The organism is Shewanella sp. ECSMB14101, assembly GCF_000773485.1.
GTDB classification, from domain to species: domain Bacteria; phylum Pseudomonadota; class Gammaproteobacteria; order Enterobacterales; family Shewanellaceae; genus Shewanella; species Shewanella marisflavi.
The window spans coordinates 57,349-113,773 of record NZ_JSFF01000013.1 but is presented as its reverse complement, the minus strand read 5'-3'; the positions used below and the strand labels follow the sequence as shown (position 1 = coordinate 113,773).

Sequence of the window (56,425 nt, the reverse complement as noted above, 5' to 3'; positions counted from 1 at the left end):
AGGTGCTATGGGGTAAGCTCTGGTTGATAGTTGTCTGCGACATAATACAAAGGGGTTGACGATGGCTTCTTTGAAGGTTCAGTTGTTTGTCAATCTATTGAGCCTGCAGTGCTTTGAGGTTAGGGTAGATAGCCGTTAAGTCATCATTAGCCGCCTTGGTTGGTAGTGGAAGTATTAACTATGGCTGAGATAGCAGCCAATCTATGTGAGTTAGATGACGGCATTAGTTGGGTTGCAGTTTAATCTGATTTGGGGCACCCGTTTAATGGATAAGGGGAACCGTGTGCGGTGGGAGAATGTGGCATTTGCCGAGTTGACACTTGAGCGTCTGTATGAGCTGTTGAGATTACGGGTCGATGTGTTTGTGGTTGAGCAGGCTTGTGCCTATCCCGAACTGGATGGCAAGGACACCTTGCCCGAGACGCGCCACCTATTAGGCTTGGATGCAGAGGGGCAGATTATCGCCTACGCAAGGGTGTTAGCGCCTGGGGTAAGTTATCCTCAGGCCAGCATCGGCCGGGTGATTGTTGCCGAGTCTGCCCGTGGTGGTGGCGTGGCCAAGCTTTTAATGCAGCAGGCGATCGCCATTGCCAAGCAAGCCTGGCAGGGACGAGGAATTCAAATCGGTGCCCAGGAGCATTTACGCCAGTTTTATCAAGACTTGGGCTTTAGGTCTGTCTCAGAGGTTTATCTTGAGGATGGGATTCCCCATCTGGATATGTTGCTAAAGGATTGACTTACGGTGTCGCGGGGACAAATAAAGGAGCACACTGAGTGCTCCTTTATGTTCGGGTAATTAAGCCGTAAGGCTTGTCAGCCACCTAGTTGGTGACTAATCCCTGAGTTGGATCTTAGGCTCATGCTCAACTTCGCCATATCTGTCTATGGTCGACAGTTGGTTTTGCTGGGCGATAATAGCCAGTGGACCCGAAGGCAAATGGCGAACAAACAACAGCCGATACCCATATCGATGCAGGCTATAAAGGGCCATCTTTTGTTCCGCGCTCATTGAGCTCCAATGCTCATCATGATGCAGGACGTTCCCTCGCCTGTCTTGCAGTTGTTGTGCTATTTGCATGTTATTATCTACACGTTTGTCGGCCGATGTAGCCAATAATTTTTCTATGCTGACAAGGTCAGACAGTTATAAACGATTAATCTGAATGAGATTAACGTCAGTCATTCTACTGACTCTGATTGAACATAAATTGAACGAGATCAATTTATAGGTCGAGATTGGCACACGACTACCAAAAATTATGAAAGTGCTCACATATTCACCATGAATTGAGACAGGTAAAAATGATTAATTATATTGAGCCCCTATTCAGACCACCTTCGGAGTGGAAGTCCCTCATTCTTCAAGTGACTAATGGTTGTAGCTGGAATCGCTGTCACTTCTGTGACATGTATACGGCGCCGCAGAAGCAATTTCGTGCACAAAAACTGGATAATATTGCAGTGGATATTGAACGGGTGGCGCAAAGCGGTGTGCCGGTTTCTCGGGTATTTCTGGCTGATGGCGATGCCATGAGTCTGCCTTTTAAGCGACTTGAGGCTATCTGTTTATTGATCCGTGAGCAACTGCCACAGGTGACCCGAATTAGTAGTTATTGCCTGCCGCGCAATCTTAACAATAAGACGGACGAGCAACTCGCTCGGCTCAGAGAGTTGGGGCTGAGCCTCTTGTACGTGGGTTGTGAGAGTGGCGATGATGAGGTGCTGGCTCGCATCGAGAAGGGCGAAACCTTTGACTCCTCTTTGCTGGCGCTACAGCGTATACGCGCTGCCGGCATGAAGTCCTCTGTGATGATACTCAATGGCTTGGGCGGGGTGGAGCTATCCCGGCAGCATGCGCTCAATTCGGCGCGCCTGATGAACCAGGCGCAGCCCGACTATCTATCGACGCTGGTGGTCACTCTGCCCTTGGGTAAGGCGCGTATGGACGCCGGATTCGATGGTGATTTCAGATTGCCTGATCAGCATGGACTATTGAGTGAGATGCAGCTGCTGCTGAGTGAACTTGAGCTGGAGAAGACTATCTTTCGCTCGGATCACGCTTCTAATTACTTGGTGCTTAAGGGGATCCTTGGTCGTGATAAACATAAGCTGTTAGCCCAGGTCGATCAGGCGATGCAGGGGCTGGTGCCCCTGCGTCAGGAGTGGCAGCGCGGCCTATGAGCCCGTTGCTAATGAAAGAAGTTATCGCTCGATATGGATCTCGCGTACCGGACAGGGGATCTCTATACCGGCTTGATGAAGCGCGTTGATTAGCTCCAAATTGACCTGATATTTATTTTGATAGTAGCTGTTGGTGGGTACCCAATAACGCAAGCCTATCTCTAAGCCTATGCTGTTAAAACCATTGATACCTATCTGGGGCGGACGCTCCTGGTTAACCTCTTTGTTGGCATCAAGCACCTGCTGGGCGATGGCGAGCACTTGGTTAGCATCGCTGCTGTAGCTGATGTTAAAGCGGATCTCGACCAGCTTGTCGCTAAAGGAGTTGTGCAAGATCTCGCCGACAATATGTTTATTGGGGATGCTAATCACCTCGCCTTCTTCATTGGTCAGCAAGGTAAGCCCCAAGTGAATACTCTTGACGACACCACTAACGCCTTGGATCTCTATGGTGTTGCCTACGACGAAGGGGCGGGTCACTATGATGGTCACGCCGGCGGCGTAGTTTGACAGCATGCCTTGCAGCGCCAAGCCTGCGCCCAATGATGCGGCACCAATGGCCGCCACCATAGGTGTGATACTGATCCCCAGTTTACCCAGCGCGATAATACCAACCATGATAATGATGATTATCCGCACTAGATTAGAGACGAAGTTACTCAGAGTAATGTCGATCTCATGTTTCTCAAACTGCCTGGCGACCAGGTTGGAGACCTTGTTGGCTACCCAGAGTCCCAGCATAAAAATAAGCAGGGCACCGACCAGTTGAAAACTGTATTTCACCAGAAATTCGGTCAACAGGGTGTAGACATTCTGCAGTTGCGCCAGCTCCTGCTCCAGACCATTTCCATTCATAGCACTCTTCCTAATACCTTGGTGTACGATGATTGCGTTAACTATGGCTATGTTACTTAAATTTCAAAGGCTTGATAACAAATATCTCAAGTTTGTGTCATGGCAAAAATTAGCGTGAGGCGCATCAAGCTATTGCGATGCATTCGGGGGCATAGGGTGCAGTATAAGATATAGTCTGTTTTCCTGTAAGTTAACTTAACTGTATAGAAAGAGGCATTATGAAAGCGCTAGTTTTGGCCATGGGCGTGTTGTTCTCGGCCGCCAGCTTTGCCAGCAGCCTGACCCAAGGTGACCATATCGAGGCGATAAGCCTGACTGATCAGAATGAAGCTGTGTTGGAAGTCAATTCGGATACCCAGGTTTTACTCTTTAGCCGTGGCATGAAAGGCGGTGAGATCATTCAGGAGGCGATTGAGTCTTTGGAGTCACCTATGCCGAGCAATTGGCGTTATGTAGCCGATATCAGCGGTATGCCTTCACTTATCGCCAAGTTTGTTGCCATTCCTAAGATGCGAGATCTTAGTTTCGCTATCGGTCTCGACCAGGAAGGCGAGGTGACTCAGTTGTTACCTGGTGACAAAGAGACGGCAACGGTTATCAGCCTGGATGGACTCAAGATCATCAAGGTCGTTCAAGTCGATTCGGCAAAAGCCCTGCTGGAGGCGGTGAAATAACCCAAGTAAGGCTTTCGACAACGCTTACTAATTTCTTTTAAATATTAATCGCTTAAGTTGGTTTTTATCGAGTCGAAAATCGAATCGATATTTTTGGAATAAAAACTTATTTATTAAGCATAAAAATTCGTTGATCTGTTCAGAAAAATAGCGTTTACTTCGCTGCGATTTTTAACCGAATCACGCGAATTTATTTTTATTCTGCTACGGAGATACTGGCGAGATGAGCCAATTTCAAGCGATTGATGTTAATGAGTATTATGACCAAGCTACCTTCGAACGTATCAAGTCATTTGCTCAGGACAAACCGACACCTTTCGTCGTAATTGACACTAAAATCATTGCGAAACAATACGATGACATGGTGCATAACTTCCCTTACGCCAGTATCTACTATGCCGTTAAGGCGAATCCTGCCAGAGAAGTATTGACGTTACTGCGTGATCGCGGTGCCAACTTCGATATCGCTTCTATCTATGAACTGGATATGGTGAGCGATATCGGCGTGACGCCTGACAGAGTCAGCTATGGCAATACCATCAAGAAACGCCAAGATGTGCGCGCCTTCTATGAGCGTGGTGTGCGCATGTATGCATCCGACTCTGAAGCAGATCTTCGTATGATCGCCGAGGAGGCACCTGGCTCTCGCGTCTATGTGCGTATCTTAACCGAGGGGACTCACACCGCCGATTGGCCCCTATCACGTAAATTCGGCTGTCAAAATGAGATGGCGCTTGAGCTGTTGGTGTTGGCTAAGGCCCTTGGGCTTGAACCCTATGGCATCTCGTTTCATGTTGGCTCGCAGCAGCGTGATATCGGCGCCTGGGATTCGGCTATCGCTAAGGTAAAGAGCATCTTCGAGCGCCTGCGCGAAGAGCATGGTATTGAACTCAAGATGATCAATCTGGGTGGCGGTTTTCCGGCTAACTATCTGGATAAAACCAACGAGCTGGGTACTTATGCTGAGAAGATCACTCACTTTCTTAAAGAGGATTTTGGCGATCAGCTGCCGCAGATCATTCTGGAGCCGGGTCGCTCCTTGCTTTCCAATGCCGGCGTCTTGGTGTCAGAGGTGGTGTTGATCAGCAAGAAGTCACACACGGCGCTGGAGCGTTGGGTCTTTACCGATGTGGGTAAGTTTTCTGGCCTGATTGAGACCATGGATGAGGCGATTAAATTCCCTATCTATACCGAGCGTCAGGGAGAATTGGATCGCTGCGTGATCGCAGGTCCCACCTGCGACAGTGCCGATATTATGTATGAGCACTATAGCTACGGGCTGCCGGTGGATCTGGCCATTGGCGATCGCATGTATTGGCTAACCGCAGGTGCCTATACCACCACTTATTCGGCCGTCTGCTTTAACGGCTTCCCGCCCTTGAAAGATTACTATCTGTAAGGGAAGACAAAAGGGCGCCTAGGCGCCCTTTTATTATTTCTGTTGTTCCCGCTATTTGGTGTGGGTCTTTAAGATCTGGTGTAACGCTTCCTTGATATGCAGTTTTTCCTGTTTGAGACCCTTCACTTCTGGGGTGAAATCGCTGGCCGCATGTTATTCTAAGGCTTTTATCTCGTCATCGAGTTCGTTGTGTTTATTAAACATCTTAAGAAAATGCGCGTCTTTTGCTTTGAGTTCGCTGATTAAGTCTCTGTATTCTGGAAACATATTGGCCGTCCTTCTTGGTCAATGTTTTGGGGAGAGTGAAAGCAAAAAGTGTTGTTATTCCCTTTGCTTTGAGTTCAGCCTAGCGCGATTTTAGTGGTGAGTTTGTGAGCTGAATCACCGACTGGACAAGCAGATCCCATCACTCTTTTATTACTATTTAACTATATGTAATTAAATGAAATTATTGGCAAAGTTTGTGCTGAATGTTGAGATTTTTCAAGCCTTTCGCCCTACTAGAATAAATTTGCCCTATCGGCTGGCGGCTTAGGTGGGAGTTGCTATATTTTCAGTGCTGATAGCGGAAAAAGTTTGGTAAATTCATTACAACAAAATATCTAACTGCTGGCGGGGAAAGTGTGATCAGGTTAACCTTAATGGCTTTCATACTAGGTTAAAGTCCATTTAATAAGAATTTTATAATCAAAATTGAAAGGGGTTTTCATAATGTCAGATGTATTTCATTTAGGCCTGACGAAAGAGATGTTAGATGGTGCAACTCTTGCTATCGTTCCCGGTGATCCTGAGCGTGTGAAACGTATTGCCGAGTTGATGGACAATCCAACATTCCTGGCCAGTCATCGCGAATACACCAGCTATCTTGCCTATATCGATGGTAAGCCTGTGGTGGTCTGCTCTACCGGTATCGGTGGTCCTTCTACCTCTATTGCCGTAGAAGAGTTGGCACAACTGGGTGTTAATACCTTCTTGCGTGTCGGTACCACGGGGGCGATTCAGCCTGAAGTCAATGTGGGTGATGTGATCGTGACTCAGGCATCAGTTCGTTTAGACGGCGCCAGCCTGCACTTTGCACCTATGGAGTTCCCAGCAGTGGCGAACTTCGAGTGTACCACAGCTATGGTTGCAGCGTGCCGTGACGCGGGACTAGAGCCTCACATTGGTATCACTGCCTCGTCAGATACCTTCTACCCAGGTCAAGAGCGTTACGATACGGTGTCTGGCCGTGTTACCCGCCGTTTTGCCGGTTCGATGAAAGAATGGCAAGAGATGGGAGTGCTTAACTACGAGATGGAGTCGTCGACGCTGTTTACCATGTGTGCGACTCAAGGCTGGCGAGCGGCTTGTGTGGCGGGCGTGATCGTTAACCGTACTCAGCAGGAGATCCCTGATGAGGTAACCATGAAGAAGACTGAGACCAGTGCTGTGTCTATCGTGGTCGCTGCGGCGAAGAAACTGCTGGCTTAAGCAATTGCGATAATTCGCAGTAACAATAAAAAGGCGCCTTAGGCGCCTTTTTTGTCTGCATATATTTTGTCATGCATCAGGGTAAGTATTAGAAGTGATACTTAGCGATCACCGAGTAGGTGTTCTGGTCTACGCCTTTAACGCCGTACTTGTTTTTCCAAAAATCATACTCGATACCCACAAACAGCTTATCTTTTTTGTGTGAACCAAAGATGGCCGCGCCCAGGTCGTATTTCACCTGAGGGTTAAAGTGGAGGTTTTCTTCATAGCCAGTGTTATCGGCAGCAAACACCCAGTCGATAAAGCCGTCGAGTACTATGTTGGAATTGCCTACGGGGAAGTCCATTCTAAACACAGGTGTTAACTGCCAACCATCGCTCATATTGCCGCTGCTGATGGCATCACGGCGATAGGTATTAAGTTGGAAGTAGCTAAAATAGGGGATCTTAAAATCCAGGCCAACACCATAGAGGAAGCTCTTGACCGGGCCTTCGCCCTCTTCGAACGTAAGTGCCAGTGAGACATCTGTGAGTGCGCCTGCGCCTACAGTCTTGCCTGAGATCTTGCTAGCGCTGAACCGCGGTGAGATCTCGCCGTAAGTGGTGCTATCTTTACCGCCATTGTTGCCGTTGAAGAAGATAAAGTCTTGAAAGGCGAACCAGTCGCCATATTTCCAACCGCCGGCGGTTTCAATGGTGATAGTGGTTTGTTGGTCAGAGGGGGCAAGATCATAGTCGTCGCCATAGAGGGCAGTGGCACTGACGTCCCACCAATGAATCATCTCATCTGCTACGGCAGGTTGTGCGGCAAGCAGTGCAAGTAGCAGCCAATTTCTGTTCTTCATCATATTACCTTTTATCATTGTTATTTGGGGCTAAATTGAAAACAATCTCTGCATTTCTCTGATGCATTTGTTGCTTATTTTTATGCCTTGTTATTGATGCGCCGCAAGTATAAGGGATTTAGTGATTGTGCCCAATTACAAAACAACCAATTTCGTATGGTTAAGTTAAATGTTTGTTGCCTATGTCACATTTTGTGTCGTGACATAATATGTCGCAATCGGAATTAAGAGCTGATATAGTCTTCGCAGGGATACTCTCATTTCAGGGGGGAAATATGGAGTTTTCTAATCCTATCTTTATCTGGATAGCCGTGGGTGTGGTACTGATGTTAGCCGAAATCATCTTGCCCGGCGGTATCGTGATTTTCTTGGGCGCCGCCTGTCTGGTGGTGGCTGGCGCACTGACGTTAGGTTTTGTCGACGGGATAGTGCAGGCCATGACGCTCTGGTTTATTAGCTCAATCGTTTTGCTATTGGCTTTTCGTCAGGTTACCCAGCGCCTGGTGGGAGGCGATTCCCATGTGGACAATACCGATGAAGAGTTTGATCTCTATAACCAAATTGCCATTGTTAAGGCGGTGATCGGCCCGGCACAACAGCTCGGACGAGTCGAATTTCAGGGAAGTGAATGGCCAGCACTGGGTGATGGCAGTGAGATCCCTGTGGGTGCTCAAGTCAGAGTGATCTGTCGCGAGAATATTGCCTTAGTCGTTGAACCTTTGACAGAGCAGGCATAGGCCTGGCTGACTTTTTAGAGGAAGGAATCTATGTTCGAATTTACGCTATTTATACTCTTTGTTTTCTTTATTCTTTATAACTTGTTGCTTATCGTTCCGATGCGCGAGGTCCATGTGATCGAGCGTCTGGGCAAGTTCAGGCAGGTACTCCAACCTGGTTTTCATTTCTTAATTCCATTTTTCGACCGTGTCGCCTACCGTCATGATACCCGCGAGCAGGTGCTGGACGTTCCGCCTCAAAGCTGTATCTCCAAAGATAATACTCAGTTGGAGGTCGACGGCTTGGTTTACCTCAAGGTGATGGATGGCAAGCTGGCCAGTTATGGTATCGAAGACTATCGCCGCGCCGCAGTTAACCTGGCGCAGACGACTATGCGATCTGAGATAGGTAAGCTCAGTCTGAGCCAGACCTTTTCTGAACGGGATAGCCTTAACGAGTCGATTGTGCGGGAGATCGATAAAGCCTCGGACCCTTGGGGGATCAAGGTGCTTAGATATGAGATCAAGAACATTACCCCGTCTCACAAGGTGATCCACACCCTGGAGAAGCAGATGGAAGCCGAGCGTAGCAAACGCGCGGAGATCACGCTGGCCAACGCCGAAAAGGCCGCGATGATCAACCTCTCCGAAGGGCAGCGTCAGGAGGCGATTAATCTGTCGGAAGGTGAGAAGCAGAAGCGGATCAACGAGGCAAAAGGGACCGCGCAAGAGATCGCCATTATCGCTCGAGCCAAGGCCGAGGCGATGACTTTAGTGTCAGAGGCGTTAGCGCTTGAAGGTGGCAACGAAGCGATGAATATGCAGCTCAAGGAGCAGTTTATCAATCAGCTGGGTAAGATTCTCAACGAAGCCGAAATTTCGGTGGTGCCGGCCGAAATGGCTAAGCTGGAAGGATTTTTTGAAGGAATGGAGCAGGTGACTCAGAGTGTGGGTCAGGTAAAAGGAGGTCGCGCATGATTGCCAATATCAACACAGATTTAATCCTACTGGGCATTTGGGGGCTGATCTTTGCCATCTTTATCATCAAGTTGTTCCAGTCGATCCGCTTAGTTCCGACCAAGTCGGCCTATATCGTCGAGCGTTTGGGTAAGTATCACACTACCTTGGATGCAGGTTTCCATGCCCTGGTGCCTTTTATCGATAAGGTAGCCTATGTGCATGACCTAAAAGAGGAAACGATAGATGTGCCGCCCCAAGAGTGTTTCTCAAGCGACGAAGTGAACGTCGAGGTAGACGGGGTGATCTATATCTCTGTGGTTGATCCTGTAAAGGCCAGCTATGGCGTTACCGACTATCGCTACGCCGCCATTCAGCTGGCGCAAACCACTACCCGCTCTGTGATAGGTACGCTGGATCTTGACCGCACCTTCGAGGAGCGAGACGTGATCAGCGCTAAAGTGGTGGAAGTGTTGGATCAGGCCGGGGCTACCTGGGGGATCCGGGTTCATCGCTATGAGATCAAGAATATCACCCCGCCAGAGACGGTGAAGAACGCCATGGAGATGCAGGTGAACGCCGAGCGTGAGCGCCGCGCCCTGCTAGCCAAGAGTGAGGGTGACAAGCAGAGCAAGATCAACCGCTCCGAAGGTGTTAAGGCCGAGATGATCAACCGCTCCGAGGGTGAGATGCAAAAGCGGATCAACGAAGCCGAGGGTAAGGCCGAAGAGATTCTTACCATAGCTAAAGCAACCGCAGAGTCTATTGAGCGTATGGCGCTGGTGGTATCGGCTCCCGGTGGCAAAAATGTGGTGCGTATGCAGCTCGGTGCCCAGTATCTTAAGCAGTTCGATGGCCTGACCCATAGTGCCAGCAAGATAGTGCTACCGGGGAATATGATGGACTTCGATCACTGGATGGACAGCATAGGGTTGGAAGAGAGCAAGGAGTAATCTTTGCGCTTCAGTTAATTGAGCCTAAGCCTTTGCTTAGGCTTTTTTATGGCCGGTGCTAAGGGGCGCCGGGAGTTGGTGGCGGTAGGATCACGCAACGCCTCCTGTTATACTTGCCGCCTGATTTTTTGGAGGCAAGAATGGACGTATCTTCTTTACTCGACGGCTTAAACGATAAACAGCGCGAGGCCGTCGGCGCACCACAATCTAGCATGCTGGTGCTGGCAGGCGCGGGCAGTGGTAAGACCCGGGTGCTGACACACCGTATCGCCTGGTTGATGCAGGTAGAGCAGCAGAGTCCCTATTCTATCTTGGCGGTGACCTTTACCAACAAGGCTGCGGCCGAGATGCGTGAGCGTGTGGAGAAGGTCAGCGGCAGCAGTATGGGCCGTATGTGGATAGGTACCTTCCACGGTTTGGCGCATCGTCTGCTGCGTACCCACTATCAAGATGCCAACTTGCCCCAGAGTTTCCAAATTCTCGACTCAGACGATCAGCTCAGGCTGATCAAGCGGATCCTCAAGAGCCTGAATCTGGATGAGAAGCAGTATCCGCCTCGTCAGGCACAGGGCTATATCAATGGCAAAAAAGATCAGGGGCTAAGACCCAAGCATATTGATGCCGGTGGCTTCCCCATAGAGCAGAACCTGCTGAAGATCTATCAGGTGTATCAGGAGTCTTGCGATCGTGCAGGACTGGTGGACTTTGCCGAGATCTTATTAAGAGCCCATGAGCTGTGGCTCAACAAGCCCCATATTCTGGAGCATTATCAAGAACGATTTAAAAACATCCTGGTGGACGAGTTTCAGGATACCAACGCTATTCAATATGCCTGGATCCGCGTGCTGGCGGGCAGCAGTGCTAATGTGATGATCGTTGGTGACGACGACCAGTCTATCTACGGCTGGCGTGGTGCCCAGGTGGAGAACCTGCACAAGTTTCTACAGGACTTCCCGGCGGCCCAGACCATACGTCTGGAGCAGAACTACCGTTCTTCGGCCAACATCCTTAATGCCTCCAACGAGCTGATCGCCAATAACCCAGATAGACTGGGCAAGAAGCTGTGGACCGAAGATCAGGCGGGGGAGAAGATTGGCCTCTATTGCGCCTTTAACGAGATGGATGAGGCGCGCTTTATCGTCGGCCGCATCATGGATTGGCAGGATATGGGCGGTAACCTGAGCGACTGCGCCATCCTCTATCGCTCTAACGCGCAGTCGCGGGTGTTGGAAGAAGCCCTGCTGCACAAGGGGATGGCTTATCGCATCTATGGCGGTCTGCGCTTCTTCGAGCGTCAGGAGATCAAGGATGCCATGGGCTACCTACGCCTGATCAGCAATAAAAATGATGATGCCGCCTTCGAACGTATTATCAATACGCCGGCCCGTGGCATAGGTGGACGAACCTTAGAGATCCTGCGCAGCACGGCGCGTCAGCAGGAGCTGACCCTGTGGCAGACCTGTCTGCGTCTGCTCGATGAGAAGGTGCTCTCGGGCCGGGCCGCCAACGCGGTGCGCGGCTTTATGGATCTGATTGTGACCCTACAGCAGGAAACAGACGAGCAGTCGCTGCATCGCATGACAGATCATGTGATTCAAACCTCAGGGCTCAAGGCCATGTATGAGGCGGAGAAGGGCGAGAAGGCCCGTGCCAGGGTGGAAAACTTAGAGGAACTGGTCACTGCGGCGCGCACCTTTGTGATGCCAGAAGATCTCGAAGATATGGGCGAGCTCAACGCCTTCCTATCCCATGCGGCGCTCGAAGCCGGTGAGGGGCAAGCAGATGCCTTTACCGATGCGGTGCAGCTGATGACCCTGCACTCGGCCAAGGGCTTGGAGTTCCCTATGGTCTTTATGGCGGGTGTCGAGGAGGGGATTTTCCCGAGTCAGATGGCGATGGATGAGGGCGATAGACTCGATGAAGAGCGCCGCCTTTGCTACGTGGGCATGACCCGCGCCATGAAACAGCTCTATATTACCTACGCCGAATCACGCCGTATTTACGGCCGGGAAAACTATGCCCGTCCGTCACGTTTCATCAAGGAGATCCCTGGTGATTACGTGCAGGAGATCCGCATGAAGACCAGTGTGTCGGCACCGGCCAGTAGTAATAGATTCAGTCAGGCACAGGCTTCGTTCAATGATTCAGGTTTTAATCTGGGTCAGCGAGTGAACCATCCTAAGTTTGGTGAAGGCACTGTGACTAACTTCGAAGGAAGCGGTGCCCAGGCCAGAGTTCAGGTGGATTTTCTCGATGTCGGCAGCAAGTGGCTGGTGGTCGCCTATGCAAGATTGGAAACCCTATAAGCCAAGGCAGATAAAGCGCTTGAAACTCTTAGGGCGTCAGTCATAATGCCAAAGGATATTGATGAGCTTGCCCACAAAAATCAAAGGCCAAAGCAGTCGTTAGGAGAGCCTAAAAAATGAGGTTAAGGGATAAATTAGACGCCTATTTGCGTCTGGCACGGATGGATCGCCCCATCGGTACCTTTTTGTTGTTATGGCCGTGTCTGATGGCACTGCTGTTAGCGGCCGGAGGCATGCCAGATCTTAAGGTGTTGATCATCTTCGTCATTGGCGTAGTGGTGATGCGCGCCTGTGGCTGTATTATCAACGATTATGCCGACCGTAAGCTAGACTCCCATGTAGAGCGCACCAAGAGCCGTCCTCTAGCCAGCGGTGAAGTGACGGTCAAAGAAGCGCTTATCCTGTTTGTGGTGTTGGGCCTGTTGGCCTTTGGCCTGGTATTGATGCTTAACCCCTTGGTGGTGCAGCTCTCCTTTATCGGCATCATACTGACCATCATCTATCCCTTTACCAAGCGTTTCACCAATATGCCGCAGATGTTCCTCGGCGTGGTGTGGAGCTGGTCGATTCCTATGGCCTATGCGGCGCAACTCGGCACAGTACCGGTAGAAGCCTGGTGGCTGTTTGCCGCTAACTGGTGCTGGACTGTGGCTTACGACACCATGTATGCCATGGTGGATCGCGACGACGATCTTAAGGTAGGCATCAAGTCGACGGCGATTCTATTTGGCCGCTTCGATCGTCAGATCATCGGCTTGTTCCAGTTGGCCGCCCTTGGTTGTTTTGTTATGGCGGGCCTCAGTGCCGATCGCGGCTTGGTATTTGCCTTAGGGATCCTCACTTTTATCGGCTTTAGCCTCTATCAGCAGAAGTTGATCTTCGATCGCCGGCGCGCTCCTTGTCTGCAGGCCTTCTTAAACAATAACTGGGCAGGTATGACCCTGTTTCTGGCTCTGGGTATCGATTATCTGCTTTAGTGCCCATATCGCCAATTAAGCCACCAATGACGGTGGCTTTTTTGTTTTCACCGCGCTGACAGTCGATCTCTTTCTTCTCCCCATTGGATCGTCTTTTTCTTCTTATTTTGCTTTTTAAGGCTTACGTCACTGGCTTAGAGGCGCTAGTGATACAGGCTGCAAGTGAAAGGTTACTCGAGCTCTATCCATTGAGTGTAATTTTGTTGACCTAAGATTGGGTTATTGCAGTGGAAATGTGATTGAATAATAGATAAGTTATTGTATAAAAATCACTTTAAGACAGAGCGGGATGATCAATTCATCTCATCAGGGCAGGGCTCAATCGTTGTCAGAGGAACTGAATATGGATGTGACCCAAGATCTGCAGTTTGTTCGCAGTGTGGTTGTAGATAATATTGCCGACACCCAAATTGATGTTAGTGAACTACATGGGTTCGGCTTATTTTGCCAAGAGTCCGGCTTTGAAGCGGGGCAGGAGCTATGTGTGCTCGATGGTCAGGTTCTCACCATTGAGCATTATGAGAAGATAGAGGCGTTGGTTGCGCCAAATATCCTAGCTTATAAAAATTATATCTTTATGGAATGTAATTACTTAGGGGCAGATAAGCTGTTGGTTAGGCCTTTTAGAACCAAGTATAGTTACATCAATCACAGTCGCACGCCTAATGTCGAGCTCAAGCGCGAACCGCTGCGTATAGTGACCTTGAGAAAGATTGTGGCGGGAGAGGAACTAACGATTGATTATCGCAACGAGCCGCTACCAGAAGCCTATGTAAATAACCCAGTAAAGGATTTTTTGTAAATGGTTAAAACTTCGGTGATGTGTGTTCAGCCGCTAGAACTCGGTGTTGACACCTTTGATGCGGCACTGACGAATAATCGTAATATCAAGAAATTCTTCAGCGCAAATATGGATGTTAAGCCAAGCATCGATTGGATTAACTCCTTCTTAAAAATCCATACCAGAAGCAAAAATTTTAAGTCGATTCTCTCTTCTACTAGGACGCCGGTATCGGGACAGTTACTGAAGGCTGATCTCGCACAGTCAATGTTCTGGGTTAACGATGAATTTGATATTTCTGACAACTTGCTTCCCAAGGAGTGTAAGTTCGATCTGATTTTCGATTATCGTCTCTACAGCTTTATTCTGGTTTACGAGCTGGTATTCGAGTTTGAAGAAGCTCGATTGATGCAATTATTAGGCACGGATTATAAGGATCAAGATAAGAATAATCTCTATAACACTGTGCGTAACCTATTGGTTAAAGAGCATAATGATAGTCAGATCAGCGTTTGGGCATCTCAGGTAATTGAACTAGCGAAGATGAAGACAATTGAATGTCTTAAGCTGATTGATAATAAGCGTAATCATGAGGTGAAGCTGCTTAATAATACGGGGAATATCACCTTCTTCTATCAAGCCGACGCGGCTAATCAAGGGCTGAAAGAAGCCATATTTAACTGTAATACCCAGGCCGAACGTGTTTCCTATAATCAGACCATCATTCTAGATAACGACAAGGTCAGTTACCGTTTTTACAGTCGCTTTCATTCGATTATTTCTAATGATAGAAGTTACTACCATAGGTTCTTCCCGATTCAATACCACATTCAATATATGTGGTTCTCCACGGCTTACTTCATCAATCTCATGGATGAGCTCAATCGTCGCATCCTAATCGATGATCGCAACAAGAGTATTGAAAAGAATCGTGTGGTGATCGACGAATATATCAATAAGTTCGAACTGCTTAGGATCCAGAATCAGGACATGAAGTCTCTGTTTGAGTCTGATAATGACAAGATTTATGTACCGATGGAGAGTAAATGGAATATATGTAATGCGCTCGATAATGCGCAATCTTATGTGGCGTCATTTAAAGATTACCTTGAGCGTTCCTATCAGCGTCGTATGGAAAGCACCAACACCAAGCAGAGTAAGATTTTGTTTGTGATCTCCTGTATTCAATTGATGGGACTGGTGAGTATCTGGAACGACTATCTATCTCTCTCAAAAGTAAGGCAGTTTATGTATACCACTGGGATACATAAAGATTCCCAAGTGGAGTTTGTGCTCAGTATTAATACCTGGTTCCCCATTGCGCTCTTTGTTGGTCTGTTGGGCTTTATGGTCTACAGTCATTACAAGAGCCGCTAGAATAGCGTCATAAAAAAGCCAGTTATTTGCAACTGGCTTTTTTATTATCACGGGCGATTGAGCTTACTTATTTTCAGCTTCTTTTAGCCACTGTGCGGCGCGTTTGGCGAAGTAGGTCAGAATGCCATCGGCACCGGCGCGCTTGAAGCACAGGAGTGACTCCATCACGATCGCCTTTTCTGCTAACCAGCCATTTTCGATGGCTGCCATATGCATGGCGTACTCACCGCTCACCTGATAGGCGAAAGTCGGTACGGCGAGCTCTGTCTTCACGCGGTGAACTATGTCCAGGTATGGCATGCCAGGCTTAACCATGACCATGTCGGCGCCTTCCTGAATATCCAGGGCCACTTCGTGTAGCGCTTCATCACTGTTGGCTGGATCCATCTGGTAGCTATGCTTGTTGCCGCCTTTGAGGTTGCCAGCAGAGCCAACTGCATCGCGGAAAGGACCATAGTAGTTAGAAGAGTACTTGGCCGAGTAGGCCATGATCTGGGTGTTCACATGACCAGCTGCTTCCAGGGCTTGACGGATAGCGCCAATGCGGCCGTCCATCATGTCAGATGGGGCGACGATATCTGCACCCGCTTCGGCGTGCGACAGTGCCTGCTTGACCAGGATCTCTGTGGTGATGTCGTTAAGGATATAACCGCTATCGTCGATGATGCCATCTTGACCATGGGTGGTGAAAGGGTCTAGCGCCACGTCAGTCATCACGCCTAGCTCAGGGAAGGCTTCTTTCAGGGCGCGTACTGCACGCTGGGCCAATGCATCGGCATTGTAGGCCTCTTCGGCCATGAGTGTTTTCTTCTCGGCTGGGGTCACAGGGAAGAGGGCCACCAGAGGGATCCCCAGTTTGACCAGTTCTTCTGCCTCTTTGAGCAATAGATCGATAGAGTAGCGCTCGATGCCAGGCATAGAGGCGACCTGCTCAGTACGGTTATTACCTTCGAGCACGAACATAGGGTAGATCAAGTCGTTTACCGAGAGCTGGTTTTCGGCCATCAGACGGCGACTAAAATCGTGTTTACGCATGCGGCGCATTCTGCGCTGAGGGAAAGCACTGGTAATGATGTTCACATTCGACTCCTAATTTAGGCTTGTTTGCTTTATTGGGCTACACACTGCAAAGCTCATCCAAGGATGAGGCGTAGCCGCTAAGTCAGTTAATTTAATTCTTCGATTTCGGGCGAATAGACGCAAACGCGATTTCGGCCCTCATTCTTGGCACGATAGAGTGCCTTGTCTGCTTGGTCGACCAGCAATTGAGTATGCTGATCATCGACAATAATTTCGGCGCAGATCCCGATACTAATGGTGAGCGGAATAGCCTGTTCTTCCCAGGTGAGTGGCAATTGGCATACAGTGTTGCGCATTAATTCAGCCACTTGCCTTGCTCCCTCCGAGGAGGTATTGGGCAGTATCATAGCAAACTCTTCCCCACCGAAACGTGACACCAGATCACTTGGCCGCCTTAATTTTGCTTTTAGCGCCTGGGCAATGGTCTTGAGCGCCTGATCGCCTGCCAGATGGCCATAGGTATCGTTGATGGCCTTAAACCGGTCGATATCTATCATCAAGATGGCCAGCGGTGTCTCTTGTCGACGACTCAAGCGTCCTTCGGCCTGCAGTCGTTTTTCGAAGGCGGCACGGTTTTTCACGCCTGTGAGACTATCGACAGTGTTTTGTTCGGTAAGTTTCTGGTTGGCCTCATTTAATTCACGAAGTGCGATCTCAAGCTCTAAAGTACGCTCCTGTACCATCTGCTCAAGGCGCTCATTGCTGTCGGCTTCGATTTTCAATGCTTCTTCACGAGCCTGACGAATGCGCTGGGCCTGAAGCAGGGCTTCTTGCTGGATCTTCTGTTTGGCTTTACGTTCATCGTTATAACGAATGGCCAGTACCGCGGCCATGAATACGATCTCAAAAGTCAGGCCAATCATGATAGGTGTCTGGTGCATGATGGGCAGATAGATCACCCCGAGATACATCAAGGCGGTGATAAAGGAGCCTGCCATCATACCCGACCAGGCGAGTGTGTAGAGTCTGGCCAGCTTATGACCTCGAAGGCTCAGCAAGATGGCGATCAGCATCAGCATGCTGGTGGTGAACAATACGGCGATGATATTGAGCTTAAGGGCCACCGAGTAGCTTAAGAAAGGGGTGACTAAGGTGAGAAACAGCGCTGTGGCGGCGCTGTAACGGCAGAGCCTCAGCATTTTGAGGTTATGGTATTTTAGCTGCAGGACCTTCTCGGAAAACATCAACACAAAGGTCAATGCGATCGGGATCAGTATGGGGATCATGATCGCCTGCAAGGTGGGCCAATTGGGCCACAGATAACGAAACGACAGGCCGTGCAGGGTCGCCACCAATAGGGTGACAGATAACACATAGCCAGAGTAGTAGCTGTAACTGTAGGAGCGCGAGGTGAGCGCAATAAACAGGCTGAACAGGCCGATAGCCATCAGGGCGCCTAGCTGAAATCCTTGATAGAGAGACTGGGTTTCGGTGGCATTAACGATATGATCAGCCGATAGCAATGAGATAGGCAGATTGGCGCTGCCTTGGGTAGCAACGCGAATATAGAAAGTGTGTATCGCCTCGGGGGGCATCTCGAATCGGTAGAGAAAGTCATTGTTGATGATAGGGCGCTGATGAAACGGATGGCTGTCGCCCATCTCCAGGTGAACCGTCGGCTTACCCTTTTGTTGGTGGTAAAGGTTTATCTCATCCAGGTGAGGGTTAGCCAGTTTAAGGTAACGCTGCATCGGGATTTCTGTGGCGTTGTATAGGCTGACCTTGACCCAGAAGGGCTTGACCCCAAGGTGTTGATTAAACTCAGGTGAAAGTCTTTGCCAGCGGCTGGAACTGAGCCGACTTACCTGATCTATGTGGGTGAGTTTGTCATCTTGTACATAGTAGAGCCAAGAAGAGAGCTCGATAGACTGATCTTTGTTGACCGCCAACAGTGACTCGCCTAGGCCAATGCCAGGAAAGCTTATAGTGAGCAACAGCAAGAGCAGCTTAAATTGGCTCATAGTCTGCTTCCAGGCCGAAAAACTCACAGCTGTTGAGATAGGCCTGACGGGCAAAGGCGTTGGCATTCTCGCCTCGCAGTGCTGCTATGGTTTGACTGATATAGGGCAGATACTGAGGTTTGTTCTTGCTCGACTTGGGTTTGGGGCGCATGCTTCGCGGCAGCAGATAGGGACTATCAGTTTCTATCATGATGCGCTGGGCTGGAATATCGGCTACCAACTCGGCCAGCTCCTGACCGCGCCGTTCGTCGCACACCCAGCCTGTGATGCCTAAGTGCAGATCCAGTTCGATATAGCGTTCTAAGCTGGCACGGTTGCCGGTAAAGCAGTGTAATAATGCGCCTTTGAGCTGAGGGCGATAGCTCTGCAATATCGACGCAAAATCGTCGTGGGCATCACGCTCATGCATAAGTACCGGCATTTCGAGCTCGACCGCCAGTGCAAGCTGCGCCTCGAAGGCCTCGCGCTGTTTTGGCCGGGGTGAGAAGTCCCGGTTATAGTCCAGGCCACATTCGCCAATGGCCACCACGCCTGTTTGTCTTGCCAATTGCCTGAGTTGCTTGGCGCTAGATACCTCCCACTCACTGGCGTGATGGGGATGCACTCCCGCCGTGGTATAGAGAGCTTTCGGGTAACGGGCAGCAAAGTCGATGGCTTGCTCGCTCTCTGGCAGGTTGGAACCAATAACAATAAGCGGCGAAACCCCTTGGGCCGCCGCATCATTTATGAGCGTATCACACTCTTTTTCTAATGGGCTGCCAACTAGGTTGACAGCTATGTCTATATAACTCGGCATTATTCGAGGCGTTTAACCCTAATGGTAGAGTTGGTGTCATCTTTACCCAAGAGGAAAGAGCTTAGTGCGCCTTTCTTGATATACACAGATTCGCCAGCCTTAACCTTGAAGCGGTTAGTGTCGTTCTGTTTCCACACCTGGCCGTTATCGAAGGTGATGGTTAAAATACCATGTGGGTTTTTCTTGACCGACTTGACGGTTAACTCAATCTTGTCGAGCTCGGCTTTCTCTTCCTTATAGACCTTACCAAAGCTCTCTTCTGCAGCTTGTGCAGTGGCTACTGTGGCGGCAGGTGTGCTAGCCACAACGGCGTTAGCCTTAGGAGCTGGTTTAGGCTGATGTGCGGGTGCCGCTACGGGCGTGACATTCATGCTGTGCTTAGGCGCCTTGCCTACTTTAGCCGCCAGGGTGTCGTAGCAGATTAATCTGTCTAGCTTGTCTTGTTTAGCCGCACATTGGCTGAGTTGTTGCTCAATACCAGCAGAGGCATTCAGTGAAAAAAGCAGAGTGGAGAGGGCTAGCCAACTGGTTGTTGCCGCAAAACGTAAGCGCATATAGAGTTCCTTTTTATTATGGAGAGCTCACGGCGAGACAGGGCAAAATGCGGGTAATAAATAGCGTTAAGCTATCCGTTGACGGCTAGCTTAACGCAAGGTTCTGTTTTATTACTACTCAGGGCTGTCTTGCTCGGTGAGCTCGTCTTCGTCAGAGTCCTTTTTACTGTAGAAACGCGCGGCAATCAATCCCCCTTCAAACAATATCAGCATAGGAATGGCTAACATGGTTTGCGAGATGATGTCTGGCGGCGTCAGCAGCATGCCTATGACGAAGGCGCCGACAACAATATAGGGACGCTTGGCCTTAAGATCTTCGACCGTCGTAACACCTGCCCAGCAGAGTAGAATCACCGCAATGGGAATTTCAAAGGCCAGGCCAAAGGCGAAGAAGAGTTTAAGGACGAAACTCAGATAGCTACTGATATCGGTCGCCACTTGCACACCTTCTGGCGCAACACTGGTGAAGAAGCCAAACACCACTGGAAAGACGATGTAGTAGGTGAAGGCAATACCCAGATAGAAGAGTATGGTGCTGCTGGTAAGCAGGGGTAGCATCAAACGCTTCTCATGTTTGTACAGGCCTGGGGCGATAAAAGACCAGATCTGGAACAAAACATAGGGAATAGCGATAAAAAATGACAAGACCAATGTCAGTTTAAAGGGAGCAAAGAAGGGAGCTGCCACATCGGTAGCGATCATGCTACTGGTTTCTGGCAATGCCTGCATTAGCGGCGTTGCCATGTAGTGATAGATATCGTTTGCCCAGTAGACCAGGCAGATAAAGACCAGAAGGACACTGCCAATGGCCTTGAGCAACTTGTTGCGTAACTCAAGCAAGTGGCTGATTAACGGCTGTTGTTGCGACATGAACTACCCGTCAGATTTTTCGGTTGAATTGCTGGCCTTGGCTGTAGTGGTCTCTGCAGGTTTCGCCTCGCTGGCGGCATTGTCGCTGCCATTGGCTTTCTCTTCTACCTTATAGGGACGATTAACAGATTGGGCTGCTTCTTTTAATTGATCGATTGAATCCTGTAACTCGGGAGAGAGGTTTTTTAAGCCCTGGCTTTCTGCCTTCTTGAGATCTGCATGCAGCTCTTCAATTTTAAGCTCTTGTTCCAGTTCATCTTTAACCGAGTTCGCCATGCGTTTCATGGCGCGAATCCAGCCTGAAATTGAGCGAACCGCGACCGGTAGTCTTTCGGGGCCAAGTACAACCAGCCCCAAAATACCAATCAACAGTAGCTCCATAAAGCCGATACCGTCGAACATAAGGAATTACGCCTGTTCTTTGTCCTTGGACTCAGTCTTCTTTTCGTCAGTCTGAGCAGTTTTTTCTGCGCTGGTGTCTTCGATAGCCTTCTTTTCTTCTTCTGAAGACATTGCATTTTTGAAGCCCTTAACAGCACCACCGAGGTCACCACCTAAAGAGCGCAATTTCTTAGTGCCGAAAAGCAAAACTACGATTAAAGCAATGATAAGAAGTTGCCAAATACTGATGCCACCCATGTAACTTTCCTCTTGATGTAATACTGGTCCTATTATGACCCTTTGGTTATTTAGTGCTAGCTAAAATTTGCGATTCTTTGGTCTAGATCGCCATCCGAGTAACCAAAGGGTTGCACCGATGCCGATACAAGCGTAAGAGGCCCATAGTGTAGCGTTTTGAGAAAACAAAATACTGCCACAGATCACTAAAACTGCCGATGTGATTAAAAGGTAGTTACTTTTATGGGCTTTTTGTTGCTGTTTTAGGTAGCGATCCAGCAACTGGTTCTGGCTATTAACAAAATTTTTGCCCATTTTCAGGTTGTCATACACGAGTTCGGGTAGCTCGGGTAGCTTATCTGTCCAGTAGGGGAATTGCTTCTTGATCTTCTTCGCCATTCCCATAGGGCCCATCTGTTCGTCCATCCAGCTTTCCAGGAAAGGCTTAGCGGTTTGCCAGAGATCCAGCTGAGGATAGAGTTGACGCCCCAGTCCTTCGATATAAAGCAGGGTCTTTTCCAGCAGGACTAATTGAGGCTGCACCACCATGTCGAAGCGACGCGCGGTGCGAAACAGCTCCAGCAGCACATGGCCGAAGGAGATCTCATCCAGCGGCTTGTTAAACATGGGTTCACACACCACTTTAATGGCTTGCTCGAAGGCGACCAGATCTGTGTCGGCGGCGACCCAACCCGACTCGATATAAAGCTGGGCGATACGGGTATAGTCGCGGTTAAAGAAAGCGAGGAAATTCTCTGCCAGGTAGCGCTTATCTTGCTCGGTGAGCGTACCCATGATGCCGCAATCCAGCCCTATGTAGAAGGGATCCTCGGGATGCTCAGTGCTGACAAAGATGTTGCCGGGATGCATGTCGGCATGGAAAAAGTTGTCGCGAAATACCTGGGTAAAGAAGAGCTCTACGCCGCGTTCGGCCAACAGCTTGAGGTTGGTTCCTTGGGCTTCCAGTGCCGCCCTGTCAGATACGGGGACGCCATAGATGCGCTCCATGACAATAAGGCGGGTAAAGCAAAACTCTTCGTACATCTTAGGGATGTAGAGGGCGCCCGAGTCAATGAAATTGTTTCTGAGCTTGATGGCGTTGAGTGCTTCTAGCTTGAGGTTGAGTTCACCTTCTATGGTGGTGCGGTAGTCTTCCACCACCTCGGCTGGACGCAGGCGGTTGCCCTGACCCAGCAGGGTTTCCAGCACCTGTGCGCTTTGGGTCATCAGCTGTAGATCGGCGTGGACCTTCTCTTCCACATTGGGCCTGAGTACCTTGAGCACCACCTCTTCCCCATTAGACTTAAGGGTGGCGGTATGTACCTGAGAGATAGATGCCGAGGCCAGCGGGGTGTCGCAAAAATTATCGAAATAGGTCTCTATGGGCGCGCCGAGTTCGGCCTCAATTTGGGCTCGGGCGATGCCAGAATCGAACGGTGGCACCCTGTCTTGCAACATGGCGAGCTCTTCGGCCCACTCATCGCTGAGTAGATCCCGGCGAGTCGAGAGCATCTGACCGAATTTGATGTAGACAGGGCCCAGCTCCTGCATTGCCAGCTTGAGGCGTTCGCCGCCCACCTTATCTTTATGTTGGTTGGTTAACCAGAAGAAGCTCCAGCGCAACAGCCTGAAATACCAGGGTTTGAGCTTAGCGGGGATAAGATCATCCAAACCATATTGAAGCCCCGTCTTTACGACTTGGTATGCACGCCGCATGCTTTTGATTGTCATCTGTTGCTGTTTGCCTTGTTTATGAGTCGCTCAATCCGTTGGCTTAAGGCGTCGGTATCGGCCTCAAGTTGTTCGATTCTATCACTAAAATGCACAAGTTCTAGCTTGTGTGGGCTCAGGCGATACTCTTCAGAGGTCAGTTGTCCCATATGGTCCCAACTCTTTGAGAGCACTTGACTCACCTGTTGCTTTAATTGCCTGGCACCCTGTGTCACCAGGTGGGTTGGCGCATCGCCGATATAGCGAGATAAAGGCTCGGCAAAGTCAAACTCCACCTGTTGCATAAAGTGGCTAAAGCTCTGTAATAGGTTGAGATCGCCTTCCAGAGTCAGCTTATCTTGCTTGATCAATTCAGTGAGATTCGCGCCTTCGGTGAGGCGGTACAGGGTAGTCAGATCGGCATTGACCTTAGTGGTCACCTCGCCATCATACTGGCTGAAGACCTGGATCTCCTTGGCAAACAGCAGATAGATGGGCCAGCTCAGTTGGCTGAGTTCGAGACAGAGTACTCGCCCCTGCAAATTGTGGAGTTTGGCGTAGGCGCCGGGAGACTGCTGAGTCACTTGTTTGAGTGCGGTTTCTAGGCCCGCACAGATCAGCAATGCAATTTCACGTTTCATGCGTTACCTAAGACCTATGAATCGTTGGCTGCTGGGCTAGTCATCAAATGATGACAGCGCAAAGGTGTCGCTATTCTACACTAAACTGGCGGCAAAAGGGCTAGGTAAAAATGTCATTTATTCAGTGAGATTGCGGCGAGGTGGTTAGGGTCTGTTGAACTTTCAAGTTTAATTTTTGTTCAATCTAAACGCGTTTTGCGCGAGGCGAGAGCCATGAAGCATAGTTACTCTATGTGAATGGCGAACAACAAAGAAATCGTCTGGAACGATTTCTAACAGTGTCGCTGACCGCCTGCGGTGAAAGGCAGGAAGCCTTTCATCAAGTGCAGTGCGGGTTTAGATGAACCCGTTGGGCAGCTTTTGTAGGCCACTTTTACAGCGTTATCGCCCGTTTGTGTAGCATACTACACGGCACAGGCTCTGCCTTGTATAAATCACCTACAAACTGCTGCAAAAACAAACAGCAAAGATCAACAGGCCCTAAACAGGCGACAACAAAAAAGCCCCGAATGTTCGGGGCCTCTTTCGATATAAGCATGGGTATTCAAAACGCTATTAGAACTTATAACCCTTGTGCAGGGCGACGATACCGTCTGTCATATTGGTGTATTCCACCTGCTCAAAACCGGCGTCGACCATCATACCTTTAAGGGTTTCCTGGTCCGGGTGCATACGGATAGATTCGGCCAGGTATTCATAGCTACCGGCGTCCTGGGTGATAATATCGCCCATCTTAGGCAGCACCTTGAAGCTGTAGATATCGTAAATTTTACGCATCAGATCATGCTGTGGCTTGGAAAACTCCAGGATCAGCAGTTTACCGCCCGGCTTAAGCACTCGCAGCATTGAGCGTATCGCCGAATCTTTATCTGTCACGTTACGCAGACCGAATGCGATGGTGATGATATCGAAATGGTTGTCTGGGAAGGGCAGTGCCTCGGCATTTGCCTGCACATAGTTAACATTGCCCACAACGCCACGGTTACGCAGCTTCTCGCGACCCACTTTCAGCATGGAATCATTGATGTCGGCAAGAGTCACCTGACCTGTGTTGCCCACAATATGGGAAAACTTAGCGGTCAGATCGCCTGTGCCACCGGCGAGATCCAGTACCTTCATGCCCGGGCGTGCACCGGCACTCTCAATGGTAAAACGTTTCCAAAGGCGATGAATACCAAAGGACATCACATCGTTCATGATGTCGTACTTGGCGGCGACTGAGTGAAAGACGTCGGCAACGAGATCTGCCTTTTTCTCTGCATCGACCGTTTTATATCCAAAGTGGGTACTGTTTGAGCTGCCCTCTGACATTACTGTTTCCTGTTTATTGCTGCGATTAACCGCGAGTGTATGTGATTGACTCGAATTGCTGAATCATTGGTCTATCACTCTGTGATCGATGTAAATAAACCGTGCACAATTTATCAAAAAATGCGTGATAGCGCAGAGTTTCAAAATTGAGGAGCGCATTACAGCATAATATTAGCAATATGCCAAATGCGCTGAGCGGCTTATCCCAAGGGGTGTTGCATCATACGACCCTGAATATAGGCGTAAATTAGCTCGCTGATGCTCTGGCCGGTTTCTCGGCGACCGGCTTCGACGCCAGCAACGTGACAGCTTGGCGCCGCCTCGGCGAGATGCAGGTAAGCGGTAGGGGTTTTGCGCGCTATCTGATGCACATAGTAGAGGGCATCGAGCAGAGGAATCCCCGCCGCCGTCGAGGCGCTGCTGGGCATATTGATGATGGCATCGAGATCTAACTCCAGCGCTACCGGCAGATCGCTGGAGCTTAAATCATTGACTATCTCTTTGACTGCTTGCTCCAGGCTGATCTCACGTCTCACCCAGATAGACTGCAGCGTATGCCACTTGCCGCCGAAGGCACTTAGCTGCTCCAGCGTCTGCTGACTGTTTTTTAGCTCGTGCAGCCCGAGCACATGGTAGTGACCTAAGGCGCCGCTGGCGGCGGCATAGCTAAAACCATTGCCGCTGTGGCGGCCTTCTCGCGGGCGAAAGTCTGAGTGAGGATCTAAGTTAACGGCAGCAACCGGGCGGCCGGTTACCTTCTTGGTGGCCATCAAGAGGCCGTAGGCATTGTTGTGACCGCCACCTATTACAATGGGTTCTACCCCTGCTTCCATTACCTGACTGACGACATCTATCACTCGCTCATCGAGCTTGTCGACATGCTCTCTCAGGGTCTTAGCGCTGCTACCCTCGGGCAATTGAAGATCGTCAGTGGCAATCTGCCCCAGCACCAGGCAGTGGCTGCCATCGAGAAACTGATTCGATTGAAAATTGCAGAACTGCGCCATGGCAGCTTCGAAACCGTCGATGGCGCCGCCGCGGCCCAAATTGGCGCGAGGGCCGATATCTTCGCCAATGCCTAGGATGGCAAAACGAGCGCCATTGGCCTTTGCCTGTTCTAAGTGTTCGCTTAGGGAGCCCTTGCCCTCGTAGCAGTGAAGGGTCTGGCCTATCTTGGTCTCGCCCTCGCGCTGGGCGACAAAGCCCTGGCAACGCTCGGCAGTAAATGGAATTAGGGTTTGCATTATGGGTTCTGTTTTTAGTTGTTGATGCAAAGGTGGGGTAATTTTAATGGATAAAATTCAGGAAGGTTTGATTTTTTTGTGGGCTGCACAAATTTCAGTTTTTTGGATTAGATTTTGGGTGGGTAAGTTTTGATTATAGTTGTAAAGTTTGGGTGATAGCCCCAGGCAGTATGCTTGTTGGGTGTATGTTTGAAGGTCGTACCTTCATTGTTATTTAACGCCTGCCCGGCGAGGGATGTGCAGATACCCTTGTGAGACGCCGTAAGTACGCTCCCTGTAGGTTCGACGATGGCATCTGACCTACATGGATGTAGGGAATGCCAAAAAATGTAGGGAACATTTTTGGCCCTGACGACGAAGGTCACAGCCGTATCTACACTGGGTATCTAACGCCTCTTCGATTTAGCTTTAATGAACGCGAGAGGAAACCTGGTTTGTTTTTCGTTGTAGCGTTTAGCTGAATGCTTGTTGGGAGGTGTTTGAAGGTCGCACCTTCACCGTTACATATCGCCTGCCCGGCGAGGGATGTGCAGATACCCTTGTGAGACGCCGCAAGTACGCTCCCTGTAGGCTCGACGATGGTATCTGACCTACATGGATGTAGGGAATGCCAAAAAATGTAGGGAACATTTTTGGCCCTGTCACGGAAGCTCACCAGTGTATCTACACTTGGTATCTAACGTTTCTTCGATTTGGCGTCTAAGAAGACGGGGAACAAAAAGCAGGCTTGGTTTTGCCCCAAAATGAGCTACCAAATTGTCGGTGGATCAGTAACGAACCGACTTTCTGGCCTAGCAATTTTCATCGCTACACCCGCGTGATGTAATTCACTACTTCCCATCAAAAACTGGATAAGTATACAGTCATATTAAAATCATAAGGATTTTGAACGATTTTCATCCTGTATTCGTGCGCGTTTTTCCAGATGGTGTATTTAGCAAAATGTTGATAAGTTCATTACATACAAATAGTTAACTGTGCGCGTTTTCACTGATCCAACGAGGTAAACGCGCATGCGCACTAATAAGCTGTTAGAACTTAATAGAGATAGATATGAGCCGAAATATGCTTGTCTGGAAATGGGCGAGTGATTATGACTCTCCCGCGAAAAGAAAGAAGAAGAAAATCAAGATGTCTGATGTGTCTTCTGGGTTTGCCAAAGTGGGTAGTCACGAGGCTATCGGTGAAGCTGATTTGGAACCATATATCTCGAAGGTCGAAGAAATATATGGATCTGACGAATTGAATAGACCGTTTGTTTTAGAGCGCTATGAAAATTGCGTTGTATTCAATTATGGTAACAACGACGGGCCGACAATAGTGCCTGTATTGGGTAATCTAGCCATGTCTTTTGGTTTAAATGGGTCAGAGTTCTAACAAGCCGATGCACGCGGAGCCAGCTACGCTCCACAAATATTGTGGTATCGCTGCGCTCTTTTACCACAATATTTGTTCCACTACGCTGGCCCGGTGATCGGGGCGTTAGGGTTACAAGGGGATTTGAAAATTAAACGGTTTGCAGTCTTACTTGTAGTTTTCGGTGTAATTGTTTCATTAGCATTGAAGACTATCAGTACCTTTACATTATGTGGTGGTACGCTCATGCAAAATTGGGTAGGTGCAGGCGCGTGCACTGATCAGCAAACTAAGTTTATTGGGTTTGGTAGTCCAATTATGGACTCTCGTGAATCAGCAGGGGTTGTAATACTTATTGCGCTTTTGGTCATGGTCACAATTTTCAGGTTGGTATATGTTCGCTTTTTTAAAAAGTAACCCTAACAAGCCAAGTCAGCGGGAATTTTACTCGCTGAAAAACGCTCATAAAATCCCCTGCTTGGGGCGTTATGTGAATGAAGATGATCTGGCCATTTCGTAAAAAAGAGTACACAGATGAAGAGCTTCTGAACGAGGCTTTTCATTTGGCTATGGCTTGGGGCAAAGATTGGCTTCAACCTGTTCAAGGTAGGCTCGCTAAAGCGCACCCACAGTTAACTGAGAAAGAACTTGATCATTATAACTTTCTTGTCCAAGAGGCAATGAAATTCGGCCATGATCAAGTCTACTCAATGGCTGAAATACACGGCAGACAAACTAGCGAAAAAGAATTTGCTAAAGTGTTCTCCAGTAAGTTTCCTTGGGCAAATGGTAAAAATATAAGTCATTGTTTTAATCAAGGTATGTACTACGCATGGAAAGACATGGGTTTAAACTAAAATAACATAACAAGGCCAGTCAGCCTCGCTCCCTACGGTCGCTGGACCTCGTTTCACTCGGCCGCTGCTGGCAGCGTTAGGCAGGAGAAAGTATGCACACTTTAGCAACATTGGACTCATGGAAGGTCTTTCTTCTATTGGTCGTTTCTTCAATCTTGATGGTTGTACTAATGCCTTTCAAAGGTTTAGGCTTTTTGATAGCTGCAGTTGTAATATTCACTTGGCTTTATTCTATTAATAGTGAATTGTCTCGAGCAACAGGAAAAAGTCAGGTTAAGCCTAAAGTTCTATCTACATTGGGACTATTCTCTGTATGTGTATTTATGGTCGCACCGTATTTAGCAGCCTTCTTCAAAGAGATACCTTTCCAGTTTATTATTCTTCCAATTGGTATCGTTTTTCTTGTTACTATGCTTCGTCTAATGACAGATGCTGGTACATTATTAAAAGAAGCCGAGAACTTAGAGAAACCAAAAGTAAGTGCATCATTCCTTATATGGCTGTGGCCATTAGGTGTGTGGTTTCTCCAACCAAGATTACAGAAGGTATTGGCTAGCAATGCCTAACAAGGGCAGGCAACGGACCTCCGGCACTTGTCACCTTTTTTGCGCTTCGCAGCAAAAAAGGCGCCAATCGCCTCCGGCCGCTGCTGCCGGCGTTAACCATACCAGTATTAATCCGAACCTAGTGGGTTAAAACTAAATCTCAAACTCACTTTTGTCCATAAACAACTTAGCTTTGACAGGATGATGGGGACCAAATGCGGCTCAATCGAAGAGATAGATAACCCAGTGTAGATGCTGCTGAGGGTATCGAAAACAGGGATGTTTTCGTTAAGCGGTCAGGTATGACGTATAGCGTCCCGAGGCAGTATCTGCACATAAGGTCGTTCTTTCAGATCTGTGTGATCACGACATTAGTGCGTCCTTGCTCTGCACCTGCCGCAGGCAATTGATACACCATAAAGCTATGGTTTAAAGCTATCCCTTAAACATCAAGCTAGTTTGAGGCAAAAATAGATAACGCTGTTCTTTACTGGTCGAAGATATTTCGACACAACTATTGATTGCTGTGAGAGAAGCGGGGCTATCGATAGGCCACAAAAAAGGACGACCTGTGGTCGTCCTTTTACGATTAAATGGCTAAGCCAAAATCATTAAGCCATTTTGGGCTTTAGCTTAATCGATATCTAGAGGCTCGGGTGACAGGATAATGCCTGTGTTGTCGGCGTAGATATGGTCGGCTGGCAGGAAGGTGACGCCGCCGAAGTTAACCGGGATCTCCAGTTCGCCAACGCCATGACCATCGGCGCCGACAGGGATAGAGGCTAACGCCTGAATTCCGATGTCGAGATCTTCCAGTGCGTCTACGTCACGCACCGAACCGTATACGATAATGCCTTCCCAGTTATTTGCCACGGCGATCTCGGCGATGCTCGCGTCGATCAATGCACGACGTAGTGATCCACCACCGTCGACCAGCAGTACTTTGCCTTCGCCATCTTGTTGCAGAACTTCAGCGATTAATCCATTGTCTTCGAAGCATTTAATGGTGCTAATTGAACCGCCGAAAGAGCTACAACCACCATAATTACTGAACATGGGCTCAACAACATCGACCACATCAATGTAAGTGTCACAAAGTTCTGAGGTGTTGTATTCCATAAGTCATACTCCTGTAGAGAGGCATTTTACTGGGATAAATCAGCAATATATTGTTACCAGCCAGTATATAAGGGATTCTTAAAAAGAAAAGCGTTATCAATCACGCTATTGGTGATAATAGCGGCGTTTGGCCAACTTGTTGTAATCTTTCTTTTATTGCTTTCTAATTGTGCAAAAAATATGACAAAGGTCATTAAATAACGTATTTAAATTACAAGTCTGGGCTAAATTTGTTAGCATATGGTCAGTCAACGATTAACTTAACTTTAACTTGCTTTAGGGGCACGGATCCCCCAGTTAGCTTATGGACGGCAGAGGGCCTCAAGAAGGTGCCTTATGGAAGCTTCAAACACAATTGAACTTATTGGTTATTCCGCCTCAGTGATGGTCGCTATCTCTCTGATGATGAAAGATATAGTCTGGCTAAGATGTCTTAACTTTACCGGTTGTACATTGTTTGTGATCTACGGGATCTATATCTCAGCCTGGCCAGTTGCTGGCATGAACGCCTTTGTCGCTTGTATCAATATCTATCACTTAGTGAAGCTGTTTCGTGCTAAATCCCAAGTGGGTAATACCGCCGAAGCTTAAGTTAGTCAGCCTTAGCTGTCACAAATATTTAGGCTAGATGTCACCTAGGCGTCATCGCAATTTTTTAGGCTCCTGATCATATCAAAGTGATCCGGAGCCTTTTATGTTTCAGACCCTCGCTAAGCTAGATCGTCAGGCCTTTGCCGTGATCAACGCCTATGGCGCAGCTCATGGGCTAAACCCTAAGGCCAGGTTAGTTTCGGCCACGGGCGACGGTCCTTTTTATCTCTATCTGTGTGTCGGCCTGCTCTTGCTGGACGAACGAGGGGAAACCCTATTCAACACGGCGCTTGCCGCCTTTATCTTAGAACTGCCTCTTTATCTCGCGCTTAAAAATAGCATTCGCCGTACCCGTCCCTGTTATCAGTCTCTGCGGGGCGGCGGTAGCCTGACACTGGCCTTTGAGCCATCAGATAAGTTCAGTCTGCCATCGGGTCATACGGCGGCGGCCTTTGTGATGGCCAGCGCCATCGCCAGCTGTTATCCCTCATTTGCCTGGCCCGCCTTTGGTTGGGCTACGGCTATCGGTGTCTCGCGTATCATCTTGGGCGTGCATTACCCGCTGGATATTCTGGCGGGAGCCCTTTTGGGCGTGACGAGTTGCTACCTGGCATTACCTCTCATCGGTCAATAAATCACTAGCAGGAGTCAGCACAAAAAATGCGTATCCTTTACGGCGTGCAAGGCACAGGGAATGGCCATCTCAGTCGTGCCAGAGTTATGGCTAAGGCTTTTAAACATCAGCAAGTCGATGTCGACTTCTTTTTTTCCGGTCGGGAGACTCAGCGTTATTTCGACATGCAGTGTTTCGGCGATTATCGCGCCCAAACAGGTCTAACCTTTGCGACCCAAAATGGCTGCGTCAGTATTGCCAGGACGGCGCTGCAAAACTCCTTGAGTGCCTTAGTCAAAGATGTACGCGCCCTGGATTTGGGTGGTTATGACCTGGTACTTAACGATTTTGAACCTGTGTCTGCCTGGGCGGCGCGCCTTCAGGGAGTGCCCTCTATCGGTGTGAGTCATCAGGCGGCGCTGCAATACGATGTGCCTAAGGTGGGCAACGGCTGGTTCAATCAGATGTTGCTCAACTATTTTGCCCCGGTCGAGCGGGCACTGGGCTGTCATTGGCATCATTTTGGTTTTCCTCTGCTGCCGCCTTTTGTCGAGGTAAGCGAGGTGGTGGCCTATAACTCCCATGAGATTCTGGTCTATCTGCCGTTTGAGTCGCCGGAGGATATCAATCACCTGCTCAAGGACTTTGGCGAGTACCGTTTCTCTGTGTTTCATGGTTCGGCTGCGCCGAAAGATTGCGCCGACAATCTGATTTGGTCTGGCTTTAACCGCGAGGGCTTTAAGGCCAAGTTGGCCCAGTGTGGCGGGGTGATCGCCAGCGCAGGCTTTGAGCTGGCCAGTGAGGCGCTCACCCTGGGTAAAAAGCTGCTGGTGAAGCCGCTACATGGCCAGTTTGAGCAGCTTTCCAATGTGGCGGCGTTGGAGTTACTGGGCGCTGCGGAAAGCATGAAGTGGCTTGACCCGACAGCGGTAAAGCGTTGGCTACGCTCGCCAAAACCTGAACCTATCGCCTATCCTGAGGTGGGTGATGCCCTGGTGACTTGGCTCAAGCAGGGGAATTGGCATCAGGGGGAAAGCCTTTGTCATGAGCTATGGCAACAGGTGGAATTGCCGGAATCATGGCGTAAAAAAAGTCCTTAAAATCGATAGGTTAGGATGCTATCTCCCTAGAATGTGAGGCCTGCAGATCTCTTGTTATACTCATTGAGTAGGATACTCTCGTGACAAGGATATCGAATGCAGGGCCTCACCTTAGCGAAACCCAAACGGCTAACCATACGCTTTACTGTGGTGGGCATCTTCATTATTGCGACGCTGTTTACCGCCTCGGTCGCTATCGGCTTACAGTACTATTTCAGTCAGCGACTGGCCACCGAGTCCAGCCTTCACCTGTATAATCAGAGTGCCAACAGCACGGCAAGCTATCTGCAGCAGCTCGACAGTCAGGCGAGCAATACCACAAAATTGGTGGCGAACTTTGAAGGCCTGTATACGCCTATGGGGCTGACGAAAGCCGCCAAGCAGGTGTTTAGTCAGGCGATGCTTTCGGCCAACTTTATCTATGCCATCTATCTCGGCAGCCCGGATGGTAATCTGTTTGAACTGGTCAATCTCGACGCCCACCCCATAGTGCGCCGGCAACTTAAGGCGTCGCTGGAAGATCGCTGGGTGATCATCAGTATTCAGGGGAAGGGGGAGGAGCGTATTCGCGCCTTTCACTACTTAGATGCCGAGTTTAACCAGCGGGCGAGCCGGATGGAGCCCACAGACTATGATGCCAGCATACGTCCCTGGTTTATTGATGCCCAGCCCGGCAAGGTGTTTAAGACTGAGCCCTATCTGTTTCAGAATCTGCAGGCGCCCGGCATTACCTATTCCATCCGCTTACCCGATAGTGACGCCGTGTTAGCGGTGGATATCGCCCTGTCGAGCCTGGATGATTATCTCGCCTCGCTCAGTCTGGGAGAGTCGGCGCTGGCAAGCCGTGAGGTCTATGTGTATCGCGCTAGTGGCGACCTTGTGGCCTCCAACCGTCAGCGTGATGCCGAGCAGCAGGGGCCGCGGGTTGAGCGACTCGAACTCACCCCAGAGGAGCAAGCTTTGGTGCAGAGCACGCCGGCGCTTATCGCCTCTAATGAAACCGATTGGCCGCCGATAGATTTTGCTGTTGCCGGGCGTCCCATGGGGTACAGCATAGATTTGCTCAATCTTGTGGCAGAGATGACAGGGCTGACCATCAACTATAACAACGGCTTTACCTGGCCGGAATTTGTCGACAAGTTTAGGGCGGGGGAGATCAATCTGCTCCACTCTGTACTCAATAGCGAGGCGAACCGCGCTTTGGGGGTCTTTAGCCAATCCTATCTTAGTATGCCGTTTGCCGCCGTCACTCGTCCTGGGCAGGCGTCGATCCATCATGTTGCTGAGCTTGCGGGCAAGCGGGTGGCTATTCCTAAGGGGTGGTCGATCATCCCTATCATCAAGCAGTATTTCCCCGAAATAGAGGTGGTGGAGGTGACATCTACCCGAGGCATTCTGCAGGCCGTTAAAGATGGGCGGGTATATGCGGCTATCGACAACAGCATAGTGCTGCACTATACCGCGCAGCAGTATTTTCTCGACGATCTCCAGTTTCATGAAGATTTGGACTATGCCCCTGTGGATATTCAGGCGGGCCTTAGCATGGTGATGCATAGGGATGATGCCGCGCTGGTGGCGCTTATTGATAAGGCGATCGACCATATCAGCCCGGCTCAGATACAGGCGCTGCGTGATAAGTGGTTTGCCCAGGGGCAGCGAGTCGCACCTCAAAACATCCAGGGCGTCGTACCTTACAAGGAGCTTATCGATATCGCCGCAGATGCTAGCAGGCATCAGCAGTTAAACGAGATAACGCTTAATGGCGTGCCGAGCTTTGTCTATGTCACCCCTTTTGGGCAAAATACCGCCGAGACTGAGTATTTCGCCATCTTAGTGCCCAGGGATACCTTGTTGGCTTCGAGCCTGGATAAGGTGGAGAAATCCATTTTGATCACTGGCCTCTGCTTGTTGCTGGCGCTGCCTTTCTCTTGGCTGTTTGCCTCCCCCATTATCACGCCCATCAAACTGTTGGCGCTGGAAAACCTCAAGGTGAAATATCGCCGTTATGACGAGGTCACTAAGGTAGATTCCTATATTAAGGAGATCGATGAACTGGCGATCTCCTTGGTGGATATGTCTGAGTCTATTCGCCAGCATGAGCAAGACCATAAGGCCTTGATGGATGCCTTTATCAAGCTGATCGCCCAAGCGATCGATGATAAGTCTCCTTATACCGCGGGTCACTGTAATCGGGTGCCCGAGCTGGGGCTGATGTTGGCCGAATATGCCGCCAAGTCGGATCTGCCTGCCTTTAAGGCGTTTCGTTTTCGTAATGCCGATGAGCACAGGGAGTTTCGTATCGCCGCCTGGTTGCATGATTGCGGCAAGATCACCACGCCCGAGCATATCGTGGATAAAGGCAGTAAGTTAGAAGTGATCTATAACCGTATCCACGAGGTGCGAATGCGCTTCGAGGTGCTGTGGCGCGATGCCGAGATCCACTATCTCAAACAGTGTCAGGTGAGTCCGGAACGTCAGGGCGAGTTTCTGACCGCATTAAAGGCGCGCCGTGAGCAGTTAAGAGAGGACTTTGCCTTTGTTGCCGGGGCGAATGTGGGCGGCGAGTTCATGGATCAGGCCGATATCGACAGGCTAACGGCGCTGTCGACCATCACCTGGGAGCGCCACTTCGATGACCGCCTCGGCCTCTCTCCCGTGGAGGAGTTGAATTATCCCGATCTTAACGCCGAGGTGAGCCTGCCGGTAACCGAGCCATTGCTGGCCGATAAGCCCCATCATGTGATTGCCCGTCAGCGCCCTGAGGTGTTCGACCCTAAATTTGGTATCAAGATGACGGTACCCGAGGCGCTCTATAATCAGGGCGAACTCTATAATCTGAGTATCTCCCGCGGCACCCTGACTGCTGAGGACAGGTTTAAGATCAATCAACATATTACCAGTACCATCAAGATGCTCGAGAACTTGCCCTTCCCACCTGAGCTGGCGCGAGTGCCCCGTTACGCCTCGACCCACCATGAAACCCTGATAGGTACTGGCTACCCCAGAAAGTTAAGCGGTGATGACCTGTCGATCCCCGAGCGTATTCTGGTGCTGGCGGATATCTTCGAGGCGCTTACGGCGGCCGACAGGCCCTATAAGAAGGCCAAGCCCCTGAGTGTCGCCATCGATATCTTGCATAAGATGGTGCTGGATCAACATGTGGACGCCGAGGTGTTTAAGCTGTTCCTCACCAGCGGTATTTATTTGGAGTACGCCGAGCGTTACCTTGCTCCGGAGCAGATAGACGAGGTGGATATCGACAGGTACCTGGCGGCCTAGCGATTGGGGTTGCAGCCTAACAAGCATTCATTTTCCAGGTAGAAAGGTATCTTCCAGATAGTGAATCGAGGTCTCTCCCTGCTGCACCTTAGGATCGGCAAGCAGCGCCTTGAGCAGGGGGACATTAGTGTCTATACCTGAGATTATGAGCTCGTCCAGCGCGGTGCGCATGCGGGCTATTGCCTGGGTTCTATCATCCCCCCAAGTGATCAACTTAGCGATCATGGCATCGTAATAGGGCGGAATATCATAGCCGTGCGTGAGGTGAGATTCCCAGCGCACCCCGAGGCCTCCCGGTACCTGCAGCTGAGTGATCTGTCCTGGTGAAGGCGTAAAGGTGCGCGGATGCTCGGCGTTGATACGACACTCTATGGCGTGTCCCTTGGGGGTCACTTGCGCCTCGCTTAGCTCGAGTGGCTCACCCTGAGCGATAGTCAGCTGCAGCGCTAAGAGATCCACCCCGGTGACCATCTCTGTGATGGTGTGCTCCACCTGAATGCGGGTGTTCATCTCCATAAAGTAGAACTCGCCATCTTGATAGAGAAACTCTAAGGTCCCCACCCCAAGATAACCGATCGCCTGACAGGCCTTGATACAGCTTTGGCCTATTTGCTGGCGCTGCTCGGGCGTTAAGCCAGGCGCCGGCGCGGCCTCGATCACTTTTTGTTGGGCCCGCTGCAGCGAGCAGTCTCGCTCGCCCAGAGACAGACAATTTCCCTGTTGATCGCACACCACCTGCACCTCGATATGGCGTGGCCGGGTGAGATATTTTTCCAAGTAGACGCCGCTATTGCCAAAGGCTGCCTCGGCTTCGCGGCGGGTGAGGGTGATGGTGGCAAGCAGCTGAGCCTCATCCTCGACGATACGCATCCCTTTTCCGCCGCCGCCCGCGGTGGCCTTGATGATTAGCGGGTAGCCTATCTCAGCGGCGATTTGCTTGGTGCGCGCCTCATCATGGTCCAGTAGACCGTCTGAGCCGGGCACAGTGGGCACTCCGGCCGCCTTCATGGCGGCGATGGCGCTCACCTTGTCGCCCATCAGGCGTATGGTGTCAGCCTTAGGGCCGATAAAGTGAAAGCCGCTCTGTATCACCTGCTCGGCGAAGTCGGCATTTTCGGACAGAAAGCCGTAACCTGGGTGGATGGCATCGACCTGAGTGAGATCGGCGGCGGCGAGGATAGCGGCAATGTTGAGGTAACTCTCTTTGGCGGGCGCCGGGCCGATACAGACTGTCTCATCGGCGAGTGTCAGGTGACCACTCTGCTTGTCGGCACTGGAGTAGACGGCCACCGTTTTGATGCCAAGTTGGCGACAGGCGCGGATGATGCGCAGCGCTATCTCGCCGCGATTGGCGATCAACAGCTTATTGAATCGTCTTGGCGTCGGGTGCGGCATACGGTCTCCTCATTATTGCCTCTACTGAGGCCGGTTATCGCGTTATTCGATCACCATCAGAGGTTGATCGAATTCGACGCCATCGCCGCTCTGGCACAATATGGCCTTAACCACGCCTGCATGGGGCGCCTGGATCTGATTCATCATCTTCATCGCTTCTATGATGCAGACTGGCTCACCTTGCTCGACCTGTTGGCCGACGGCCACCAAGGGCGAGGCATCGACAGCGGGAGCAAGATAGAAGGTGCCGACCATAGGGGAGCGTAGCAGGGTATCTTCGTCATATTCCGCCTCGCCTGATGCTTCATCTGCTTGGCTTGGAGCTGGCTGAAGGCGCGGGCTGGCTGTTGCTGCGAGTTGGCGGCAGATACGAATCGACTCCTCGCCCTCTTTGATCTCAAGTTCGCTAATATCCGAGGCCTGCACCAGTTCGATTAGCTTCTTGATCTTGCGTATATCCATGAACTATCCCTTCTACTGGCTGGCTTTGACACGGGCGATGGCCGAGTCCAGGGCGTAGCGATAGCCCTGTTCGCCGAGACCGCAGATGACGCCGACCGCCTTGTCAGAGAAGTAGGAGTGATGCCTAAAGGCCTCTCTGGCGTGCACATTGGAGAGGTGAACTTCGATAAATGGAATAGCAACACCGAGTAGGGCGTCTCTGAGCGCCACGCTGGTGTGGGTAAAGGCCGCCGGGTTGATGATGATAAAATCGGCGTCGGTTTGATGAATGGCGTCGATCAGCTCATGTTCGGCATTGGATTGAATATGGTTAAGGCTAGCGCCTTGCTCGGCGGCCAAGCACTGTAACTGCTCGACAATCTGTTCTAAGGTGTGATGGCCGTAATGGCCAGGTTCTCGTCGTCCCAGTAGGTTGAGGTTAGGACCGTTTACTAAGAGAATTTTCACCGATTTACTCATCTAGCGCACCTTACTGCGTCAGTCGTTTAAACAAGATACCTGCAACTTAGCATACTTATCGACGAATTTGACGTCTCGTTAGCAAAAATCACCTTGAGGCAAAGCGTTAGTCAAGATCATCTTGAGATAAAGAGGGAGAGATTAGAACTGCTTCTGCCTGAGGGCCTTAGTCGCGCCGCGCTGCTTCTTGGTATCGACTCGCCTGCGCTGGCTGCCCTTGGTGGGTTTGGTAGCGATCCGTTTCTTGGCGGTGTGACCCACGCTGGCTACCAGGGTGATAAATTGCTCTAGCGCCGCCAGGCGATTGGCCTCCTGACTGCGACTGGCCTGACACTTGATGATGATCTTGCCACTCTTGGTGATGCGATGGTCTGCCTTGGCCAGCAGTCTTTGCTGATAAACCTCCGGCAGGGAAGATTGACGGATATCGAAGATCAGCTGCGCTGCGGTGGAGACCTTGTTGATATGTTGGCCACCGGCGCCACTGGAGCGGATAAACTGCCATTCCAGTTCGTTATCGGCTAATTGGACGCGGTTAGAGATGGTTATCATGGCTATTTAAGATCGCTCGCTGGTCGGCATGTTCGGCTTATTTGATCTAGACCTGTATCATTAGCCCGTCAAAATGATGCAAAATGGTCGCCAAATTAGGCGCCTTCTCGGAGTGTGTGTATGTTATGTCAAATCGCCGATATCACCAATGGGGTGATCAGTTTATTTGCCAGCGGGCGATTGTCGACCCAGGACTATTGCCGCAAGATAGTCCCGATCATTGAGGAATATCAGCAGGCCTCCGGCAAGGTGTGTCTCTATATCGAGGCGGATGTCTTGCTAGAGGGCTGGGAAAGCCAGTCACTGTCGGGTGTCGGTGAGCTACAACTGCCTAGGTTTGATGCCTTAGTGCTGGTGGGCGGCCCCGATTGGTTTGGTAATGCGGTGCGCTTGATGGGCCCCTTTATGCAAGGTGAGGTGGCGTGGTATGCTCTTGAGGATAAGCCCCAGGCCATCGAGTGGATCACCGCCAAGCTGAGTTGTCCACTCGAGCCCTAGTGTATGGCTAGGGACTCGTAATCTCATAATCTAAGACCCTTAAGGAAATACCCCATGTTGAAATCTTCACTCTCTTTGACGTCTGCCGCGCTAGCTCTGACACTTATGGCGTCGCTCTCTGGTTGTGCTCCCGAAGTCGGTAGCGAAAAGTGGTGTAAACAGATGGAAGATAAGCCTAAGGGTGACTGGAGCGCTAACGAAGCGGCCGATTACACCAAGCACTGCGTATTTAAGTAATGCCTCGAGTGTGATCTGGCTAGAATGATGGGGCGAATGTCCTATCAAGGAGAGGGGAGGCAATGGAACTATTTGTCACCCCTTTAGTCTGATTATTAGACCTTTTTACGCTTTTTCCTTGGAGTTTGCTTGAGTCTCTTCTTTCGTCAACTGGTTCACAAGTTAGCCTTGATGATGATCGCCGTGGTAGCACTGCAATTTGCAGGGGCAAACCTGGGTGCGCATCAACTGCATCTTGGCAGCCACGAAGAGGAGAGCGAAACCCATCCCCATCTGCAGTTTACTGCCGAAGTGGTGAGTCTGCAGCAGTGTGTCGATTGCCAGTTTGGCTTCGATGAGCCAGAGCTTGAGACGCCACATCAACATCAGATCAGCAAGACTGAGACTCAGACCTTTGACCTTTGCTTAGACTGCCAATGTCATGGCGGCCATGTCACCTTAGTGTCTCAGCTAGCCTGGGTGCCTTCTGTGCCTGTGAGCGATGAGCCCGCCAGTGCCAGATTGCATTATCTTCCTCCCGTCCCACAAGCGGCCTATCGCCCGCCAATTTCACTATCTTAAGCCGTTAAAAAATAATCTCTTCAGACCGAGTGTTTTATGACTTGGGCTGGTGGGTCTCTGTTTTTATCGGGCGTTTTCATGCCACATATCACTACTTGTATTAGCGATGCCGACAGGCCATTGGGTCCTTGGCTCGCCGTGACATGACGCCTGTTCCTTAAGATTAGGAATTGCAATGAGAAAAACCTTAATCACCACCACACTGCCTGGCGCCTTGTGGAGCATCCTCCTGCACGCCTCACCTGGCGAAATGGCTCCGGCACCGCTGCCGCAGATCAACAAGATTGGCTTTCAATATTGGATGAATCAGAGCGTGTCGCTCAATGCGTCTTTGCAGCATCAGATAAACAGCGTCTTAGGTTTAGGGCGGTAGGTGAAAATATGAAAAATCAATCAAGTAAAAGCACCTTGTTGCCCTTGCCATCTCTAGGGCGCGCCATGGCCTTTGGCGGTTTGATGACCATGACGGCACTTGGCGGTGTGGTACTCGGGGCCGAAGGCCATGATCATGCAGCTAAGCCTGTCAGCGCTCAGGCGTCACAGATACCAGGCGACGAGGAGACTCACGGTAGTGAGCTGGTGCTGACTCAGGAGCAGCGTCTGTTGGCCGGTATTGAGGTGACGTCCGTCAGTACCCAAGGCTTTAGCCTGGCGGCTGTGGCCACCGCAACCTTAGTGGTCGACAGAGATCGCACCATTACCCTGGCGCCCCAGCTGGATGTGCGCGTACTGGCGCGCCATGTGGTGCCGGGCCAAGAGGTCAAGAAGGGCCAGCCCCTGTTGACACTGGGCGGCGCCGCGGTGGCCCAGGCCCAGGCGGATCATATCAATGCCGCCGCCGAATGGAGCCGGGTTAAACGCATGAGTCAGAGTGCGGTGAGTGCCAGTCATCGCCAGCAGGCGCAGGTCGATGCCGAGCTTAAGCGCGCTATCTTGAGTGCCCTCAAGATGACACCTGAGCAGATCAAGGCGCTGGAGTCCGACCCAGAAAATATTGGCAGCTATCAGCTGTTGGCGCCTATCGATGGTCGTGTGCAGCAAGATGTTGCCATGCGGGGGCAGGTGTTCAGCGGCGGCACGGCCTTGATGCAGCTTACCGATGAGTCTCATCTCTGGGTAGAGGCTCAGGTGACACCGACCCAATCTCAGCAGATCAAGGTCGGCAGCAAGGCGCTGGTGAAGGTGGGGGATTTCACTCTGGAGGCCGAGGTGATTGGTCGCTCCCATGAGATTGACAGCACCACTCGTACCGAGCAGATCTTGGTGGCCTTCGCCAATCCCGGTCATGTGCTCCACGCCGGACAGTTTGCCGAGATCTATCTAGCTGATGATAGTCAGGGTGGGGTGATATTACCCGATGCGGCGCTGACCCGAGGCGGGGACGGTGACTGGCAGGTGTTTATCGAAGAGGGAGATGGTTTCGAGGCCGTCGAGGTCGAGGTGAGTGAGCGCCAACGTGGCATGAATCTGGTGGAAGGCTTACGCCCTGAGATGCGGGTGGTGGTTTCCGGCGCCTTTTTCTTAGCCTCTGAGCAGGCCAAGTCAGGTTTCGATATTCACAACCACTAAGAGGTCGTTCTTATGCTGCAGAAACTTATCGATGGCGCGATTCGCAATCGTCTTCTGGTGGCGCTGGCGCTGCTGTGTGGTGTGATTGCCAGTGTTGTCATCTTACCTAAGCTCAACCTCGATGCCTTTCCCGATGTCACTAACGTGCAGGTGACGGTCAACACCGCCGCCGAGGGGCTGGCGGCCGAGGAGGTGGAAAAGCTGATCAGTTATCCGGTGGAATCGGCCATGTATGCCCTGCCATCTGTGACCGAGGTGCGCTCTTTGTCGCGTACGGGGCTCTCAATTGTGACCGTGGTGTTTGCCGAGGGCACTGATATCTACTTTGCCCGTCAGCAGGTGTTCGAGCAGTTGCAGGCGGCGAGGGAGATGATCCCCGATGGCGTTGGGGTGCCGGAAATTGGCCCTAACACCTCGGGACTCGGCCAGATCTATCAGTACATACTGCGGGCCACGCCCGAGTCGGGGATCGATGCCGCCGAGCTGAGAAGCCTTAATGACTATCTGGTAAAACTTATCCTGATGCCGGTGGGCGGCGTGACCGACGTGCTCTCCTTCGGCGGGGAGGTTCGCCAATATCAGGTGCAGATAGAGCCCAATAAACTGCGCAGCTATGGTTTGTCGATGGCCCAGGTGACCCAGGCGCTGGAGAGCAATAACCGTAACGCCGGTGGCTGGTTTATGGATCAGGGCCAGGAGCAGCTGGTAGTTCGTGGCTATGGCCTATTACCTCCGGGTAAGGCAGGCCTGGTGGCGATCGCCCAGATCCCTCTCGCCGAGGTGGGCGGTACCCCAGTACGGGTGGGGGATATCGCCAAGGTGGAGTTCGGCGCCGAGATACGGGTGGGCGCCGTTACCATGACCCGCCGCGACGATGCTGGAACGCCACAGGCGCTGGGCGAGGTGGTTGCCGGTGTGGTGCTTAAACGCATGGGCGCCAACACTAAGGCGACCATAGACGATATCTCGGCGCGGACCGCCATGATAGAGCAGGCGCTGCCTAAAGGTGTCTCCTTCGAGGTATTTTACGACCAGGCCGATCTGGTCAATAAGGCGGTAGAGACGGTGCGCGATGCCCTCTTAATGGCCTTTGTGTTTATCGTTGTGATCCTGGCGCTGTTTTTGGTGAACCTTCGCGCAACGGCATTGGTGCTGCTCTCTATTCCTGTCTCTATCGGCTTGGCGCTGATGGTGATGGCCTACTTTGGCATGTCGGCCAACCTGATGTCCCTCGGTGGGCTGGCGGTGGCTATCGGTATGCTGGTGGATGGCTCAGTGGTGATGGTGGAGAATATTTTTAAGCACCTCACCCAGCCAGACAAGCGGCATTTAAATCAGGATAAAGAGCGAGACCCTGGGGATCTTAGCAGTACCGCCTCAAGGGTGATGCTGGCCGCCAAGGAGGTGTGTAGTCCTATCTTCTTCGCCACCGCCATCATCATAGTGGTGTTTGCGCCGCTGTTTGCGCTGGAAGGGGTTGAGGGCAAGCTGTTTCAGCCTATGGCGGTGAGTATCATTCTGGCCATGGTGGCGGCGCTGTTTGTCGCCTTGATTGCCGTGCCTGCCCTGGCGGTATTCTTGTTTCAACCAGGCGCCTTTAGGCGCGGTGTTACCCTGAGGGAGAGCCCTGTCCTTAAGCCGGTGGAGGCGGTTTATCGTAAGTTACTTAGTGCCACCATGGGCAGGCCCAAGTCGGTGCTCTTGCTGGCAATAGGCTTGTTTGGTTTTAGCATGGCGCTGCTGCCAAGACTTGGCACAGAGTTTGTGCCCGAGCTTGAGGAGGGCACCATCAACTTGCGTGTCACCCTGGCGCCTACAGCTAGCCTAAGCACTTCATTAGACGTGGCGCCCAAGCTCGAAGCCATCTTGATGGGCTTTCCCGAGGTGGACTATGCCCTGAGCCGTATCGGCGCGCCAGAGCTGGGGGGCGATCCTGAGCCTGTCAGCAACATAGAGATCTATATCGGCCTAAAGCCGATCGATGAGTGGCAACACGCCGAGACCCGTCTCGAGTTGCAGCGCTTGATGGAAGAGAAGTTAAGCGTCTTCCCCGGCCTGCTGTTTACCTTCTCTCAGCCCATCGCTACCCGTGTCGATGAGTTGCTCTCTGGGGTAAAGGCGCAGCTGGCGATCAAGCTGTTTGGACCGGATCTCGAAGTGTTGTCTAGCAAGGGGCAGGCACTTAGTGACTTGGTGTCTAGCATAGAGGGCGCGGTCGATGTCTCTTTGGAGCAGGTGTCTGGCGAGGCTCAGCTGGTGGTGCGTCCCAAGCGGGACCTGCTGGCCCGCTATGGTATTAGCGTCGATGAGGTGATGAGCCTGGTGAGTCAGGGGATCGGCGGCGTCAGTGCCGGGCAGGTGATCGACGGTAACGCCAGATACGATATCAATGTACGCCTGGCGAGCCAATATCGTAGTGCGCCCGATGCGCTGGAGGATCTGCTGCTGAGCGGCGTAAACGGGGCCACCGTGCGCCTGGGTGAGGTGGCCGATGTGGTGGTCGAGATGGCGCCGCCTAACATCCGCCGCGACGATGTGCAGCGCCGAGTAGTGGTGCAGGCCAACGTGTCGGGACGCGACATGGGGTCAGTGGTCAAGGATATCTACGCCATAGTGCCTCAGGCGGATCTGCCGCCGGGATACACGGTTGTGGTCGGCGGCCAGTATGAGAACCAGCAGCGGGCTCAGCAGAAGCTGATGCTGGTGGTGCCCATCTCGATCGCCCTGATCGCCCTGTTGCTTTACTTCTCCTTCGGTTCCATCAAGCAGGTGGGCCTGATCATGGCTAACGTGCCGCTGGCACTGATCGGCGGCGTGGTGGCCCTCTACGTCAGTGGCACTTATCTGTCAGTGCCTAGCTCTATCGGCTTTATCACTCTGTTTGGGGTGGCGGTACTCAACGGCGTGGTGTTGGTGGATTCCATTAACCAGAGGCGGGCCGCGGGAGAAGCCCTCTATATCAGCGTGTATGAAGGCACTGTGGGACGTCTTCGCCCCGTGCTGATGACGGCGCTGACCTCGGCGCTGGGCCTGATCCCTATCTTGCTATCGAGCGGTGTCGGCAGCGAGATCCAAAAGCCGCTGGCGGTGGTGATCATAGGCGGCCTGTTTAGCTCTACCGCCCTGACACTATTGATCTTGCCAACCCTGTATCGCTGGCTCTATGAGACTAAGGCCGTCCAGGGTAGCAAGGCGTTAGATGCCTTAGATTAGCCGATTTGATCCTGAATTTAGCGTTTCAAGGGGCCAGGGAGGGCCGGAGACAGCGATGTTTTCAGTTTGTCATCGTGGTTAAGTCTCTTTCGTGACATCCAGTGGGAGCAAAAGGTGCCTTGTCGTTTCGGTTCATCCCTAACCTGTGGGCTGAGCGATAAGATGCCCTTGCCCTGATTGCCACGCGCGGCAGGACGCCGCGCTTTTTTGAGGTTCACTTATCTGCTTTATCTTGTTTAGTGTTTCATATGATTATTTTGTTTGAGTCGTAACTATACGGCTCGATTACATGATCGCTTTATACGGGCTAAAGCATGTGTTCCCTGTTAATTATGAGTGGTTTGTGTTAAGTTTAAGCCTCTAATGCTTTGAGTAATCCGCTGTTTTTGACTGCGGGTTGCCTATATGTTGCCACTAATAATAATTCTAATCATTTTCATAGTTTGAGTACTGATCATTACAGTTGGGTGTTAGTTAGCCTTGGAGTTTGTTCGGTGTGACGCCCTCATGGCGACTTCACTTAATTCGGCATTGCTTGTATTTAGCTGTGTCCCTTTGGCTGAACTCTTGGCCAGTTTCTCTACTCAAGATGCAAATGGCAGCACGAAAGCAGAATAATAAGTTAAACCTGAGAGGATGAATGATGATTCGCTATACACTTGCAGCTAGCTGTATCGCAATGGCTTTGTGTGCCAATGCCAGTGCCACCACAGTGGACGAAGAGCTTAAGGCGCTGAAGGCGCGCATTGAGCAGTTGGAAGCCGAAAAGGAACAAGCCCCTGAAAAGGAGGAGATGGATAAGTCGATTAAGTTTGGCGGCGCAGCCCGTTTCCAATACTCCTATGAGGATTATTCCGATGCCAATACCGATCGCGGTGGTGACTTCGACTTTGATCTCTTTCGTATCGATGTAAACGGTAATCTGGATGACGTGATTTTTTCCGCCCAGTATCGTTGGTTCGAGTATATGAATGTGATTCATCATGCCTGGGTAGGTTATAACTTTGATGATGAGCAACAGGGAAAGATAGGGGTGACTCAGGTGCCTTTCGGTATCTTAACCTACGCGTCTAATAACTATTTCTTTAGCTCTAATTTCTACTTAGGCCTGGAAGATGATTACGATCTGGGACTTAACTACACCTATAAGAGTGACAGCAATCGATTAGACTTAGCCTTCTATAAGAATGATGAGCAAGGTGGTCTGGACGGTTATGTATCGGATCGCACCCATAGATATGCCTACGATGTTGTTGGTGTTCGCCTCGCAGGCGAGGGGATTTATGATGCGCCAACCGATGGCTATGCCGCCGGCGAGAAGAACACCTTCAACGCTCGTTACAGCCACAACTTCATGTTTGATGGCGGGAGTTTTGAGCTAGGTGTCTCGGGTCAGGTAGGACAACTTGAAATTGAAAATGGTACAGATGGCGACCAGATGGCGGCAGCGCTGCATGGTGTACTCAACTATGATCGCTGGAATCTGAAGTTACAGCTGACCGATTACAAGTATGATGTTGATGGCATGGATGTGGAGCGTATGGTGGTGGCGGCCTACGCCTTTTATGACTCGATTCCTGCCGAGGCAACCAGTTATGTTGCCGACTTGGCCTATAGCCTGCCTGTTAAGTGGGGGCCTGTATCAAACTTGACCTTCTATAACGACTATTCGTTAATCACAGATAAACCCACAGGGCAGGAAGATACCTTCATGAATGTCACCGGGGTGGCGGTCACTGCGGGTGGTCTCTACACCTATTTCGATTTTGTTGTGGCTCAAAACCAGCCTTTCATTGGTGGCTCCATGGTGGGCGACGGCGGCACCAACAAGCGCTTTAACATCAACTTCGGCTACTATTTCTAGTCTGCTTGGGTCTAAGCCAAATAAAAAACCGCATCTTTTAGGGATGCGGTTTTTTTCTGCCTGTCAGGCGAGGGCGGGCTTTAATTTAGTTGTCGCTTAACGCATAGCCGCCTTTAAGGTGGGCGATGTTGTTAAAGCCCAGGCGATGTAGGGCTTGGGCTGCCACCAGTGAGCGACTGCCGCTACGACAGACCAATACCCATTGAGCCTCTCTATCTAGCTGGTTTTCTTGAACAAACTGCACCAGACGTGTCATGGGGACGTTAATGGTTTGCTGCCCAAGGGTCCCCAGTTCATGTTGCAGGGCATATTCATGGGGTTCGCGAATATCGAGCAATTTAAGGTTGGGTGAGCTGCCTACTTGCTGGTTTAGCGTCTGGCTGTCGTACTCTTTCACCTTAGCTTTACTGCATCCGCCGGTATAGGCACCGCAGATGATCTCGCTGCCAGCCTCATCTTTTAGATGCGTGTCGAGCCTCGCCTTTTGCTGCTCAAACTGCGCCATGGTGATGGTGCCGTTGATCACCTCATTCAGGAGCGGGTTAACCCTAAATTCGGCGGCGAAGCTGGTGGTGAACTCGTTGTTATAGTCGTGGCTTGGGCACAGTAGTGTGTTATCGCCTACCAGGCTGTGCAGTAGCTTGAGGCTGTTGTACATCTGTTTGGCGCAGCTGCTGTCGAAGTTGGTGCGCCCCAAACTGCCCATTAAGACCAGATCGCCACAGAAGGCGTAGAGCACTTCGCCTTCGGCTGAACATAGCAGCAGGCTGATACTGTCTTTGGTATGACCTGGGGTTGCCACCTTTACCAGAGAGAGCTGGCCCAGCGACAGTGACTGAGCTGGTCTGGCACCGATCTCAGTGATCTGATGCGTCGCTGGCCAGCCAAGATGATCACTTGTCTGTTCAGGCAGATAGCGGGCCGCCAACTCCACACGTCCCGAGACGTGATCGGCATGGCCGTGGGTGTCGATAAAGGCGATAGGCGACAACTGCTGGCATTGCAGCAGGGTATCGATACGCTGACCGAGCTCAGGCAGGGGATCGATCACCACGGCCTGTTTGCTCTGTTGATCGGCGTAGATCCAGCTACAGCTGGAGCCAGATTTGAGCTGGACTAAGCCGTTAAGTGGTTTTTTATCTGTAGAGACATCATCCGTGCTCAGGGTCAGGCAGCTATTGCCTAATGCGTTAGCGGCCGATTGAATACGCTCACAGGCCTGATCCACCTCAAGCTGTGTCATGGCCGGACCGAAAGAGAGACGAATGGCGGATTCACTCTGCCAGGCGGGCAGACCCATGGCATCAAGCACGAAGCTGCGAGTCACTTTTGAGCTGCATGCCGATCCTGAGCTGACGCGGATATTGGCGGCGTCGAACAGATCCATGATCTCCTTGCTGCTAAAACCCGGCACGGCGAAGTTCAAGGTGGTGGGCACACTGTTATCGAAGCTGTGGTTGAACACCAGTGTAGGGAAGGCATTTAACAGCGCCTGAGCCAGTTGCTGACGGTATTGCTCCAGACGTTCCCCGCTATGGAAGGGAGTGTCTTGTTCGGCGAGTAACATGGCAAACACTTGGTTAAGCGCCGCCATACCCGGCAAGTTTTCCGTGCCTGAGCGCAGGCCACCCTCTTGACCGCCACCGGCGATAAAAGGGGTAAAGGGGGCGCCGTCACGAATATAAACGAAGCCTATGCCTTTAGGCGCATAGAGTTTATGGCCGCTAAAGGGCGCGTAATCTATGCTGGTTTGCGCCAGTGTCAGAGGACGTTTGCCCAAAGCCTGAACGCAGTCCACCATCCAAAACACTTCAGGGTTATGCTGACGTATGCAGCTATCGAGTGCGTTAAGGTCCTGATATACCCCGGTTTCGTTATTGACCGCCATGGTGCAGATCATCAAGGCATTGGGCACCTCTTTGGCGATGAAGTCGAGATCCAGCGCGCCTTTGTCATCGACGGGAATCGCCTTGACCTCGGCGCCGATCTCCAGCAGTTGGTTCCAGTGAGCCAGAGAGTTGGGCACTGCCTTATGTTCGGTCGCACCGTATAACAAGCTGTATTGCTTGTTGGGATCCAGGCTGGCCTTAGCCTTGATGAGGGCGGAGAGAATGGCAGTCTGTATGCCTTCGGTGGCGCCACTGGTAAAGATGATCTTACCTTGACCACTGCCAAGAATCTGTTTGGCGCGCAGGCGCGTCTGCTCCATCAGGCTTTTGGCTTTAAGGCCTGTGATATGGCTGCTGGACGGGTTGCCAAACAGCTCTTCCATCGCGCCCAGGGCTGCTTTAGCGGCTTGGGGCAATACCGGAGTGGTCGCGTTGGCGTCGAGGTAGATCTGACTAAGTGCAGGGCTGGGATGCATGGGGTACTCGCTTTTGCTGTTTTTATTATTAGAAAAAATTCCCATATAACAAAAAGCTATATGTAATTCGATGCGGCTATATTAGCAGTTTGTGAGTATTGATCAAGATCATGTTTTTGCTCTTCGACACCCTTGGCGTGAGTGCCGTTTATCGATAAGGCAGGTAAAGAGGGCTGGCGAGCTAATACAAGAGGTAGCGGGCCAAAGAGTGGAGCTTGGTTACATTTTGTATCGGGAGACTGGCTGTGGGGGAGTGCAAAACGCCCGCAATCACAGCGGGCGTCAGCAAGGGGCTATATTCTTACCTTGATCACGACCTTTCTCACCTTTTGCGGTGTCGCCGAGGTGCCGGGCATGTGCATATCCTGAGGGAAAAACAGCGCAAACATCCCTGCCTTCAAGGGGATAAAGGCGGCAGCCTCCTTGTTGGACTCATAGTCGTACTCGGCGTAGTCGTGTTTGTCATAGTAAGGTTTTGATGGGGTCTGATCTGCTAGCGGCAGATAGCCAAATTCCTCTTCACCACTGACCACATACTGCACGTCGATATATTTACGGTGCACCTCGAAAGGCTCGACCTCTCTGGGCTTAGTTTCATAGTCGTTGACGATAACAAAAATATCTTTGCCATCCAGCTCATAGTTGCCAACGGGCAGCTGAGTGAAATCTGTCTCTTTTAGGTGTTGCAAGGCTGTGGCAATACGTGGCCCTAGGTGGGTGTAGTGTGCCAGGTTGTCTAAGGTATCCAGGATCATGATCTGCGGTCGCCTAGGTTGAAGCAAGCTCTGGTGTGATAGCAGCTTTGGTTTGAGAGAGGGATAGTGTAGCAGTCTTTTCGAGCGGCAAGGTAGCCTCTGTGGCTGGATAAGTACAGCCCTAGCGGTTTGGCTGGGGAATATTACAGCTCTCTCTGAATGCTTGCCACCATTTGACGTGCCTGCGCATCTGCGCCTTAAGCTTTGCAGGCAGAGCGTCTTGCTGTTCGCCGAAATGCAGTTCGATAAAGCCCTGATAACTGCTGCCTTCAAAGAGCGCCAGCAGCGGCTCGTTCAGACGATAGTGCAGCTGGTTAAGTTGTGACAGATAGGCCTGGATCTGAGCAAGATAGAATTTGTGAAACACATTTTGCAGTATCTCTTGCTTGTGGTTGGCATGGCTTGGCCGACAGGTGATCGAGGCGGCATGTTCTGTTAAATAATCATTGAGGGCAACTAGCTGGGCTTGGCTGTAGCTTAGGGAGCGCAGATACTTGGGTAGCAGAGATTGGTGGGCTAGTAACGCCAGGGTAGGTTCAATCTGCTTGGTGTCTATCTGCTGCCACGCTTGCTGTGCTATCGCGCGCTTAATATCAAGCAGTTGACCCAGCGCCGATTCGAGCTCGAAACGCCCTGCTCGCGTCTTGTCGAGCACCAAGGAGTCGTAGCCGATGAAGAGGCTCTGGGTGATGCTCCTGTCTCTGGTCAGAACTCGGTTGAAGTCTTCCATCGCTCCATCTTGTTTCTGCTTGAGGGCCTGTATCAGTTCATGCCTTAGCGGACCGGCCTCTAAGGTGTCGATGCAGGCGGGGGCCAGTTGAATAAAGCGTATTTGGTAGATGAATTGCTGACTCGGTGGGGCGACCTTGCCGAGCGTACTGTTGTGGTCGGCTATTAAGGTGCCAAGCTGACAATGACTCAGAGAGAGGGTTTCTAAGATAGAGATGGTCTGCGATGGGCGGGTAACTGGTTTAGGTCTGCTTATCTGCTGAGGAACAAAGTCAGCGGCCGTGTAGGGGCGTTCAATCACATTAGAGAGACGTTGGCCGTAATCTTGCCAAAGATAATCGACATCCTTGGCCCGCTGGCATCCCAGAAGTAAAAATGAAAATCCCACGGCGATGCAGGCTTTGATTATCGAGTTGGTTATACAGGTTGCGGCGGCGTTGGTCTGCTGCATACTGCCCCTTATGCTAGTGCCTGCGGCTTAGGCTAGGTTTGGCTTAGACTGATATCCTTATTGAGCCGGATACCGTGAGCACTAAACGCCTGTTTTAGCTCAGCCAGGCGCTTGGCACTGAGAGACAGATTAACCTTGAGCGTCTTTGCCTGGGTGGTTATCACGATCCCTGTGGGTGCAACACGGCAAGCAATGATATCTGTATAGGTTATGTAGGGATCATTGCCAAGGGCACCTTGATCGTCGAGGGGAATATTGAGGAAACGAACGGCGTGTTGGGTGAAAATAATCTGCTGTTTTAGCAACGCGCTTGACCAGGCAAGCAGAGCTAGGCTGTAGCCGATAAACACTATCTCCTCTTGTGAGGGCAAGAGTAAAGATTTGACCAATATTAGGCAGACCGTCAGCGTCATGATGACGTAGGCGAGTGTTTGATAGGGCCTGATTGTTAAGATTTCTTCCATTTTTTCCTCTGTAACCTCCTGTTACGAGCCTATTTTAATCGCCCTGACAAGTTTAGTGCAATTCTTATAGAATGGCCGAGAGCATATGCACAGATAAAATCAGGGAGCCGAGTTAGGTGCTTAAGTTACGTTTTCTTGCCGGGCCAAAGGCCTATCGTCAGATCGCCGATCAGGGGTTGAAGCCCGAGCTCTTTACTCAGGTGCTGGCGGCCTCGGGAGGCCCAAAATGGCTGGGGATTGCCGCGCTGGATAAATACCTGTTCGGTACTTTTTTTAAGGCGAGAGAGACGCCGCTTTATACTCTGGGCGCCTCCTCTGGCGCCTGGCGTTTGGCCTGCTTGGCGCAGCAAGAGCCACTGGCGGCCTATGAAAGGCTGGAGCGAGAATATATCGGCCAGCGTTATGACACTAAGCCCACGGCGCAAGAGGTGTCGGCTAAGGTTGCTGGCATAGTCTCTGGTATCTTGGGCGAGCAGCAGGGAGCCGATATTGTGGCCAACCCTGTGATTAAGAGTCATTTTATCGCCTGTCGGGGCCGTCATCTTAATCGGCTTTCCCATCCAGCGGCCTTGGGCGCTGGGCTTGCCACTACGGCCATGAGTAACCTGCTCAGTCGGCGTACTCTGGGGTGGCATTTTGAGCGCTATCTGTTTGGTTGCAGCGATGCTATGTCGCCCTATCGTGAGCTTAAGGACCTGCCGGGTCGCCACCTCGCTTTGACCAGTGACAATATTGGCCAGGTTTTACTCGCTACAGGTTCTATTCCCTGGGTGCTGGCGCCAGTGACCCAGATTGATGGGGCGCCTGCAGGCCATTATTACGATGGCGGTATCACAGATTATCATTTCGACCTGCCGCTGGCTCATGCGCCTGGATTAACCCTATATCCCCACTTCTACAGCAAGATATTGCCCGGCTGGTTCGATAAGTCACTGCCCTGGCGCCGAGCCAAGCGTAACTATGATAATGCGCTAATTCTGGCCCCTAGTGAGGACTATGTGAGCCAACTCCCCTATGGCAAGTTACCCGACAGAAATGACTTTAGTCGCCTTAGTAGTGAAGAGCGCATTCGCTACTGGCAACAGGCGGTGCAGATGAGTCAGGTGTTGGCGGATGATCTGGATAAGGTATTAAAAAGCGGTGATATTATGCGTTATCTTACCGCTTTCTAACGGGCGGAACTAAGACAGCGTGAAACAAATAGGCCGCTTGGTGGGTCTAATTAGCGAAGGACCGGGTATTTTGATTGGCATGGCATCGCCGATCCAATAATGGCGTTTCAAGCAGTAATTTTGACAACTGCTACACTTTATCATTATTGCTCCTTGGTTAAATTTCCATCGCACTGATTAGGTATTCACGGCGATCACCGACCAAGGGGGAGGAGGTTGCTATGTTGACTCAAGAGATGGCGTTGATCACCCGCGATGAACTGCTGTTGCCCGATGGCAGAATAGAGATCCGAGTGGCTGGCCCTAGCAACTTGACTCTGATTGCCGAAGTGCTCAAAGGTCACTTCCAGTTGGCGTTTGCCATGGCCCGTCCTCAAGCGACTCCCCCCTGTTATCCACTGGCAACACAGTGCGAGATCATCGATTTCCATCAGCTCGAAGATGACTGCCTTGGCCTAGTGTTGGAAGGCAAACAGAGAGTTAAAATCTTATCTGCGGCGAAACGCCGTGATGGCAACTGGATCGCCAGAACCTTAAGCTGTAGCAATTGGCGTGAAGAGCCTATCAAAGGGGAGTTTGAGCTGATCAGTGCCGCTCTGGAGCAGTTCTATCTGGTTAATCCTTCTCTGCAGCAGCTGTATGGCGATCTTCACCTTGATGATGCGACCTGGGTGAGTCAGCGATGGCTTGAGGTCTTGCCTCTCTATAATCGCGACAAGCAGGTGCTGGTGAATCAGCCAGATTGCCATAAAACAATGGATTTCGTTTTGGAGCTGATTAAGTCCCATGCGGGATAATCATACCAATGTTAGTCAATAACAGGTCATTCTAGCTTGTTAGAACGCTCGATAACGGCGTTACTTTTTTGTTTGTAGAGTAACGGCTTATCGAAAATCCTGCCTAGTGTTCAAAGGTTTTCCCTGCGCTATATTTGAACAGTCACTTACTGTGATTGGTATAATTTGCTCTCATCTTGGGAGTAATTTTTGCTACCATATCGACCTGTGTGTAATTAGGCCTTTTTGTCATGGTTCGAGCGGCTCAAGCCTCCTTTATCGCATTACCCCAAACAAGTCAGCCACCGGCAACGGTTTTCGACTATTTTTGCCAACGTTTTGACAATATCCCTGCTTCCGTGTGGCGTGAACGATTCAGCCAAGGCAAGGTGCATTGGCAAGATGGCGAGTTGCTGGATCTCACCACTCCCTATCGGCCCCAGCAAAAGGTCTACTACTATCGCGAAGTGGCTAACGAAGCCCCGCTCCCCTTTGATGAGTCCATTCTCTATGAGGATGAGCAGATAGTATTGGTCAACAAGCCGCATTTTATGGCACTGCACCCTAGCGGCAGCGTGATCAATCAATGCCTTGTCAACCGGGTGAGAGCAAGAACCGGCTGTGATCAATTGGTTGCCGCGCATCGCCTGGATCGCGCTACCGCGGGTATCGTCTTACTGGTAAAACAGAGCGCCCATCGCGATGCCTATCATGGGTTATTTCGTTACGGTCAAATAACCAAACGATATCAGGCCTTGGCTAAGTTAACCCCAGAGCTGTTGGCGGATTATCGCGCCGGAAAACTTACTCTGCCCAAGCGCTGGACGGTAAAGAATCGCATCGACAAGGGCACACCGAGCTTGATCATGTGCGTGGTCGATGGCGAGCCCAACAGTCATTCGGAGATCGCCCTTATCGGCGTCGAAGGGGAGATAGGGCGTTTCGAGCTGATGCCGATCTCAGGCAAGACGCATCAACTAAGACTGCATATGAACAGTCTGGGGATGCCAATTCTCAACGACAATTTTTACCCTAAGTTACAGCCAAAAGGGACAGAGGATATCACCCGGCCGATGAAACTTTTGGCGCAGCAGCTCACCTTTAAGGACCCGGTCAGTGGGCGCCTTATCGACATCACACTGCCTGAACTGAGCCTGGATGAAGGTTAGCTGTCACGAGACTGACGTGGCGGCAGGAATTCTGTGGTGCTCATGTCGCCGTGTAGCACGCTAATTTTTGCCGGCGCGCCATCTTTGCCGAAACTTACCAGGCCAATTCCGCTGGCGTTGATAAGACGCTGACTGCGCAGCCCATTGGGGCGGCGGCCGCGAATCGACATGCGTTTGCGCTTGGTGAACCAGTTGAGCGGCGAAAAATGACCATAGAGCCAACCGTTAAACTTATCGAAAACCGGCAATAGCTTTTCCGGAAAGTGGTTTTTGATGCCGCTGCAGGTGATCTGATAGATCTTAGGGCTATGGGTTCGAAAGCGGATGCCGATGTCATAGGCAAAGGAGTAGTGCACATCGCCGGAGAGGATCACAAACTGCTGCGGTGTCTTGCGATGCAGGAAGATGCTCAGCAGGGTATTGGCCGTTCCCGGATGGGCCATCCAGTTCTCGGCGTCCACCAAGAGCGAGGCGCCGATAAAGGTGGCACTGCGCTGCACCGCCTCAATTAACTTAACCCCGAACATGGGCGCGGCCGAGACGATAATCACCTTCTCCTGACCGACCAGTTGTTGCTGAAATTCCATCAGGGCCTCCCAATCCATCAGCCCCGATGGTTTGGCCAGGTTCGATTCGCTGCGCCATCTCTGGGTACGGGTATCGAGCACGACCAGTTTGGGTGACGTATTGAGGCTGTAATGCCACCCCTCAAAACTCAGCAGGCTCTCAATAAGGGCGTCGTGTTGCGTCTCCTGACGTGACTCGAGGAACTCTTTTAGCTGAGGCAATATCTCAGGGGTAAATTTGGCCTTCTGATTTCCCAGCCCCTGAAATAGCAGATAGCCTATCAGGGCATTGCCTATGATGCGTTTGGAGAAGGGGTGGCCATAGGCCGCTTGCTCCCATTTAGCCGTGAGGTTCCAGTCGTCTGTGATGTCATGATCGTCGAAGATCATATAGGTCGGCAGATGAGCCATCAGGCGCCTGACCTTGGTCAGTCCCGCCTTAAACTCCAGCAGGTGTACCCATTCTTTCTGCCACCTCTGTTGATTAGCGGGGGACAGACCCGTGACCTCTTTGGGAATGTCTATTAACTGCCACAGTTCGGGTGACCAGGAGAGTAAGTAGAGCGCGACGATTTCGGCCAGGCTCACAAGATGGTTTTCGGCGATCGATGAGGTGAAGATGGGGTGATTAATATACCAACGCACCAGTGCGCTTCCGGCTGGATATTCGGTGCGCGGCAGTAGCTTCTTGTGCCTCTGGTACATCGCCGCCGGATGATAGCTAATCTGCTTGCTATGGGTAAGCGGCGCTTCTTGAAACGCCTCTTCATGAAGGCCTAAGACTTCTATCGTCTTACCTATGGCATAAAGCATGGGGCCGGCCACATCGTCCACGTAGATCTGATCGCCGCTAAGCATCATCAGTGCTGGGCGCTCGGCGACGTCAGGGACGTTTTCAATCAGGGTATCGGCGGCGACCATGGCATCACTACTGTGGTGATGAGGGTTACGACAGGAACCGTGCAGTAAGCTGTCTATTTCGGGCTTTACCACGAAATCTGGGCTGTCGCTGTCGCCATAGGTGAGTTGCTCTACCTGAGAGAAGATCTGGCCGTGGCGACTGTCACTAAGCTCATAAGTGATGCGTGTCCCCACAGGGTTAAGCCCTGGTTGGCTTAGCGAGATCAGGTATAAAAAGGCCTTCTTGCCCAACTCAAGGCATTCTACGGCATCACCCCTAAGTAAATGCTGAGTATCGCCCAAAGTGAGGGTGAGCTGGGAAAGCGGCTCGCTGGTCACCAGGGAGAGGGTGAAATGGTCGGCGTCGCAATGACGTAGCAGAGGACCCGTTAGTAATAGAGGTAGCGTCATAATGATTGAGTGCGCTTACAGTTCATGGGCTTGGCATCGTAGCCCCAGGTGATGCGTGCCTCACCCTGGTGTTCCCAAAGCGATTCGTTGCGCCCCACGTAGCGGCTACCACTACCGCTGGG

The 56,425-nt window shown here is 51.1% G+C and carries 54 protein-coding genes and 1 pseudogene (1 of these 55 cut by a window edge); 29 read left to right on the top strand and 26 right to left on the bottom strand.

The genetic code is table 11. The annotated features are described in order from the left end of the window. Nucleotides 1-265: 265 nt before the first annotated feature. Nucleotides 266-736, top strand: coding sequence for a GNAT family N-acetyltransferase (locus NY07_RS11535; RefSeq protein WP_052125635.1), 471 nt, complete (start codon nt 266-268; stop codon nt 734-736). Between the two features lie 96 nt (nt 737-832). Here NY07_RS11535 and NY07_RS11530 read toward each other — a convergent pair whose 3' ends face one another. Next, entirely contained in the window at nt 833-1,009 is a 177-nt protein-coding gene (locus NY07_RS11530; protein ID WP_232479466.1) for a hypothetical protein, read from the bottom strand. 293 nt (nt 1,010-1,302) lie between these two features. Between NY07_RS11530 and NY07_RS11525 the strand changes: the two genes are divergently transcribed. Next, nucleotides 1,303-2,181 carry a radical SAM protein gene (locus NY07_RS11525; RefSeq protein WP_033539508.1) on the top strand — a complete coding sequence of 293 codons (879 nt, stop codon included), beginning with the start codon at nt 1,303-1,305 and terminating at the stop codon, nt 2,179-2,181. A 21-nt stretch (nt 2,182-2,202) separates the two neighbouring features. Here NY07_RS11525 and NY07_RS11520 read toward each other — a convergent pair whose 3' ends face one another. Further along, complete coding sequence (locus tag NY07_RS11520) at nt 2,203-3,036, bottom strand: mechanosensitive ion channel family protein (protein WP_033539507.1); 834 nt, start codon at nt 3,034-3,036, stop codon at nt 2,203-2,205. A gap of 218 nt (nt 3,037-3,254) precedes the next feature. On the opposite strand from NY07_RS11520, the gene NY07_RS11515 reads away from it, so the two are divergent. Both NY07_RS11515 and NY07_RS11510 read left to right on the top strand, forming a co-directional pair. Further along, nucleotides 3,255-3,710: a hypothetical protein gene (locus tag NY07_RS11515; protein ID WP_033539506.1), complete on the top strand. Its 456-nt coding sequence runs from the start codon at nt 3,255-3,257 to the stop codon at nt 3,708-3,710. A 223-nt stretch (nt 3,711-3,933) separates the two neighbouring features. Further along, nucleotides 3,934-5,109 carry a type III PLP-dependent enzyme gene (locus NY07_RS11510; RefSeq protein ID WP_033539505.1) on the top strand — a complete coding sequence of 392 codons (1,176 nt, stop codon included), beginning with the start codon at nt 3,934-3,936 and terminating at the stop codon, nt 5,107-5,109. Nucleotides 5,110-5,160: 51 nt separating this feature from the next. Here the strand turns inward: NY07_RS11510 and NY07_RS18895 are convergent. Further along, nucleotides 5,161-5,376, bottom strand: a pseudogene (locus NY07_RS18895) (YdcH family protein). 444 nt (nt 5,377-5,820) lie between these two features. On the opposite strand from NY07_RS18895, the gene udp reads away from it, so the two are divergent. Continuing rightward, on the top strand, nt 5,821-6,579 hold the full coding sequence (udp, locus tag NY07_RS11500) for a uridine phosphorylase (protein ID WP_033539504.1): 759 nt from the start codon (nt 5,821-5,823) through the stop codon (nt 6,577-6,579). Nucleotides 6,580-6,667: 88 nt separating this feature from the next. Here the strand turns inward: udp and NY07_RS11495 are convergent, their stop codons facing one another. Further along, nucleotides 6,668-7,423, bottom strand: coding sequence for an ion channel protein Tsx (locus tag NY07_RS11495; RefSeq protein ID WP_033539503.1), 756 nt, complete (start codon nt 7,421-7,423; stop codon nt 6,668-6,670). 275 nt (nt 7,424-7,698) lie between these two features. On the opposite strand from NY07_RS11495, the gene NY07_RS11490 reads away from it, so the two are divergent. The 7 genes from NY07_RS11490 to NY07_RS11460 all read left to right on the top strand — a co-directional run bounded on the left by NY07_RS11490 (nt 7,699) and on the right by NY07_RS11460 (nt 15,490). Further along, complete coding sequence (locus NY07_RS11490) at nt 7,699-8,160, top strand: NfeD family protein (RefSeq protein WP_033539502.1); 462 nt, start codon at nt 7,699-7,701, stop codon at nt 8,158-8,160. Between the two features lie 30 nt (nt 8,161-8,190). Then, a complete protein-coding gene (locus NY07_RS11485) occupies nt 8,191-9,117 on the top strand; it encodes an SPFH domain-containing protein (RefSeq protein WP_033539501.1) in 927 nt (308 codons plus the stop codon). Next, nucleotides 9,114-10,049 (top strand): SPFH domain-containing protein, encoded by a 936-nt coding sequence (locus NY07_RS11480; protein ID WP_033539500.1) that lies wholly within the window; start codon nt 9,114-9,116, stop codon nt 10,047-10,049. Before NY07_RS11485 ends, NY07_RS11480 begins: the two co-directional genes overlap by 4 nt. Nucleotides 10,050-10,189: 140 nt before the next feature. Continuing rightward, entirely contained in the window at nt 10,190-12,355 is a 2,166-nt protein-coding gene (uvrD, locus tag NY07_RS11475) for a DNA helicase II (RefSeq protein WP_033539499.1), read from the top strand. Between the two features lie 116 nt (nt 12,356-12,471). After that, nucleotides 12,472-13,332 carry a 4-hydroxybenzoate octaprenyltransferase gene (ubiA, locus tag NY07_RS11470; protein ID WP_033539498.1) on the top strand — a complete coding sequence of 287 codons (861 nt, stop codon included), beginning with the start codon at nt 12,472-12,474 and terminating at the stop codon, nt 13,330-13,332. Nucleotides 13,333-13,621: 289 nt separating this feature from the next. Then, the gene (locus NY07_RS11465; RefSeq protein ID WP_081953824.1) at nt 13,622-14,134 is read left to right on the top strand and encodes an SET domain-containing protein-lysine N-methyltransferase; all 513 of its coding nucleotides are present in this window, start codon (nt 13,622-13,624) and stop codon (nt 14,132-14,134) included. After that, a complete protein-coding gene (locus NY07_RS11460; protein ID WP_033539496.1) occupies nt 14,135-15,490 on the top strand; it encodes a hypothetical protein in 1,356 nt (451 codons plus the stop codon). Between the two features lie 63 nt (nt 15,491-15,553). On the opposite strand, the gene hemB is transcribed toward NY07_RS11460, so the two are convergent. From hemB to NY07_RS11405, 11 genes are all read right to left on the bottom strand, one after another. After that, complete coding sequence (hemB, locus tag NY07_RS11455; protein WP_033539495.1) at nt 15,554-16,570, bottom strand: porphobilinogen synthase; 1,017 nt, start codon at nt 16,568-16,570, stop codon at nt 15,554-15,556. An 86-nt stretch (nt 16,571-16,656) separates the two neighbouring features. Next, a complete protein-coding gene (locus tag NY07_RS11450) occupies nt 16,657-18,531 on the bottom strand; it encodes a sensor domain-containing diguanylate cyclase (protein WP_033539494.1) in 1,875 nt (624 codons plus the stop codon). Next, nucleotides 18,518-19,327 (bottom strand): TatD family hydrolase, encoded by an 810-nt coding sequence (locus tag NY07_RS11445; RefSeq protein WP_033539493.1) that lies wholly within the window; start codon nt 19,325-19,327, stop codon nt 18,518-18,520. Before NY07_RS11445 ends, NY07_RS11450 begins: the two co-directional genes overlap by 14 nt. Then, entirely contained in the window at nt 19,327-19,881 is a 555-nt protein-coding gene (locus NY07_RS11440; RefSeq protein WP_033539492.1) for a hypothetical protein, read from the bottom strand. The genes NY07_RS11445 and NY07_RS11440 overlap by 1 nt, the downstream gene beginning before the upstream one ends. 114 nt (nt 19,882-19,995) lie before the next feature. Further along, nucleotides 19,996-20,751, bottom strand: coding sequence for a twin-arginine translocase subunit TatC (gene tatC / locus NY07_RS11435; RefSeq protein WP_033539491.1), 756 nt, complete (start codon nt 20,749-20,751; stop codon nt 19,996-19,998). A gap of 3 nt (nt 20,752-20,754) precedes the next feature. Next, entirely contained in the window at nt 20,755-21,153 is a 399-nt protein-coding gene (tatB, locus tag NY07_RS11430) for a Sec-independent protein translocase protein TatB (protein WP_033539490.1), read from the bottom strand. A gap of 6 nt (nt 21,154-21,159) precedes the next feature. Beyond that, a complete protein-coding gene (gene tatA / locus NY07_RS11425; protein WP_033539489.1) occupies nt 21,160-21,390 on the bottom strand; it encodes a Sec-independent protein translocase subunit TatA in 231 nt (76 codons plus the stop codon). A gap of 60 nt (nt 21,391-21,450) precedes the next feature. Beyond that, nucleotides 21,451-23,100, bottom strand: coding sequence for a ubiquinone biosynthesis regulatory protein kinase UbiB (gene ubiB, locus NY07_RS11420; RefSeq protein ID WP_033539488.1), 1,650 nt, complete (start codon nt 23,098-23,100; stop codon nt 21,451-21,453). Continuing rightward, nucleotides 23,097-23,720, bottom strand: coding sequence for a ubiquinone biosynthesis accessory factor UbiJ (locus NY07_RS11415; protein ID WP_033539487.1), 624 nt, complete (start codon nt 23,718-23,720; stop codon nt 23,097-23,099). Before NY07_RS11415 ends, ubiB begins: the two co-directional genes overlap by 4 nt. A gap of 555 nt (nt 23,721-24,275) precedes the next feature. After that, complete coding sequence (gene ubiE, locus NY07_RS11410) at nt 24,276-25,031, bottom strand: bifunctional demethylmenaquinone methyltransferase/2-methoxy-6-polyprenyl-1,4-benzoquinol methylase UbiE (protein ID WP_033539486.1); 756 nt, start codon at nt 25,029-25,031, stop codon at nt 24,276-24,278. A 200-nt stretch (nt 25,032-25,231) separates the two neighbouring features. Beyond that, entirely contained in the window at nt 25,232-26,275 is a 1,044-nt protein-coding gene (locus tag NY07_RS11405) for a formimidoylglutamase (protein ID WP_033539485.1), read from the bottom strand. Between the two features lie 1,053 nt (nt 26,276-27,328). On the opposite strand from NY07_RS11405, the gene NY07_RS11400 reads away from it, so the two are divergent. The 3 genes from NY07_RS11400 (at nt 27,329) to NY07_RS11385 (ending at nt 29,054) form a co-directional block, all read left to right on the top strand. Beyond that, nucleotides 27,329-27,652 carry a hypothetical protein gene (locus NY07_RS11400; protein ID WP_033539484.1) on the top strand — a complete coding sequence of 108 codons (324 nt, stop codon included), beginning with the start codon at nt 27,329-27,331 and terminating at the stop codon, nt 27,650-27,652. Nucleotides 27,653-28,125: 473 nt separating this feature from the next. Next, nucleotides 28,126-28,488, top strand: coding sequence for a hypothetical protein (locus NY07_RS11390; protein WP_033539482.1), 363 nt, complete (start codon nt 28,126-28,128; stop codon nt 28,486-28,488). Between the two features lie 92 nt (nt 28,489-28,580). After that, nucleotides 28,581-29,054, top strand: coding sequence for a hypothetical protein (locus NY07_RS11385; RefSeq protein ID WP_033539481.1), 474 nt, complete (start codon nt 28,581-28,583; stop codon nt 29,052-29,054). Nucleotides 29,055-29,666: 612 nt separating this feature from the next. Here the strand turns inward: NY07_RS11385 and rraA are convergent. Beyond that, nucleotides 29,667-30,152 carry a ribonuclease E activity regulator RraA gene (gene rraA / locus NY07_RS11380; RefSeq protein WP_033539480.1) on the bottom strand — a complete coding sequence of 162 codons (486 nt, stop codon included), beginning with the start codon at nt 30,150-30,152 and terminating at the stop codon, nt 29,667-29,669. A gap of 336 nt (nt 30,153-30,488) precedes the next feature. Here rraA and NY07_RS11375 point away from each other — a divergent pair, with 336 nt between their 5' ends. The 4 genes from NY07_RS11375 (at nt 30,489) to NY07_RS11360 (ending at nt 35,735) form a co-directional block, all read left to right on the top strand. Further along, nucleotides 30,489-30,743: a YgjV family protein gene (locus NY07_RS11375; protein WP_033539479.1), complete on the top strand. Its 255-nt coding sequence runs from the start codon at nt 30,489-30,491 to the stop codon at nt 30,741-30,743. A gap of 103 nt (nt 30,744-30,846) precedes the next feature. After that, nucleotides 30,847-31,377 carry a phosphatase PAP2 family protein gene (locus NY07_RS11370; RefSeq protein WP_033539478.1) on the top strand — a complete coding sequence of 177 codons (531 nt, stop codon included), beginning with the start codon at nt 30,847-30,849 and terminating at the stop codon, nt 31,375-31,377. A gap of 26 nt (nt 31,378-31,403) precedes the next feature. Then, on the top strand, nt 31,404-32,456 hold the full coding sequence (locus NY07_RS11365) for an MJ1255/VC2487 family glycosyltransferase (protein ID WP_033539477.1): 1,053 nt from the start codon (nt 31,404-31,406) through the stop codon (nt 32,454-32,456). Nucleotides 32,457-32,552: 96 nt separating this feature from the next. Continuing rightward, nucleotides 32,553-35,735 (top strand): HD domain-containing phosphohydrolase, encoded by a 3,183-nt coding sequence (locus NY07_RS11360; RefSeq protein ID WP_033539476.1) that lies wholly within the window; start codon nt 32,553-32,555, stop codon nt 35,733-35,735. Nucleotides 35,736-35,762: 27 nt separating this feature from the next. On the opposite strand, the gene accC is transcribed toward NY07_RS11360, so the two are convergent. The 4 genes from accC to arfB all read right to left on the bottom strand — a co-directional run bounded on the left by accC (nt 35,763) and on the right by arfB (nt 38,603). After that, nucleotides 35,763-37,130, bottom strand: a complete 1,368-nt coding sequence (gene accC / locus NY07_RS11355) for an acetyl-CoA carboxylase biotin carboxylase subunit (RefSeq protein WP_033539475.1) — start codon at nt 37,128-37,130, stop codon at nt 35,763-35,765. A 42-nt stretch (nt 37,131-37,172) separates the two neighbouring features. Beyond that, nucleotides 37,173-37,592, bottom strand: coding sequence for an acetyl-CoA carboxylase biotin carboxyl carrier protein (accB, locus tag NY07_RS11350; RefSeq protein WP_033539474.1), 420 nt, complete (start codon nt 37,590-37,592; stop codon nt 37,173-37,175). Between the two features lie 12 nt (nt 37,593-37,604). Further along, a complete protein-coding gene (aroQ, locus tag NY07_RS11345) occupies nt 37,605-38,051 on the bottom strand; it encodes a type II 3-dehydroquinate dehydratase (RefSeq protein WP_033539473.1) in 447 nt (148 codons plus the stop codon). Between the two features lie 141 nt (nt 38,052-38,192). Beyond that, on the bottom strand, nt 38,193-38,603 hold the full coding sequence (gene arfB / locus NY07_RS11340) for an alternative ribosome rescue aminoacyl-tRNA hydrolase ArfB (RefSeq protein WP_033539472.1): 411 nt from the start codon (nt 38,601-38,603) through the stop codon (nt 38,193-38,195). A 120-nt stretch (nt 38,604-38,723) separates the two neighbouring features. On the opposite strand from arfB, the gene NY07_RS11335 reads away from it, so the two are divergent. The 7 genes from NY07_RS11335 to NY07_RS11305 all read left to right on the top strand — a co-directional run bounded on the left by NY07_RS11335 (nt 38,724) and on the right by NY07_RS11305 (nt 46,545). After that, a complete protein-coding gene (locus tag NY07_RS11335) occupies nt 38,724-39,101 on the top strand; it encodes an STAS/SEC14 domain-containing protein (protein ID WP_033539471.1) in 378 nt (125 codons plus the stop codon). A 54-nt stretch (nt 39,102-39,155) separates the two neighbouring features. Continuing rightward, a complete protein-coding gene (locus tag NY07_RS11330; RefSeq protein WP_033539470.1) occupies nt 39,156-39,338 on the top strand; it encodes a DUF3012 domain-containing protein in 183 nt (60 codons plus the stop codon). Nucleotides 39,339-39,467: 129 nt separating this feature from the next. Further along, entirely contained in the window at nt 39,468-39,899 is a 432-nt protein-coding gene (locus NY07_RS11325) for a hypothetical protein (protein WP_033539469.1), read from the top strand. A 175-nt stretch (nt 39,900-40,074) separates the two neighbouring features. After that, on the top strand, nt 40,075-40,272 hold the full coding sequence (locus NY07_RS11320) for a hypothetical protein (RefSeq protein WP_033539468.1): 198 nt from the start codon (nt 40,075-40,077) through the stop codon (nt 40,270-40,272). An 8-nt stretch (nt 40,273-40,280) separates the two neighbouring features. Next, a complete protein-coding gene (locus tag NY07_RS11315; protein WP_033539467.1) occupies nt 40,281-41,468 on the top strand; it encodes an efflux RND transporter periplasmic adaptor subunit in 1,188 nt (395 codons plus the stop codon). 12 nt (nt 41,469-41,480) lie between these two features. Further along, a complete protein-coding gene (locus NY07_RS11310; RefSeq protein WP_033539466.1) occupies nt 41,481-44,681 on the top strand; it encodes an efflux RND transporter permease subunit in 3,201 nt (1,066 codons plus the stop codon). A gap of 643 nt (nt 44,682-45,324) precedes the next feature. Beyond that, nucleotides 45,325-46,545 carry a hypothetical protein gene (locus NY07_RS11305; RefSeq protein ID WP_033539527.1) on the top strand — a complete coding sequence of 407 codons (1,221 nt, stop codon included), beginning with the start codon at nt 45,325-45,327 and terminating at the stop codon, nt 46,543-46,545. 85 nt (nt 46,546-46,630) lie between these two features. Here the strand turns inward: NY07_RS11305 and NY07_RS11300 are convergent, their stop codons facing one another. The 4 genes from NY07_RS11300 to NY07_RS11285 form a co-directional block, all read right to left on the bottom strand. Beyond that, a complete protein-coding gene (locus NY07_RS11300) occupies nt 46,631-48,910 on the bottom strand; it encodes an aminotransferase class V-fold PLP-dependent enzyme (RefSeq protein WP_033539465.1) in 2,280 nt (759 codons plus the stop codon). A gap of 293 nt (nt 48,911-49,203) precedes the next feature. Beyond that, nucleotides 49,204-49,665 carry a YhcH/YjgK/YiaL family protein gene (locus NY07_RS11295; RefSeq protein WP_033539464.1) on the bottom strand — a complete coding sequence of 154 codons (462 nt, stop codon included), beginning with the start codon at nt 49,663-49,665 and terminating at the stop codon, nt 49,204-49,206. Nucleotides 49,666-49,786: 121 nt separating this feature from the next. Further along, the gene (locus tag NY07_RS11290; RefSeq protein WP_033539463.1) at nt 49,787-50,845 is read right to left on the bottom strand and encodes a DUF3080 family protein; all 1,059 of its coding nucleotides are present in this window, start codon (nt 50,843-50,845) and stop codon (nt 49,787-49,789) included. A 32-nt stretch (nt 50,846-50,877) separates the two neighbouring features. After that, nucleotides 50,878-51,309 (bottom strand): hypothetical protein, encoded by a 432-nt coding sequence (locus NY07_RS11285; protein ID WP_033539462.1) that lies wholly within the window; start codon nt 51,307-51,309, stop codon nt 50,878-50,880. 116 nt (nt 51,310-51,425) lie between these two features. On the opposite strand from NY07_RS11285, the gene NY07_RS11280 reads away from it, so the two are divergent. The 3 genes from NY07_RS11280 to NY07_RS11270 all read left to right on the top strand — a co-directional run bounded on the left by NY07_RS11280 (nt 51,426) and on the right by NY07_RS11270 (nt 54,426). Continuing rightward, nucleotides 51,426-52,481, top strand: coding sequence for an alpha/beta hydrolase (locus tag NY07_RS11280; protein WP_033539461.1), 1,056 nt, complete (start codon nt 51,426-51,428; stop codon nt 52,479-52,481). Between the two features lie 221 nt (nt 52,482-52,702). Further along, entirely contained in the window at nt 52,703-53,278 is a 576-nt protein-coding gene (locus tag NY07_RS11275; protein ID WP_033539460.1) for an LON peptidase substrate-binding domain-containing protein, read from the top strand. A 230-nt stretch (nt 53,279-53,508) separates the two neighbouring features. After that, nucleotides 53,509-54,426, top strand: coding sequence for a pseudouridine synthase (locus NY07_RS11270; protein ID WP_033539459.1), 918 nt, complete (start codon nt 53,509-53,511; stop codon nt 54,424-54,426). Here the strand turns inward: NY07_RS11270 and NY07_RS11265 are convergent. Together NY07_RS11265 and NY07_RS11260 are read right to left on the bottom strand one after the other, a co-directional pair. Beyond that, a complete protein-coding gene (locus NY07_RS11265; protein ID WP_033539458.1) occupies nt 54,423-56,303 on the bottom strand; it encodes an alkaline phosphatase D family protein in 1,881 nt (626 codons plus the stop codon). The two genes, NY07_RS11270 and NY07_RS11265, sit on opposite strands and share 4 nt — an antisense overlap. Continuing rightward, nucleotides 56,300-56,425: the end of an MliC family protein gene (locus tag NY07_RS11260; protein WP_081953823.1), read on the bottom strand. The gene runs 546 nt beyond the window's last position; only the last 126 of its 672 coding nucleotides appear in the window; its start codon lies beyond the right edge, outside the window; the stop codon is at nt 56,300-56,302. Before NY07_RS11260 ends, NY07_RS11265 begins: the two co-directional genes overlap by 4 nt.

What these genes read in the sequence shown, in the direction of transcription:
- NY07_RS11535 (WP_052125635.1), top strand. Translation starts at nt 266, where the DNA reads ATGGATAAGGGGAACCGTGTGCGGTGGGAGAATGTGGCATTTGCCGAG.
- NY07_RS11530 (WP_232479466.1), bottom strand. Translation starts at nt 1,009, where the DNA reads ATGAGCGCGGAACAAAAGATGGCCCTTTATAGCCTGCATCGATATGGG.
- NY07_RS11525 (WP_033539508.1), top strand. Translation starts at nt 1,303, where the DNA reads ATGATTAATTATATTGAGCCCCTATTCAGACCACCTTCGGAGTGGAAG.
- NY07_RS11520 (WP_033539507.1), bottom strand. Translation starts at nt 3,036, where the DNA reads ATGAATGGAAATGGTCTGGAGCAGGAGCTGGCGCAACTGCAGAATGTC.
- NY07_RS11515 (WP_033539506.1), top strand. Translation starts at nt 3,255, where the DNA reads ATGAAAGCGCTAGTTTTGGCCATGGGCGTGTTGTTCTCGGCCGCCAGC.
- NY07_RS11510 (WP_033539505.1), top strand. Translation starts at nt 3,934, where the DNA reads ATGAGCCAATTTCAAGCGATTGATGTTAATGAGTATTATGACCAAGCT.
- udp (WP_033539504.1), top strand. Translation starts at nt 5,821, where the DNA reads ATGTCAGATGTATTTCATTTAGGCCTGACGAAAGAGATGTTAGATGGT.
- NY07_RS11495 (WP_033539503.1), bottom strand. Translation starts at nt 7,423, where the DNA reads ATGAAGAACAGAAATTGGCTGCTACTTGCACTGCTTGCCGCACAACCT.
- NY07_RS11490 (WP_033539502.1), top strand. Translation starts at nt 7,699, where the DNA reads ATGGAGTTTTCTAATCCTATCTTTATCTGGATAGCCGTGGGTGTGGTA.
- NY07_RS11485 (WP_033539501.1), top strand. Translation starts at nt 8,191, where the DNA reads ATGTTCGAATTTACGCTATTTATACTCTTTGTTTTCTTTATTCTTTAT.
- NY07_RS11480 (WP_033539500.1), top strand. Translation starts at nt 9,114, where the DNA reads ATGATTGCCAATATCAACACAGATTTAATCCTACTGGGCATTTGGGGG.
- uvrD (WP_033539499.1), top strand. Translation starts at nt 10,190, where the DNA reads ATGGACGTATCTTCTTTACTCGACGGCTTAAACGATAAACAGCGCGAG.
- ubiA (WP_033539498.1), top strand. Translation starts at nt 12,472, where the DNA reads ATGAGGTTAAGGGATAAATTAGACGCCTATTTGCGTCTGGCACGGATG.
- NY07_RS11465 (WP_081953824.1), top strand. Translation starts at nt 13,622, where the DNA reads ATGATCAATTCATCTCATCAGGGCAGGGCTCAATCGTTGTCAGAGGAA.
- NY07_RS11460 (WP_033539496.1), top strand. Translation starts at nt 14,135, where the DNA reads ATGGTTAAAACTTCGGTGATGTGTGTTCAGCCGCTAGAACTCGGTGTT.
- NY07_RS11450 (WP_033539494.1), bottom strand. Translation starts at nt 18,531, where the DNA reads ATGAGCCAATTTAAGCTGCTCTTGCTGTTGCTCACTATAAGCTTTCCT.
- NY07_RS11445 (WP_033539493.1), bottom strand. Translation starts at nt 19,327, where the DNA reads ATGCCGAGTTATATAGACATAGCTGTCAACCTAGTTGGCAGCCCATTA.
- NY07_RS11440 (WP_033539492.1), bottom strand. Translation starts at nt 19,881, where the DNA reads ATGCGCTTACGTTTTGCGGCAACAACCAGTTGGCTAGCCCTCTCCACT.
- tatC (WP_033539491.1), bottom strand. Translation starts at nt 20,751, where the DNA reads ATGTCGCAACAACAGCCGTTAATCAGCCACTTGCTTGAGTTACGCAAC.
- tatB (WP_033539490.1), bottom strand. Translation starts at nt 21,153, where the DNA reads ATGTTCGACGGTATCGGCTTTATGGAGCTACTGTTGATTGGTATTTTG.
- tatA (WP_033539489.1), bottom strand. Translation starts at nt 21,390, where the DNA reads ATGGGTGGCATCAGTATTTGGCAACTTCTTATCATTGCTTTAATCGTA.
- ubiB (WP_033539488.1), bottom strand. Translation starts at nt 23,100, where the DNA reads ATGACAATCAAAAGCATGCGGCGTGCATACCAAGTCGTAAAGACGGGG.
- NY07_RS11415 (WP_033539487.1), bottom strand. Translation starts at nt 23,720, where the DNA reads ATGAAACGTGAAATTGCATTGCTGATCTGTGCGGGCCTAGAAACCGCA.
- ubiE (WP_033539486.1), bottom strand. Translation starts at nt 25,031, where the DNA reads ATGTCAGAGGGCAGCTCAAACAGTACCCACTTTGGATATAAAACGGTC.
- NY07_RS11405 (WP_033539485.1), bottom strand. Translation starts at nt 26,275, where the DNA reads ATGCAAACCCTAATTCCATTTACTGCCGAGCGTTGCCAGGGCTTTGTC.
- NY07_RS11400 (WP_033539484.1), top strand. Translation starts at nt 27,329, where the DNA reads ATGAGCCGAAATATGCTTGTCTGGAAATGGGCGAGTGATTATGACTCT.
- NY07_RS11390 (WP_033539482.1), top strand. Translation starts at nt 28,126, where the DNA reads ATGAAGATGATCTGGCCATTTCGTAAAAAAGAGTACACAGATGAAGAG.
- NY07_RS11385 (WP_033539481.1), top strand. Translation starts at nt 28,581, where the DNA reads ATGCACACTTTAGCAACATTGGACTCATGGAAGGTCTTTCTTCTATTG.
- rraA (WP_033539480.1), bottom strand. Translation starts at nt 30,152, where the DNA reads ATGGAATACAACACCTCAGAACTTTGTGACACTTACATTGATGTGGTC.
- NY07_RS11375 (WP_033539479.1), top strand. Translation starts at nt 30,489, where the DNA reads ATGGAAGCTTCAAACACAATTGAACTTATTGGTTATTCCGCCTCAGTG.
- NY07_RS11370 (WP_033539478.1), top strand. Translation starts at nt 30,847, where the DNA reads ATGTTTCAGACCCTCGCTAAGCTAGATCGTCAGGCCTTTGCCGTGATC.
- NY07_RS11365 (WP_033539477.1), top strand. Translation starts at nt 31,404, where the DNA reads ATGCGTATCCTTTACGGCGTGCAAGGCACAGGGAATGGCCATCTCAGT.
- NY07_RS11360 (WP_033539476.1), top strand. Translation starts at nt 32,553, where the DNA reads ATGCAGGGCCTCACCTTAGCGAAACCCAAACGGCTAACCATACGCTTT.
- accC (WP_033539475.1), bottom strand. Translation starts at nt 37,130, where the DNA reads ATGCCGCACCCGACGCCAAGACGATTCAATAAGCTGTTGATCGCCAAT.
- accB (WP_033539474.1), bottom strand. Translation starts at nt 37,592, where the DNA reads ATGGATATACGCAAGATCAAGAAGCTAATCGAACTGGTGCAGGCCTCG.
- aroQ (WP_033539473.1), bottom strand. Translation starts at nt 38,051, where the DNA reads ATGAGTAAATCGGTGAAAATTCTCTTAGTAAACGGTCCTAACCTCAAC.
- arfB (WP_033539472.1), bottom strand. Translation starts at nt 38,603, where the DNA reads ATGATAACCATCTCTAACCGCGTCCAATTAGCCGATAACGAACTGGAA.
- NY07_RS11335 (WP_033539471.1), top strand. Translation starts at nt 38,724, where the DNA reads ATGTTATGTCAAATCGCCGATATCACCAATGGGGTGATCAGTTTATTT.
- NY07_RS11330 (WP_033539470.1), top strand. Translation starts at nt 39,156, where the DNA reads ATGTTGAAATCTTCACTCTCTTTGACGTCTGCCGCGCTAGCTCTGACA.
- NY07_RS11320 (WP_033539468.1), top strand. Translation starts at nt 40,075, where the DNA reads ATGAGAAAAACCTTAATCACCACCACACTGCCTGGCGCCTTGTGGAGC.
- NY07_RS11315 (WP_033539467.1), top strand. Translation starts at nt 40,281, where the DNA reads ATGAAAAATCAATCAAGTAAAAGCACCTTGTTGCCCTTGCCATCTCTA.
- NY07_RS11310 (WP_033539466.1), top strand. Translation starts at nt 41,481, where the DNA reads ATGCTGCAGAAACTTATCGATGGCGCGATTCGCAATCGTCTTCTGGTG.
- NY07_RS11305 (WP_033539527.1), top strand. Translation starts at nt 45,325, where the DNA reads ATGATTCGCTATACACTTGCAGCTAGCTGTATCGCAATGGCTTTGTGT.
- NY07_RS11300 (WP_033539465.1), bottom strand. Translation starts at nt 48,910, where the DNA reads ATGCATCCCAGCCCTGCACTTAGTCAGATCTACCTCGACGCCAACGCG.
- NY07_RS11295 (WP_033539464.1), bottom strand. Translation starts at nt 49,665, where the DNA reads ATGATCCTGGATACCTTAGACAACCTGGCACACTACACCCACCTAGGG.
- NY07_RS11290 (WP_033539463.1), bottom strand. Translation starts at nt 50,845, where the DNA reads ATGCAGCAGACCAACGCCGCCGCAACCTGTATAACCAACTCGATAATC.
- NY07_RS11285 (WP_033539462.1), bottom strand. Translation starts at nt 51,309, where the DNA reads ATGGAAGAAATCTTAACAATCAGGCCCTATCAAACACTCGCCTACGTC.
- NY07_RS11275 (WP_033539460.1), top strand. Translation starts at nt 52,703, where the DNA reads ATGTTGACTCAAGAGATGGCGTTGATCACCCGCGATGAACTGCTGTTG.
- NY07_RS11270 (WP_033539459.1), top strand. Translation starts at nt 53,509, where the DNA reads ATGGTTCGAGCGGCTCAAGCCTCCTTTATCGCATTACCCCAAACAAGT.
- NY07_RS11265 (WP_033539458.1), bottom strand. Translation starts at nt 56,303, where the DNA reads ATGACGCTACCTCTATTACTAACGGGTCCTCTGCTACGTCATTGCGAC.